General features: G+C 71.9%; 55 protein-coding genes (1 of these 55 cut by a window edge). 25 read left to right on the plus strand and 30 right to left on the minus strand.

Annotated features, from left to right (window positions below):
- Window positions 1-52 precede the first annotated feature (52 nt).
- Window positions 53-1,528: an MFS transporter gene (locus ABT137_RS22855; protein WP_351711663.1), complete on the plus strand. Its 1,476-nt coding sequence runs from the start codon at window positions 53-55 to the stop codon at window positions 1,526-1,528.
- Between the two features lie 73 nt (window positions 1,529-1,601).
- Entirely contained in the window at window positions 1,602-1,886 is a 285-nt protein-coding gene (locus tag ABT137_RS22860; RefSeq protein ID WP_351711665.1) for a DUF6332 family protein, read from the plus strand.
- Here the strand turns inward: ABT137_RS22860 and ABT137_RS22865 are convergent.
- From ABT137_RS22865 to ABT137_RS22875, 3 genes are all read right to left on the minus strand, one after another.
- Window positions 1,847-2,512, minus strand: coding sequence for a response regulator transcription factor (locus tag ABT137_RS22865; protein ID WP_351711667.1), 666 nt, complete (start codon window positions 2,510-2,512; stop codon window positions 1,847-1,849). The two genes, ABT137_RS22860 and ABT137_RS22865, sit on opposite strands and share 40 nt — an antisense overlap.
- On the minus strand, window positions 2,509-3,768 hold the full coding sequence (locus ABT137_RS22870; protein WP_502984565.1) for a sensor histidine kinase: 1,260 nt from the start codon (window positions 3,766-3,768) through the stop codon (window positions 2,509-2,511). The genes ABT137_RS22865 and ABT137_RS22870 overlap by 4 nt, the downstream gene beginning before the upstream one ends.
- A gap of 123 nt (window positions 3,769-3,891) precedes the next feature.
- Window positions 3,892-4,554 (minus strand): TetR/AcrR family transcriptional regulator, encoded by a 663-nt coding sequence (locus ABT137_RS22875; protein WP_351711671.1) that lies wholly within the window; start codon window positions 4,552-4,554, stop codon window positions 3,892-3,894.
- A 202-nt stretch (window positions 4,555-4,756) separates the two neighbouring features.
- On the opposite strand from ABT137_RS22875, the gene ABT137_RS22880 reads away from it, so the two are divergent.
- Window positions 4,757-5,869 carry a medium chain dehydrogenase/reductase family protein gene (locus ABT137_RS22880; protein WP_351711673.1) on the plus strand — a complete coding sequence of 371 codons (1,113 nt, stop codon included), beginning with the start codon at window positions 4,757-4,759 and terminating at the stop codon, window positions 5,867-5,869.
- Window positions 5,870-5,910: 41 nt separating this feature from the next.
- Here ABT137_RS22880 and ABT137_RS22885 read toward each other — a convergent pair whose 3' ends face one another.
- Window positions 5,911-7,164, minus strand: coding sequence for a GDSL-type esterase/lipase family protein (locus ABT137_RS22885; RefSeq protein WP_351711675.1), 1,254 nt, complete (start codon window positions 7,162-7,164; stop codon window positions 5,911-5,913).
- Between the two features lie 73 nt (window positions 7,165-7,237).
- A complete protein-coding gene (locus tag ABT137_RS22890; RefSeq protein ID WP_351711677.1) occupies window positions 7,238-7,810 on the minus strand; it encodes a TetR/AcrR family transcriptional regulator in 573 nt (190 codons plus the stop codon).
- 79 nt (window positions 7,811-7,889) lie between these two features.
- On the opposite strand from ABT137_RS22890, the gene ABT137_RS22895 reads away from it, so the two are divergent.
- On the plus strand, window positions 7,890-8,384 hold the full coding sequence (locus tag ABT137_RS22895) for an FBP domain-containing protein (RefSeq protein WP_351711679.1): 495 nt from the start codon (window positions 7,890-7,892) through the stop codon (window positions 8,382-8,384).
- Window positions 8,385-8,405: 21 nt separating this feature from the next.
- Here the strand turns inward: ABT137_RS22895 and ABT137_RS22900 are convergent, their stop codons facing one another.
- Complete coding sequence (locus ABT137_RS22900; RefSeq protein ID WP_351711681.1) at window positions 8,406-9,104, minus strand: TetR/AcrR family transcriptional regulator; 699 nt, start codon at window positions 9,102-9,104, stop codon at window positions 8,406-8,408.
- Window positions 9,105-9,309: 205 nt separating this feature from the next.
- Between ABT137_RS22900 and ABT137_RS22905 the strand changes: the two genes are divergently transcribed.
- A complete protein-coding gene (locus ABT137_RS22905; protein ID WP_351711683.1) occupies window positions 9,310-9,765 on the plus strand; it encodes a nitroreductase family deazaflavin-dependent oxidoreductase in 456 nt (151 codons plus the stop codon).
- Here the strand turns inward: ABT137_RS22905 and ABT137_RS22910 are convergent.
- On the minus strand, window positions 9,755-11,038 hold the full coding sequence (locus ABT137_RS22910) for a geranylgeranyl reductase family protein (protein WP_351711685.1): 1,284 nt from the start codon (window positions 11,036-11,038) through the stop codon (window positions 9,755-9,757). The genes ABT137_RS22905 and ABT137_RS22910 overlap by 11 nt on opposite strands.
- A 192-nt stretch (window positions 11,039-11,230) precedes the next feature.
- Here ABT137_RS22910 and ABT137_RS22915 point away from each other — a divergent pair, with 192 nt between their 5' ends.
- The 3 genes from ABT137_RS22915 (at window position 11,231) to ABT137_RS22925 (ending at window position 14,512) form a co-directional block, all read left to right on the plus strand.
- Window positions 11,231-12,586: a dipeptidase gene (locus tag ABT137_RS22915; protein WP_351711687.1), complete on the plus strand. Its 1,356-nt coding sequence runs from the start codon at window positions 11,231-11,233 to the stop codon at window positions 12,584-12,586.
- Between the two features lie 137 nt (window positions 12,587-12,723).
- On the plus strand, window positions 12,724-13,446 hold the full coding sequence (locus tag ABT137_RS22920) for an MBL fold metallo-hydrolase (protein WP_351711689.1): 723 nt from the start codon (window positions 12,724-12,726) through the stop codon (window positions 13,444-13,446).
- A gap of 10 nt (window positions 13,447-13,456) precedes the next feature.
- The gene (locus ABT137_RS22925; protein ID WP_351711691.1) at window positions 13,457-14,512 is read left to right on the plus strand and encodes a protein kinase family protein; all 1,056 of its coding nucleotides are present in this window, start codon (window positions 13,457-13,459) and stop codon (window positions 14,510-14,512) included.
- Here ABT137_RS22925 and ABT137_RS22930 read toward each other — a convergent pair.
- The 7 genes from ABT137_RS22930 to ABT137_RS22960 all read right to left on the minus strand — a co-directional run bounded on the left by ABT137_RS22930 (window position 14,485) and on the right by ABT137_RS22960 (window position 22,075).
- Entirely contained in the window at window positions 14,485-15,537 is a 1,053-nt protein-coding gene (locus tag ABT137_RS22930; protein WP_351711693.1) for an ABC transporter ATP-binding protein, read from the minus strand. The genes ABT137_RS22925 and ABT137_RS22930 overlap by 28 nt on opposite strands.
- Window positions 15,534-16,658, minus strand: a complete 1,125-nt coding sequence (locus ABT137_RS22935; RefSeq protein ID WP_351711695.1) for an ABC transporter ATP-binding protein — start codon at window positions 16,656-16,658, stop codon at window positions 15,534-15,536. Before ABT137_RS22935 ends, ABT137_RS22930 begins: the two co-directional genes overlap by 4 nt.
- On the minus strand, window positions 16,655-17,575 hold the full coding sequence (locus ABT137_RS22940) for an ABC transporter permease (RefSeq protein WP_351711697.1): 921 nt from the start codon (window positions 17,573-17,575) through the stop codon (window positions 16,655-16,657). The genes ABT137_RS22935 and ABT137_RS22940 overlap by 4 nt, the downstream gene beginning before the upstream one ends.
- On the minus strand, window positions 17,568-18,554 hold the full coding sequence (locus ABT137_RS22945; RefSeq protein ID WP_351711699.1) for an ABC transporter permease: 987 nt from the start codon (window positions 18,552-18,554) through the stop codon (window positions 17,568-17,570). The genes ABT137_RS22940 and ABT137_RS22945 overlap by 8 nt, the downstream gene beginning before the upstream one ends.
- A gap of 70 nt (window positions 18,555-18,624) precedes the next feature.
- Window positions 18,625-20,442 (minus strand): ABC transporter family substrate-binding protein, encoded by a 1,818-nt coding sequence (locus ABT137_RS22950; protein ID WP_351711701.1) that lies wholly within the window; start codon window positions 20,440-20,442, stop codon window positions 18,625-18,627.
- A 256-nt stretch (window positions 20,443-20,698) separates the two neighbouring features.
- Complete coding sequence (locus tag ABT137_RS22955; protein ID WP_351711703.1) at window positions 20,699-21,739, minus strand: NUDIX hydrolase; 1,041 nt, start codon at window positions 21,737-21,739, stop codon at window positions 20,699-20,701.
- A 144-nt stretch (window positions 21,740-21,883) separates the two neighbouring features.
- On the minus strand, window positions 21,884-22,075 hold the full coding sequence (locus ABT137_RS22960) for a hypothetical protein (protein ID WP_351711705.1): 192 nt from the start codon (window positions 22,073-22,075) through the stop codon (window positions 21,884-21,886).
- Between the two features lie 166 nt (window positions 22,076-22,241).
- Between ABT137_RS22960 and ABT137_RS22965 the strand changes: the two genes are divergently transcribed.
- Complete coding sequence (locus tag ABT137_RS22965; protein ID WP_351711707.1) at window positions 22,242-22,616, plus strand: hypothetical protein; 375 nt, start codon at window positions 22,242-22,244, stop codon at window positions 22,614-22,616.
- A gap of 162 nt (window positions 22,617-22,778) precedes the next feature.
- Window positions 22,779-24,794 carry an NPCBM/NEW2 domain-containing protein gene (locus tag ABT137_RS22970; RefSeq protein WP_351711709.1) on the plus strand — a complete coding sequence of 672 codons (2,016 nt, stop codon included), beginning with the start codon at window positions 22,779-22,781 and terminating at the stop codon, window positions 24,792-24,794.
- Window positions 24,795-24,893: 99 nt separating this feature from the next.
- Here ABT137_RS22970 and ABT137_RS22975 read toward each other — a convergent pair whose 3' ends face one another.
- Window positions 24,894-25,847, minus strand: a complete 954-nt coding sequence (locus tag ABT137_RS22975; RefSeq protein WP_351711711.1) for an ROK family protein — start codon at window positions 25,845-25,847, stop codon at window positions 24,894-24,896.
- Window positions 25,848-26,060: 213 nt separating this feature from the next.
- Between ABT137_RS22975 and ABT137_RS22980 the strand changes: the two genes are divergently transcribed.
- Window positions 26,061-27,146 carry a LacI family DNA-binding transcriptional regulator gene (locus ABT137_RS22980; protein ID WP_351711800.1) on the plus strand — a complete coding sequence of 362 codons (1,086 nt, stop codon included), beginning with the start codon at window positions 26,061-26,063 and terminating at the stop codon, window positions 27,144-27,146.
- A gap of 185 nt (window positions 27,147-27,331) precedes the next feature.
- On the plus strand, window positions 27,332-28,129 hold the full coding sequence (locus ABT137_RS22985; protein WP_351711713.1) for a hypothetical protein: 798 nt from the start codon (window positions 27,332-27,334) through the stop codon (window positions 28,127-28,129).
- On the opposite strand, the gene ABT137_RS22990 is transcribed toward ABT137_RS22985, so the two are convergent.
- On the minus strand, window positions 28,075-29,901 hold the full coding sequence (locus ABT137_RS22990; RefSeq protein WP_351711715.1) for a serine/threonine-protein kinase: 1,827 nt from the start codon (window positions 29,899-29,901) through the stop codon (window positions 28,075-28,077). The genes ABT137_RS22985 and ABT137_RS22990 overlap by 55 nt on opposite strands.
- Window positions 29,902-30,004: 103 nt before the next feature.
- Window positions 30,005-31,309 (minus strand): DUF6986 family protein, encoded by a 1,305-nt coding sequence (locus tag ABT137_RS22995; RefSeq protein WP_351711717.1) that lies wholly within the window; start codon window positions 31,307-31,309, stop codon window positions 30,005-30,007.
- A gap of 195 nt (window positions 31,310-31,504) precedes the next feature.
- On the opposite strand from ABT137_RS22995, the gene ABT137_RS23000 reads away from it, so the two are divergent.
- Complete coding sequence (locus ABT137_RS23000) at window positions 31,505-32,449, plus strand: endonuclease/exonuclease/phosphatase family protein (protein ID WP_351711719.1); 945 nt, start codon at window positions 31,505-31,507, stop codon at window positions 32,447-32,449.
- A gap of 78 nt (window positions 32,450-32,527) precedes the next feature.
- Here the strand turns inward: ABT137_RS23000 and ABT137_RS23005 are convergent, their stop codons facing one another.
- The 4 genes from ABT137_RS23005 to ABT137_RS23020 all read right to left on the minus strand — a co-directional run bounded on the left by ABT137_RS23005 (window position 32,528) and on the right by ABT137_RS23020 (window position 35,704).
- Window positions 32,528-33,490: an electron transfer flavoprotein subunit alpha/FixB family protein gene (locus ABT137_RS23005; protein WP_351711721.1), complete on the minus strand. Its 963-nt coding sequence runs from the start codon at window positions 33,488-33,490 to the stop codon at window positions 32,528-32,530.
- 52 nt (window positions 33,491-33,542) lie between these two features.
- Complete coding sequence (locus ABT137_RS23010; RefSeq protein ID WP_351711723.1) at window positions 33,543-34,331, minus strand: electron transfer flavoprotein subunit beta/FixA family protein; 789 nt, start codon at window positions 34,329-34,331, stop codon at window positions 33,543-33,545.
- A gap of 241 nt (window positions 34,332-34,572) precedes the next feature.
- Window positions 34,573-35,082 (minus strand): flavin reductase family protein, encoded by a 510-nt coding sequence (locus ABT137_RS23015; protein WP_351711725.1) that lies wholly within the window; start codon window positions 35,080-35,082, stop codon window positions 34,573-34,575.
- Window positions 35,083-35,290: 208 nt separating this feature from the next.
- Window positions 35,291-35,704 (minus strand): TlpA family protein disulfide reductase, encoded by a 414-nt coding sequence (locus ABT137_RS23020; RefSeq protein WP_351711727.1) that lies wholly within the window; start codon window positions 35,702-35,704, stop codon window positions 35,291-35,293.
- 105 nt (window positions 35,705-35,809) lie between these two features.
- On the opposite strand from ABT137_RS23020, the gene ABT137_RS23025 reads away from it, so the two are divergent.
- Window positions 35,810-36,226 (plus strand): DUF4395 domain-containing protein, encoded by a 417-nt coding sequence (locus tag ABT137_RS23025; protein ID WP_351711729.1) that lies wholly within the window; start codon window positions 35,810-35,812, stop codon window positions 36,224-36,226.
- A gap of 188 nt (window positions 36,227-36,414) precedes the next feature.
- On the plus strand, window positions 36,415-37,143 hold the full coding sequence (locus ABT137_RS23030; protein WP_351711731.1) for a lysophospholipid acyltransferase family protein: 729 nt from the start codon (window positions 36,415-36,417) through the stop codon (window positions 37,141-37,143).
- Window positions 37,144-37,146: 3 nt separating this feature from the next.
- Here the strand turns inward: ABT137_RS23030 and ABT137_RS23035 are convergent, their stop codons facing one another.
- The 5 genes from ABT137_RS23035 to ABT137_RS23055 form a co-directional block, all read right to left on the minus strand.
- The gene (locus ABT137_RS23035; protein WP_351711733.1) at window positions 37,147-37,848 is read right to left on the minus strand and encodes a B3/B4 domain-containing protein; all 702 of its coding nucleotides are present in this window, start codon (window positions 37,846-37,848) and stop codon (window positions 37,147-37,149) included.
- 10 nt (window positions 37,849-37,858) lie between these two features.
- On the minus strand, window positions 37,859-38,455 hold the full coding sequence (locus tag ABT137_RS23040; RefSeq protein WP_351711735.1) for a transglutaminase domain-containing protein: 597 nt from the start codon (window positions 38,453-38,455) through the stop codon (window positions 37,859-37,861).
- 78 nt (window positions 38,456-38,533) lie between these two features.
- Window positions 38,534-39,604, minus strand: coding sequence for a threonine aldolase family protein (locus ABT137_RS23045; protein ID WP_351711737.1), 1,071 nt, complete (start codon window positions 39,602-39,604; stop codon window positions 38,534-38,536).
- Window positions 39,601-40,347 (minus strand): SDR family NAD(P)-dependent oxidoreductase, encoded by a 747-nt coding sequence (locus ABT137_RS23050; RefSeq protein WP_351711802.1) that lies wholly within the window; start codon window positions 40,345-40,347, stop codon window positions 39,601-39,603. The genes ABT137_RS23045 and ABT137_RS23050 overlap by 4 nt, the downstream gene beginning before the upstream one ends.
- A 41-nt stretch (window positions 40,348-40,388) precedes the next feature.
- Complete coding sequence (locus ABT137_RS23055) at window positions 40,389-41,786, minus strand: DUF6421 family protein (RefSeq protein ID WP_351711739.1); 1,398 nt, start codon at window positions 41,784-41,786, stop codon at window positions 40,389-40,391.
- 413 nt (window positions 41,787-42,199) lie between these two features.
- Here ABT137_RS23055 and ABT137_RS23060 point away from each other — a divergent pair, with 413 nt between their 5' ends.
- A complete protein-coding gene (locus tag ABT137_RS23060; protein WP_351711741.1) occupies window positions 42,200-42,883 on the plus strand; it encodes a glycerophosphodiester phosphodiesterase in 684 nt (227 codons plus the stop codon).
- Between the two features lie 15 nt (window positions 42,884-42,898).
- Here the strand turns inward: ABT137_RS23060 and ABT137_RS23065 are convergent, their stop codons facing one another.
- Complete coding sequence (locus tag ABT137_RS23065) at window positions 42,899-43,438, minus strand: GNAT family N-acetyltransferase (protein ID WP_351711743.1); 540 nt, start codon at window positions 43,436-43,438, stop codon at window positions 42,899-42,901.
- A 121-nt stretch (window positions 43,439-43,559) separates the two neighbouring features.
- On the opposite strand from ABT137_RS23065, the gene ABT137_RS23070 reads away from it, so the two are divergent.
- Window positions 43,560-43,952, plus strand: a complete 393-nt coding sequence (locus ABT137_RS23070) for a VOC family protein (RefSeq protein ID WP_351711745.1) — start codon at window positions 43,560-43,562, stop codon at window positions 43,950-43,952.
- A gap of 55 nt (window positions 43,953-44,007) precedes the next feature.
- Here the strand turns inward: ABT137_RS23070 and ABT137_RS23075 are convergent, their stop codons facing one another.
- Window positions 44,008-44,592, minus strand: a complete 585-nt coding sequence (locus ABT137_RS23075) for a MarR family winged helix-turn-helix transcriptional regulator (RefSeq protein ID WP_351711747.1) — start codon at window positions 44,590-44,592, stop codon at window positions 44,008-44,010.
- Entirely contained in the window at window positions 44,589-46,247 is a 1,659-nt protein-coding gene (locus tag ABT137_RS23080; RefSeq protein WP_351711749.1) for an FUSC family protein, read from the minus strand. The genes ABT137_RS23075 and ABT137_RS23080 overlap by 4 nt, the downstream gene beginning before the upstream one ends.
- Before the next feature lie 165 nt (window positions 46,248-46,412).
- Here ABT137_RS23080 and ABT137_RS23085 point away from each other — a divergent pair, with 165 nt between their 5' ends.
- From ABT137_RS23085 to ABT137_RS23120, 8 genes are all read left to right on the plus strand, one after another.
- Entirely contained in the window at window positions 46,413-46,955 is a 543-nt protein-coding gene (locus tag ABT137_RS23085) for a DUF5134 domain-containing protein (RefSeq protein ID WP_351711751.1), read from the plus strand.
- Between the two features lie 95 nt (window positions 46,956-47,050).
- On the plus strand, window positions 47,051-47,986 hold the full coding sequence (locus tag ABT137_RS23090; protein ID WP_351711753.1) for a M56 family metallopeptidase: 936 nt from the start codon (window positions 47,051-47,053) through the stop codon (window positions 47,984-47,986).
- Between the two features lie 56 nt (window positions 47,987-48,042).
- Window positions 48,043-48,714, plus strand: coding sequence for a phosphatase PAP2 family protein (locus ABT137_RS23095; protein WP_351711755.1), 672 nt, complete (start codon window positions 48,043-48,045; stop codon window positions 48,712-48,714).
- A 35-nt stretch (window positions 48,715-48,749) separates the two neighbouring features.
- Window positions 48,750-49,472, plus strand: coding sequence for an HAD family hydrolase (locus tag ABT137_RS23100; protein ID WP_351711757.1), 723 nt, complete (start codon window positions 48,750-48,752; stop codon window positions 49,470-49,472).
- Window positions 49,473-49,608: 136 nt separating this feature from the next.
- On the plus strand, window positions 49,609-50,346 hold the full coding sequence (locus tag ABT137_RS23105; RefSeq protein ID WP_351711759.1) for a TetR/AcrR family transcriptional regulator: 738 nt from the start codon (window positions 49,609-49,611) through the stop codon (window positions 50,344-50,346).
- 12 nt (window positions 50,347-50,358) lie between these two features.
- Window positions 50,359-50,736, plus strand: a complete 378-nt coding sequence (locus tag ABT137_RS23110) for a VOC family protein (RefSeq protein WP_351711761.1) — start codon at window positions 50,359-50,361, stop codon at window positions 50,734-50,736.
- A 168-nt stretch (window positions 50,737-50,904) separates the two neighbouring features.
- A complete protein-coding gene (locus ABT137_RS23115; RefSeq protein ID WP_351711763.1) occupies window positions 50,905-52,248 on the plus strand; it encodes an FAD-dependent oxidoreductase in 1,344 nt (447 codons plus the stop codon).
- A gap of 126 nt (window positions 52,249-52,374) precedes the next feature.
- Window positions 52,375-53,727, plus strand: coding sequence for a nucleobase:cation symporter-2 family protein (locus tag ABT137_RS23120; RefSeq protein WP_351711765.1), 1,353 nt, complete (start codon window positions 52,375-52,377; stop codon window positions 53,725-53,727).
- 1 nt (window position 53,728) lies between these two features.
- Here the strand turns inward: ABT137_RS23120 and ABT137_RS23125 are convergent, their stop codons facing one another.
- Window positions 53,729-55,037, minus strand: the 3' portion of a protein-coding gene (locus ABT137_RS23125) for an SGNH/GDSL hydrolase family protein (protein WP_351711767.1). The gene runs 14 nt beyond the window's last position; 1,309 of the gene's 1,323 nt are visible here — the last part of the coding sequence; its start codon lies beyond the right edge, outside the window; the stop codon is at window positions 53,729-53,731.

Here is a 55,037-nt window from a genome sequence, read left to right on the forward strand (position 1 = left end):
TCGTAATTAAATGCGCTTGCATTCGATGCATGTGCATGTAGTGTCTGGGTCCATGACCTCTCCGCTCACCGCCCCCACTTCCGAGGGACGCTGGACACCCCGGCTCTGGGGCACGCTCCTGGTGCTCTGCGCCGCCATGTTCCTGGACGCGCTGGACGTGTCGATGGTCGGCGTCGCCCTGCCGTCCATCGGCTCCGACCTGCACCTGTCCACCTCGACGCTGCAATGGATCGTCAGCGGCTACATCCTCGGATACGGCGGCCTGCTGCTGCTCGGCGGCCGCACCGCGGACCTGCTCGGCCGGCGCCAGGTGTTCCTCGTGGCTCTCGGCGTCTTCGCGCTCGCCTCGCTCCTCGGCGGCCTCGTCGACTCGGGCCCGCTGCTGATCGCCAGCCGCTTCATCAAGGGCCTGAGCGCGGCCTTCACCGCACCGGCCGGCCTCTCGATCATCACCACCACGTTCCCGGAGGGCCCGCTGCGCAACCGCGCCCTCTCCATCTACACCACCTGCGCGGCCACCGGCTTCTCCATGGGCCTGGTGCTGTCCGGCCTGCTCACCGAGGCCAGCTGGCGCCTCACCATGCTGCTGCCCGCCCCCATCGCCCTGATCGCGCTCCTCGTCGGCCTCAAGCTGCTGCCGCGCAGCTCCCGCGAACGCGACCACAACGGCTACGACATCCCCGGCGCGATCCTCGGCACCGCCTCCATGCTGCTCCTGGTGTTCACCGTCGTGGAGGCACCGCAGGTGGGCTGGGCGTCGGCCCGTACCCTGCTCTCCTTCCTCGCGGTCGCCGTCCTGCTGACCGTCTTCGTCCAGGTCGAACGCCGTTCCCCCGGACCGCTCATCCGCCTCGGCGTGCTGCGCTCGGGCAACCAGGTCCGCGCCCAGCTCGGCGCGATCGCCTTCTTCGGCTCCTACGTCGGCTTCCAGTTCCTGACCACCCTCTACATGCAGTCCCTGCTCGGCTGGTCCGCGCTGCACACCGCGCTGGCCTTCCTGCCCGCGGGTGCGCTGGTGGCGGTGTCGTCGACCAAGGTCGGCGCGATCGTGGACCGCTTCGGCACCCCGCGGCTCATCGCGGCGGGCTTCGCGTTCATGGTCCTCGGCTACGCCCTGTTCCTCCGCGTCGACCTGAGCCCGGCCTACGCGGCGGCGATCCTGCCGTCGATGCTGCTGATCGGCGCGGCCTGCGCCCTGGTCTTCCCCTCCCTCAACATCCAGGCCACCAACGGCGTCGACGACCACGAGCAGGGCATGGTCTCCGGGCTCCTCAACACCTCGGTGCAGGTGGGCGGGGCGATCTTCCTGGCGATCGTCACGGCCGTGGTCACCGCGGGCGCGCCCGCCCACGCCACCCCGCAGGCGGTGCTCGACAGCTACCGCCCCGGCTTCCTGGTGGTCGCGGTCGTCGCCCTCGCCGGGCTGCTGATCACGCTCACGGGAGTGCGCGCACGGCGCCCGCAGCAGACCGTCGTGATCGCCAAGTCCACCTCCCTGGAGGCGGAGCGCGTGTCCGCACGCGACTGAACGGGGACGCCTCCGAACGTGTGCCCGGCGGGGCCTGTTGCCCCGCCGGGCACACGGCTGTGAGACTGCCGGGATGACGATGCACGGGGGACGGCGCAGTCAGGCCGAGCGGGACGCGATCACCGTCGAGATCGGGTACGCGCTCTGCAGCGCGGTGTTCGCGGCCGTGGTCGTCTTCGGGGCGGTGGCCGGTCCGGCGCTGCTGTTCGACCTGCCCCGCGGCCTGGAGCGCACGCTGCCCGTCGTGGGCGCGGTGCTCGCCGCCGTGCTGTTCCTCGGCCGGGTCGTCAGCGTGCTGGTCCGCTTCGGTCGTTCGTCTCAGCCCAGCCAGCCCGGTCGCACCAGCCCCGACTCGTAGGCCAGGACGACCAGTTGGGCGCGGTCGCGGGCGCCCAGTTTGGTCATCGTGCGGCTCACATGGGTCTTGGCGGTGAGCGGGCTGACGACCAGGCGGCGGGCGATCTCCTCGTTGGACAGGCCGATGCCGACCAGGGCCATCACCTCCCGCTCCCGCTCGGTGAGCCGGGCGAGCACGTCGGCCGCGGCCGGCTCCTTGGAACGGGCCGCGAACTCCGCGATCAGCCGCCGCGTCACCCCCGGCGACAGCAGCGCGTCCCCGGCCACCACCGCCCTGACCGCCCGCACCAGTTCGTCCGGCTCGGTGTCCTTGACCAGGAAGCCGGAGGCGCCGGAACGGATCGCCTCGAAGACGTACTCGTCGAGCTCGAACGTCGTCAGCATGACCACCCTGACGTCCGCCAGTTCCGGCTCACCGGTGACCCGGCGGGTCGCGGCCAGGCCGTCCAGACGCGGCATGCGGATGTCCATCAGGACGACGTCGGGGCGCAGTTCGCGCACCTTGTGCAGCGCCTCCTCGCCGTCCGCCGCCTCACCGGTCACCTCGATGTCCGGCTGCGCATCGAGCAACGCCCGGAAACCGGCCCGCACCAGCAACTGGTCGTCGGCGAGCAGCACCCGGATCATCGGTCCTCCCGGTCGTCCCGGTCGTTCAAGGGCAGTACGGCCAGCACCCGGAAGCCGCCGTCGGCGCGTGGTCCCGCCTCGATCGTGCCACCCAGGGCGGCCGCCCGCTCCCGCATCCCGGCCAGCCCGTTCCCGCTGCCGCCCGCGTCCGCCCCGGTCGCCGGACCGTCGTCGTCGATCCGCAACCGCAGCTCCCCTCCCCCGTGTTCGAGCCGCACGCGCGCGTGCCGCGAACCCGAGTGCCGTACGACATTGGTGAGTGCCTCCTGCACGATGCGGAAGGCGGCCAGGTCGGCGCCGGGCGCGAGACGCGGCGGCTCCCCCGTCACGTCCACGGTGAGGCCGGCGCTCGCCGCCTGTTCCACCAGTTCCGGCAGCCGCCCGAGACCGGGCGCGGGCGCCCGCGGCGCGTCTCCCGGGGCGCGCAGGGTGTCGAGCACCTGGCGCACCTCCCCGAGGGCCTCCTTGCTGGCCGCCTTGATGGTGGTGAGCGCCGACCTGGCCTGCTCGGGGTCGGAGTCGAGGAGCGCGAGCCCCATGCCCGCCTGGACGTTGATGACCGAGATGCTGTGCGCCAGGACGTCGTGCAGCTCCCGGGCGATCCGCAGCCGCTCCTCGTCCGCGCGCCGCCGGGCCGCCTGGGCCCGGTCGGCCCGCTCCTGCGCCCACTGCTCGCGCCGCAGCCGGACCAGCTCGGCCACCGAGACGATGATCAGCACCCAGGTGGCGATGATCACCTCCTGTCCGGGGTCGGTACCCGTGTCGCCCGGCGGCGGCAGCCACCGGTACAGCCAGAGCGAGACCAGCAGATGCCCGGCCCACAGCATCCCGAGGGCCGCCCAGGCGGCCTGGCGGTGCCCGGCGACGACGGCACTGAAGCAGGCCACGGCGACGGCCGCGAAGAGCGGCCCGTACGGGTAGCCGGCACCGAGGTAGACCAGGGCGAGCGCGGCCGTGCCGAACGCCACGGTCACCGGGTGCCGGTGCCGCCACAGCAGCAGGGCACAGGTGGCGAGGAGCAGCAGGCGGGCGTAGGCGTCGAGGTGCTCGCGGTGGGGCTGCGTGTGGGCGGCGAAGTTCGAGCCCACCAGCACGAGGATGGTGAGCAGCAGGGTGGAGCGCCAGGGCAGGCGGTGGCGGTGGGCGCCGGTGCCGGTGGCCGTGGCGGTGGCCGCGGCTTCCGGGTGGTTCCACCAAGGAGGGCCGTAGCGCCACCACTGCGCGGGGCCGCGCTCCCGTACCCGCTGCTCGTCCATGACCGCCACGCTAGACGCCCTCGCCTCGCGCGAGCGTCAGCCCGGCGAGGTGATCACGCGTACTCCCCCGGTAGTAGGCGGCAGGGCCGCCGGGCCTGGTCAGCGACTGGGCCGGCGGCCGGGTCAGCGGCCGGGTGTCAGCTCCGCCACCTCGGCGTCGAACAGCCGGTCCGGGGCGAAGCCCATGCCCGTGAAGTGGCCGGCGAGTTCGAGGGAGAGCACCCCGTGCATCCGGGTCCAGAAGGCCAGCGCCCGGCGCAGTACTCCCGGCGGCGCGGGGTGGTCGCCGGCCCACTCGCGGTGCTGCGAGAGGTGCGCGGTGAAACCGGCGGAGACCGGCGGCGGTGCCTCGGGCTCGGCCGCCGCACAGACGTCGAGCAGGGCCGCCATGATCTCCTGGGCGATGCCGGTGATGTCCTCGGGCGCGTGATAGCCGGGGACCGGCGTGCCGTAGACGAGGAAGTAGCGCTGGGGATCGTCGAGCGCCCAGCGGCGCAGGGCGTGGGCGAGGCCGCCGATACCGGCCCCGGAGTCGGCGGCGGCACGGAAGGTGTCGGCCAGGCTGCGGTAGGCGTCCCGGATCAGCTCGGTGATCAGCTCGTCGCGGCTGCCGAAGTAGCGGTAGAGGGCCGGGCCGCTCATGCCCAGTTCCTTGGCGATCGCGTTGAGGGACAGGCCCGACGCACCTGACTTGGCGATCTGCTCCCAGGCGCGCGCCTTGACTTCCGCTCGCACCTGGCTCCGGTACCGCTCGCGGGGGCTCACCGCGTCCGCGTCTGCCGCCATGGCCGTCACACTCCTCTCGCACGTCCTTGTTTCAAGCTATCACTTTTGAGAGTAGCTCTAACAGTCACGAGAACCCCATCCAACATGACTGCTTGACACTTCAGCGAGCACCAGTCATGTTTGTTATAGCTTCTAACGCAAGCGAGACCCACTCTCGCTTGCGAGCACATCTACGCACCGTCTACACGCGGAGGCCGTCGCCATGGGAATCGCAGAAACCGCCGGAGCTGCCGGAGCTGCCGGAAGCACCGGAAGCACTCAGCTCGTCGAGGTCGTCCTGCCGGGCGTCGTGGAGCCGGAGGGCCTCCGCATCGAGCGCCGGGAGATCCCGGCCCCCGCCGCCGGCCAGATCGTCGTCCGCGTGGAGGCGACCGGTGTCTCCTTCGCGGAGCAGCAGATGCGCCGCGGCCGCTACTACGACCAGCCGCCCTTCCCCTTCGTCCCCGGCTACGACCTGGTCGGCACGGTGCTCACGGCCGGGGAGGGCGTCGCGCCCGGGCTCGTCGGCAAGCGGGTGGCGTCACTGGTGAAGGTCGGCGGCTGGGCCAGTCATGTCGTGCTCGACGCGGCCGACGCCGTGCAGGTGCCCGCCGGTGTCGGCGCGGCGGAGGCGGAGACGCTGGTCGTCAACGGCATCACGGCCTGGCAGATGCTGCACCGCAAGGCCAAGGTGCGCAGCGGTGGCACGATCCTGGTGCACGGCGCCAACGGCGGCGTCGGCACGGTGCTCGTCCAGCTCGCACGGGCGGCCGGCCTTCAGGTGATCGGCACGGCCTCCGCCCGTCACCACGCGGCGCTGCGGGAGCTGGGCGTGACCCCGGTCGACTACCGCGCCGAGGACGTCCCGGCCCGGGTCAGGGAACTGGCCCCCGACGGCGTCGACGCCGTCTTCGACCATCTCGGCGGCCGCAGCGTCATCGACTCCTGGCGGCTGCTCGCCCCGGGCGGCACCCTCGTCGCCTACGGCAGCGCCACCACCCGGGACGACTCCGGCTCCAAGCAGCTCCCCGTGCTGAAGATCCTCGGCCGGGTATGGCTGTGGAACGCGCTGCCCAACGGCCGGCACGCCTACTTCTTCAACGTCTGGGAGGGCCGCGCCCTCGGCAAGGACCGCTTCCGGGCCCGGCTGAGCGCCGACCTCACCCAGGTGTTCCAGGCCCTTCAGCGCGGCGAGGTCACCGCGCGCATCGCCGCCCGGCTGCCCCTCACCCAGGCCGCCGAGGCCCTGCGGCTCGCCGAGTCGGGGACGGTCGCGGGAAAGGTCGTACTGATCCCGGACAGCGGCGACGAAGCGTCGGCCGACTCGGCGCGGTGAGGACCGCCGGCTCAGCGGGCGCCAGGTCAGCGGCCGCCAGGTCAGCGGTCGCCGACTCGGCGGCGGTCGGCTCCGCGGCCGCCGCCCTTCGCGAAGGCACCGTCCTCCGCGAAGACACCGCTCCCCGCGAACGCGCCGTCGTCCGCGAAGGCCAGCCCGGCGAAGCGTTCGCCGATGCGGCGATGGGCGGCCGCGTCCGGGTGGAGCCCGTCGGGCAGCGGGAGTTCGGCGGCGTCGGCCTCGCCGTAGAGGGCGCGGCCGTCGAGATAGTGGAGGTGCGGGTCCTCGGCCGCACGCTGGGCGACGATCCGGGAGAGCTCGTCCCGGCTGACGTTCAGGGTGAGCTTGCCGCTCGCGCGCTCGGCCGGGTCGCCCGTGGCCGTGAAGGTGAGCCGGCCGGCGCCGAGGGCGCTCAGGTCCATGGCGGTGGGGCCCGGCGTGTCCTCGTGCATGGGGCACAGGATCGACGACACGACGAGCAACGGGGTGGTGGGATGCCCCTCGCGGACGGTGTCGAGGAAGCCGTGCACGGCGGGGCCGAAGGCGCGCAGCCGCATCAGGTCGCTGTTGACGACGTTGATGCCGAGCTTGAGGCTGATCAGGTCGGCGGGGGTGTCCCGGACGGCGCGGGCGGTGAACGGGTCGAGCAGGGCGCTGCCGCCCAGCCCCAGGTTGACCAGTTCCACACCGGCGAGCGCGGCCGCGAGCGCCGGCCAGATGGCGGTGGGGCTCGCGGCGTCGGAGCCGTGGCTGATCGAACTGCCGTGATGCAGCCAGACCTTGCGGCCCTGGTCGGGTGCGGCGGCGAGCGGGGCGTCGGTGCGCAGTGCGACCAGTTCAGTGGTCTCGTTGTGCGGCAGCCAGATCTCGACGACCTTCTCTCGCTCGGGCAGGCCGGTGAAACGAAGGGTGCCGACCGGTCCGGGACGCAGCTCCGTGCCCCCGGCGGTCATGTCGACGACCATGACCTTGCCGCCGGACACGCTGCCCTGGCCGGCCAGGGTGCCGTCGACGAGCAGGTCGTAGACGCCGTCCGGACGCGGTGGCGCGCCGATGTAGAGCCGCTTGGTGGGGAGGGTGTCCAGTTCCACGGCGGTGGCGCGGGTGCGGAACGCCAGTCGGACGCCGGAGGGCTGGGACTCGACCATGGCGAGCTGCGGGTCGGCGCACTGGGCGCGGGCCCGGGCCGGGAGCCGGTGCGGCAGGACGCCGTGCTCCGTGTACTCCAGGTCGAGGGCGCCGCGCAGGAGGTCGGCGGTGATCGGCGTGGTGATCCAGTGGGGGTCGATGTCCATGGCCTCTGCGTTCCGTCCGTGTTCCGTCGGTGCCTGTGTTCCGCCCGTGCCGCCCGTGTGCCGTACGAGGGGGTCAGGTCGGCGTGGGCCAGTTGCGCAGCAGCGCGTCGAGGGCGTCGAGGACGCGGGTCCAGGACTGCTGACTGTCGGGGGCGCTGTGACTGAAGCCGCCGCCCAGTTCCAGGTCGACGTAGCCGTGGAAGACGCTGCCGAGCATCCGGACGGCATGGGTCTCGTCCGGTTCGGGCAGGTCGTAGCCGCGCAGGATCGCCCGGGTCATCTGGGCGTGCCGGACGCCGGCACTGGCCGCCGCCGTCTCCGGGTCGAGGCGCAGCCGCGCCGCGGTGTAGCGGCCGGGGTGGGCGCGGGCGTAGTCGCGGTAGACGTCGGCGAACGCGACGAGGGCGTCCTTGCCGGCCCGTCCGGCCAGCGCGTCGGCGGCGCGGTCGGCGAGTTCCTCCAGCGCCAGCAGCGCGATCCTCGTCTTCAGGTCCTGGGAGCTCTTGACGTGCGAGTACAGGCTGGCGACCTTCACGTCGAACCGTCTGGCCAGCGCCGATACGGTCACCTGGTCGAAGCCGACCTCGTCGGCCAGCTCGGCTCCGGCCCGGACCAGCCGTTCCGTGCTCAGTCCCGCTCGCGCCACACCCGCTCCTCGCCTTCACCTCTTGCCTGAATCGATTATGCATTTGCCTAAAAGCTTTAGGCAAATTAGCGTGCGCCACATGAGACAGCTGACCGAACAAGAGATCCGTGCCGCGTTCGTGAACTGCACCAAGGGCGCGGCGAAGCGTCTGAACATCCCGCACGACCTGGACCAACGGCCGTGGGCCGACCTGGACTACTTCGGCTGGCGCGACCCCCAGGCGCCCGACCGCGCCTACCTGGTGACCGAACTGGACGACGGTCACGCGCGGGCGGTGGCGCTGCGCTGCCCGAGTCCCGCCTCCTGGCAGACCCGGCGCAGCATGTGCTCGATCTGCCTGACCACGCACACCGGAGGCGTCTCACTGATGGTCGCGGCCAAGGCGGGGAAGGCCGGGCAACAGGGCAACTCCGTGGGCGCCTACCTCTGCAGCGACCTCGCCTGTTCGCTGTACGTGCGGGGTAAGCGGGACGCCGGCGTGGGCGGGCGGATGCCGGAGTCGCTCACGCTGGAGGAGAAGGTACGGCGGACGGTCGGGAACCTCGCCGCGTTCCTGGAGAAGGTGACCGGGTGATGGCCGGGTGACCGAACGCCGTCAGGGGAAGACCAGCCCGACGCCGTGGGCGAGTTGCGCGGCCGCATGCCGGAAGAACCTCTCCCGTTCCGCTTCCTCCACGACCCCCTTGAACTGACCGAACAGCTCGAACCCCACCAGCCCGAACAGCTGGGCCCACGCCGCGGCCATGGCCACCGCCACCTCCGGCGGCAGGCCCGGCACCAGTTCGTCGGCCATCCGGCGGGCCTCGGGGGCGAGCTCGGCGGGCACGGGAGTGCGGGCCAGACCGAGCCCCTCGAACGCCTCGCGCAGGATCCCGATGAGGACGAGGGCGACCCGGGCCGCCGGCGGAATGGTCGTGTCCGGCGCCGAGTAACCGGGCACCGGCGAGCCGTAGATCAGCGCGTACTCGTGCGGGCGGGTCAGCGCCCAGCCGCGTACCGCCTCGCACACGACGACCCAGCGGTGCGCCGGGGCCGCCTCGGCGGCAGCGGCGTGGGCGGTCTCGGCGGCCTCGCCGAGGGAGTCGTAGGCGTCGATGATCAGCGCGGTGAGCAGGTCGTCGCGGCTCGGGAAGTAGCGGTAGAGCGCCGAGGAGACCATGCCGAGCTCGCGCGCCACGGCCCGCAGCGACAGCTTGGCCGCACCCTCGGCCGCGAGTTGCCTGCGCGCCTCGTCCTTGATGGCTGCGGTGACTTCCATCCTGGCTCGCGCGCGTGCGCCCTGTGGGGTGGTCATGGGGCGCAGTTTGCCACGCTTGCAGAGCAGTGCACACGTTTTGGAGCAGCGCACATGATTTGGATCGCTGGTCTCGCATCAGAGCGACGCTCACACACGAGTGCACCGCTCAAAAAAGAGAGCACCGCTCTTGCAATGGATCATCGATCTCCCCACACTGTACCTCAAGAGAGAGCACTGCTCTCCCAAACAAGTGGGGGTCACCATGTCGTCGTCCCAGCCGTACTACGCCGAGGCCAACCCGGTGGCCGTCCGCATGAACAGCCTCGTCGGCTGGCTCGCCCGGCACGGGATCAGCCTCGCGGGCAGCGCGGAGCTGTCCGTGCGCGGCCGCAAGAGCGGCAGGATGCAGCGCGTCCCGGTCAACCCGCACACGTACGACGGCACCCAGTACCTGGTCTCGGCGCGCGGCAACTCCCAGTGGGTGCGGAACATCCGCGTGGCCGGCGGCGGGGAGCTGCGCGTGGGGCGGAAGGTGCGGGAGTTCACCGTGGTGGAGCTTCCCGATGCCGAGAAGCTCCCGGTGCTGCGGGCCTACCTGGAGAGGTGGGGCTGGGAGGTGAAGCAGTACTTCCCCGGGGTGACGGCCAGGTCCTCCGACGACGAACTGGTCGCGGCCGGCGCCGATCACCCCGTCTTCCGGGTCACCGTCACGAAGTGACGGCTTCCTCGTCGGCCGGGTCCTCCGTCGGCGCGCTCTCCTTCGCCGCCGGCTCCGGGCCGAAGGCGGTGAGGGCGCGCTGGGCGAGCGGGTGGGAGCGGATGAGCTCGCCGAGGGAGGTGCGGCCCTGGGTGATCTCCTTGAACGCCCGCCAGGCGGGACGGAACCCGGTCAGCGCCGCGTGGAACAGCCCGGGGCGGCGCTCGAACACCGCGAGCATCCGCTTGCCGACGCTCATCTCGACGCCGAGGCCCGCCTTGACGGCGAAGGCGTAGTTCAGTGCCTGGCGGCGGGTGTCGACGGCGTCGTGGGCCTCGGCGATCCGCACCGCCCACTCCCCCGCGAGCCGCCCCGAGCGCAGCGCGAAGGAGATGCCCTCGCGGGTCCACGGTTCGAGCAGGCCCGCCGCGTCGCCGCAGACCAGCACCCGGCCCCGGGACAACGGGGAGTCGTCGGCGCGGCAGCGGGTCAGGTGGCCGGAGGAGATGCTCGGTTCGAAGCCGGCCAGGCCGAGCCGGGCGATGAAGTCCTCCAAGTACCGCTTGGTGGCGGCGCCTTCACCGCGGGCCGAGATGACGCCGACGGTCAGCGTGTCACCCTTGGGGAAGACCCAGCCGTAACTGCCGGGCATCGGGCCCCAGTCGATGAGGACCCGGCCCTTCCAGTCCTCGGCGACCGTCTCCGGCACCGGGATCTCCGCCTCCAGGCCGAGGTCGACCTGGTCGACCTTCACCCCGACGTGGGCGCCTATGCGGCTGGCGCTGCCGTCGGCGCCGACCACCGCGCGGGCCAGCAGGGTCTCGCCGCCCTGGAGCACGACCGCGACCGTCCGCCGGTCCGGGACCGCCGAGCCGTGCTGCTCGACGCGCTGCACGGCGGCACCCGTGCGCAGCTCGGCGCCCGCCTTCTGCGCGTGCTCCACCAGCTGCTGGTCGAACTCGGGCCGGTTGATCAGCCCGAACATCATCTGCTTGGAGCGTCGGGTGCGGGTGAACCGTCCGTTGTTGGAGAAGGTGACCGCGTGCACCCGGTCCTTGAGGGGCAGCTCGAAGCCGGGCGGCAGCGCGTCGCGCGAGGGGCCGATGATGCCGCCGCCGCAGGTCTTGTAGCGGGGCAGCTCGGCCTTCTCCAGCAACAGCACGCGCCGTCCGGCGACCGCCGCCGCGTAGGCGGCCGAGGCCCCCGCGGGTCCCGCGCCCACCACGACGACGTCCCACACCCGCTGCGCGTCGTCCGCCTGCACGTCGTCCGCCGAAGAATTCTCGCCGCTCACGATGGTCCGCTGCTCCGATCAAGCCGTAGAAGCCGTATCACGCCGTATCAAGCCTCAGGTCAGGTTCTGTCCGTCCGTAGGCCGACACCTGTCACCTGTCCCCCCGCATCCTACGGCGGAGATCGCCGCAGGCCACTGTGGGAGGATCGGTCCACTCACCAGTTCAACGTCGCACCCACGAGGAGCGTGCCCATGTCGTCCAATCCGGTCGCCGAGACCGTCGCCGCCCTGCTGCCCAGGGCCAAGGCGGAGCTCGCCGAGCTGGTGGCCTTCAAGTCGGTGGCGGACTTCGCCCAGTTCCCGAAGAGCGAGAGCGAGGGTGCCGCGAACTGGGTGGCCGACGCACTGCGCGCCGAGGACTTCACGGACGTCGCCGTACTGGACACCCCGGACGGCACGCAGTCGGTGTACGGCTACCTGCCGGGCCCGGAGGGTGCCAAAACGGTCCTGCTGTACGCGCACTACGACGTGCAGCCGCCGCTGGACGAGGCCGCCTGGACCACCCCGCCGTTCGAGCTGACCGAGCGGGACGGCCGCTGGTACGGGCGCGGTGCCGCCGACTGCAAGGGCGGCGTGATCATGCACCTGCTGGCGCTGCGCGCGCTGAAGGCGAACGGCGGCGTTCCGGTCAACGTCAAGGTGATCGCCGAGGGCTCGGAGGAGATGGGCACCGGCGGCCTGGAGCGGTACGCCGAGCAGCACCCCGGGCTCCTGGCGGCCGACGCGATCGTCATCGGCGACGCGGGCAACTTCCGGGTGGGGCTGCCGACGGTGACCACGACTCTGCGGGGCATGGCCATGGTCCGCATTCAGATCGACACACTGCGGGGCAATCTGCACTCGGGCCAGTTCGGCGGTGCCGCCCCCGACGCCCTGGCCGCGCTGATCCGCGTCCTGGACTCACTGCGCGCCGAGGACGGTTCCACCACGGTCGACGGGCTCGCGCCGGAGTCGCGGTGGGAGGGGCTGGAGTACGACGAGGAGCAGTTCCGCAAGGACGCCAAGGCGCTGGACGGTGTCGGGCTGATCGGTGACGGTTCGGTCGCGGACCGCATCTGGGCCCGTCCGGCGGTCACCGTGCTCGGCATCGACTGCCCGCCGGTGGTCGGCGCCACCCCGTCGGTGCAGGCCGGCGCCCGCGCCCTGGTCAGCCTCCGGGTGCCGCCGGGCGTGGACGCGGCCGAGGCCGGCAAGCTGCTCCAGGCCCACCTGGAGGCGCACACGCCGTGGGGCGCCCGGGTGCGGACGGAGGTGGTCGGCCAGGGCCAGCCGTTCCGCGCGGACACCACCAGCCCGGCGTACCGGGCGATGGCCGACGCGATGGCGGTCGCCTACCCGGACAAGACGATGCAGTACGCGGGTCAGGGCGGCTCCATCCCGCTGTGCAACACCCTCGCCGGCCTCTACCCGCAGGCCGAGATCCTGCTGATCGGCCTGAGCGAGCCGGAGGCACAGATCCACGCCGTCAACGAGAGCGTGTCCCCCGGGGAGCTGGAGCAGCTGTCGGTGGCGGAGGCGCTGTTCCTGCGGAACTACGCGGCGGGCTGACGCACCCGGAGCGGCGGACATCCACGGTCGGCCGACGTACGCGGTACGCGGTCGGCCGACGTACGCGGTGGGCGGAATCGCTCTGCCCACAGCGGAGGACCCTCGTCGTGGACGGGGGTCCTCCCTACGGTCGGGACATGGACGTCATCGAGCTGCTCCCCCGGCTGCACCTGCTGCGCTTCCCGGTGGGTCAGGCCTACCTCTGGCACGACCCGGACACCGGCGCCTCGACCCTGGTCGACACCGGCCCGCCCGGCTCGGGCCGGCCGATCGCCGACGCGCTCACGGCGCTGGGGCGGTCCCCTTCGGCGGTACGGCGGATCGTCCTCACCCATTTCCACGAGGACCACGTCGGCGGGGCCGCCGAGTTCGCCGCGCTGAGCGGAGCCGAGGTGCTGGCCCACCGCCTGGACGCGCCGGTGCTCCGGGGCGAACTCCCGGGTCCGCCGCCGGTGTTCGAGGACTGGGAGCTGCCGATCCATGCCGCCGCTGCCGAGTTGCTGCCCGCCGACCGGCCGGTCCCTCCGGACGAGGTGACGGAGGTGTCCGACGGGGACGTCCTGGACTTCGGCGGTGGTGCCGGGGTCGTCCATGTCCCCGGGCACACCCACGGCAGCATCGCCCTCCATCTCCCTTCCCACGGCGTGCTGTTCACCGGGGACGCGGTGGCGGCCATGCCGGGCACCGGTGCGGTGGTGCTCGGGGTGTTCAACCTCGACCGGGACCGGGCCGTCTCGTCCTTCCGGCGGCTGGCAGCCCTGGACACGGAGACGGCGTGCTTCGGCCACGGGGATCCGGTGACCGCCGACGCGGCACGGACGCTGCGGGAATCCGCGGACACCTACGGCCCGCCGCGGTGACCATGGGGGGATGACCGACACCGCGCACCGCATCGCCCTCCACACCGACATCGCGACCTCCCTGGCCCTGCTCAGCGATGTCGAACTGGCCGAGCTGGTCGCGGCCGGCGAACCGCTCGGCACCGGGATCGGCGGCCGAGCGGTGCGGATCGCGGTGGACGGCGGACCGGTGTTCGTGAAGCGGATCCCCCTGACCGACCGGGAACGGGAAGCGCGGCACGCCCGTTCCACCGAGAACTTCTTCGGTCTGCCGGCGTACTGCCATTACGGCATCGGCGCCGTCGGCGGCCCGGGGTTCGGGGCCTGGCGGGAGCTGGCCGCGCACGAGGTGACGACGAACTGGGTGCTGGCGGGCCGGTTCCCCGGATTCCCGCTGCTGCATCACTGGCGGATCCTGCCCGCCGCGCCCGCCCCGCTGCCCGGCGAACTCGCGGACGTCGAGAGGGCCGTGGCCTACTGGGGCGGCTCCGCGGGCGTACGGGAACGCATCGAGGGCCTGCGGGACGCGTCCGCGAGCCTCACCCTGTTCCTGGAGCACGTCCCGTACACCCTGCACGACTGGCTGGACGCCGAACTGCGCACGGACCGGGCGGACTCGGCCTGCGCCTTCACGGCTCACGGACTGGAAGAGCTCACCGCGTTCCTCTCGGACAGCCATCTCCTGCACCTCGACGCCCACTTCCGCAACATCCTCACCGACGGACGGCAGCTGTACCTCACCGACTTCGGGCTCTCCCTGAGCTCCCGCTTCCGGCTGGGCCCGGACGAACGGGACTTCTTCGACCGGCACCGGCACTACGACCGCGCGTACACCGTCTACTACCTGGTGATCTGGCTGGTCACCGCCCTGTACGGGTACCGGGGCGAGGAGCGCGCGGAGTTCGTGCGGGCCTGTGCCGGCGGGGCACGGCCCGAGGGCATCCCGACGGCCGCCGCCGGCCTGCTGGTCCGGCACGCCCCGCTCGCCGTCGGCATGGAGGTCTTCTGCCGACGGCTGGAGCGGGAGAGCCGGCTGACGCCGTTCCCGTACCCGGACGGTCACAGCAGCTGCACGCTCTCCGCGTAGTGGCAGGCGACCGGGTTGCCGCCGCCCCGGTCGACCAGGTCCGGCACCTGGTCGACGCAGGCGGTGCGCTCGCTGTCGGTGAGCTGGTTCGCGAACTTGGGGCAGCGGGTGCGGAAGCGGCAGCCGCTGGGCGGGCGCACCGGGCTCGGGACGTCGCCCTGGACGGTGATCCGTTTCCGGGCGCGTTCCTTGCGCGGGTCGGGCAGCGGGATCGCCGAGACCAGGGCCTGGGTGTAGGGGTGGGCGGGGCGGGCGAAGAGCTGCCGGGCGGGGGCGATCTCCACCAGGCGGCCCAGGTACATCACCGCGACCCGGCCGGCGACGTGCCGCATCACGGAGAGGTCGTGGGCCACGAAGAGGAACGACAGGCCCAGTTCGCTCTGGAGGTCCATCAGCAGGTTGAGGACGCCCGCCTGGATCGACACGTCCAGCGCGGAGACCGGCTCGTCCAGCACGATCACCTTGGGACGCAGCGCCAACGCCCTCGCGATGCCGATGCGTTGGCGCTGTCCGCCGGAGAACTCGTGCGCGAAACGGTTGCCGTGCTCGGGGTTGAGGCCGACCAGGCGCAGCAGTTCGCGTACCTCGTCGGCGGCGCCGGGGCCGTAGCGCCCGTGGATGCGCAGAGGTTCGGCGACGATCTCGTGGACGGAGATCCTGGGGTCCAGGGAGGCGTACGGGTCCTGGAACACGATCTGCAACTCGCGGCGCAGCGGCCGCATCTGTCGTCTGCTCAGGTCGGTCAGCAGCCGGCCCCGGTAGTGGACGGACCCCGAGGTGGCCGTCTCCAGGTTGAGCAGGGTCCGGGAGACGGTCGTCTTGCCGGAGCCGGACTCGCCGACCAGGCCGAGTGTCTCGTTCTCGTACAGGTCGAAGGAGACCCCGCAGACGGCGTGCACGTCGCCGATCCGGCGGCGGACCACACTCCTCGACATCACCGGGAAGTGTTTGACGAGGTCGCGGACCTGGAGGACGGGGTCGCCGGTGCCGCCGTGACCGGGCAGCGGGGGCAGCGGATCGGTCATCGGGCATCGTCCTCCAGGTCCGCGAACCGGGCCAGGGCCTCGGTGTCGGCGCCGACGGCGTCGAAGACCTCGCCGGCCGCCGTGTCGACGAGTTCGTCGGCGAAGTGGCAGGCGCTGCGGTGGTCGTCGGATCCGACGGGGCGCAGGGCGGGTTCGGTGCTGTCGCAGGGCTCCCGGCGCATCGGGCAGCGCGGGGCGAAGGGGCAGCCCGGGGGCAGGTTGAGCAGCGAGGGCGGGGAGCCGGTGATGGGGGTCAGGCGGTCCTCCTCGCGGTCGAGGCGGGGCAGGGAGCCGAGCAGGCCGAGGGTGTAGGGCATGCGCGGGGTGTAGAAGATCTCCTCGACCGAGCCGGTCTCGACGATCCGTCCGGCGTACATGACGGCGACCCGGTCGGTGTGGCCGGCGACCACTCCCAGGTCGTGGGTGATCAGGACGAGGGCGGCGCCGGTCTCGGCGCGGGCGGCCTCCAGCGCCTCCAGGATCTGTGCCTGGACGGTGACGTCGAGGGCGGTGGTGGGCTCGTCGGCGATGATCACGTCCGGGTCGTTGGCGATCGCGATGGCGATGACGACCCGCTGGCGCATGCCGCCGGAGAGTTCGTGCGGGTAGCTGTCGACGCGCCGTTCGGGGCTCGGGATGCCGACCGTGCCGAGGAGTTCGACGGCGCGTGCGCGGGCCGGGCGTCTGCCGAGCCTCGGGTTGTGTCTGAGGAGGGTCTCGGCGATCTGGTAGCCGACGGTGTAGACGGGGTTGAGGGAGGTCATGGGGTCCTGGAAGACCATGGCGATGCCGCTGCCCCGGACGTCCGAGAGCCGGGCGTCGGACATCCCGAGCAGTTCCGTGCCCTCGAACCGGACCGAGCCGCGCACCCGGGCCGAGCCGGGCAGCAGCCCCATCACGGCAAGGGCGGCGACCGACTTGCCCGACCCCGACTCACCGACGATGCCCAGTGCCTCGCCCCGCTCCAGCCGGTAGCCGACGCCGCGCACCGCCCTTACGGTCCCGTCCTCGGTGGGGAACTCCACGCTCAGGTCCTCGACTTCGAGCACCGCGCCGGACTCCTCGCCCTTCCCCACGACCCTGTCGATGCCCTTGCCCTTGCCGTTGCCGGTGTCGGTCACTGTCGCACCCTTTGCTGCCGGGGGTCGAAGGCGTCGCGGAGCCCGTCGCCGATGAAGTTGATGGTGAGGGCGATGGCGATGATGAAGCCGCCGGGGATGTAGAAGAGCCAGGGCCGGGTGTCGACCGCCGTCTGTGCCTGGGCGACCAGCAACCCGAGGGAGGTGTCGGGCGGTTGGACGCCGAACCCGAGGAAGGACAGGGCGGTCTCGGTGAGGATGCCGGTGGCGACCAGGATCGTGGCGTTCACGATGATCGGGCCGAGCGCGTTGGGCAGCAGGTGCCGGAAGATGATCCGGGTGTCGGAGGCGCCGAGCGCCCGGGCGGCCTCCACGAACTCCTTCTCGCGCAGGGAGAGTACGGACGAGCGCACCACCCGGGACACGTAGGCCCAGGTGAGTCCGGCGACCACCGCGGCGATCCAGTACCAGGAGCCACCGCTGCGCGAGGAGATGACGAGCGCGATCGCGAACAGCGGGAGGGTCAGCACCAGATCGGCGACACGCATCATCAGCGCGTCGACGAACCCCCGGTAGAAGCCGGCGACGGCTCCCCACACGGCGCCGACGAGCGTCGAGCCGAGCGCGATCAGGATGGCGATCTTCAGCGAGGTCTGGGTACCGCGCATCACCTGGGCGTAGGCGTCGTACCCGGAGGAGTCGGTGCCGAACGGGTGCTTCCAGGAGGGTGGTTGGGAGTTGTCGGGCGTGAACTTGGCGTACGAGTAGTGCCAGAAGTGCGGGCCGGCGAAGGCCCACAGCACGATCAGCACGAAGACGACCAGGCTGATCATCGCGGCCCGGTGGCGCAGGAAGCGGCGCAGGACGAGCTGGGTCTGGCTGCGCTGCGCGACGGTGAACTCGTGGTCGTCGCCCGGCGTCCGGGTGCCGGCCGGCCCGAGTGCCCCGATGTCAGTCATAGCGGATCCTCGGGTCGAGTACGGCGTAGAGGAGGTCGGCGAAGAGGTTGAAGACGATGACCACGACGGCGGACAGCAGCAGCCAGGCCATGGTCCGGTAGACGTCGAGGGTGGTGGCGGCCTCGACGAGCATCTCGCCCATGCCGTGCCACTGGAAGATCGTCTCGGTGATGACCGCGCCGCCGAGGACGATCGCGATGTCGAGGGCGGTGACGGTGGCGAGCGGGATCAGGGCGGTGCGCAGGGCGTGCCGGACGAGCACCCGGCCGCGGCGCAGCCCCTTGGCGCGGGCGAGCCGGACGTAGTCGCTGTCCAGGACCTCCAGCATGGAGGCGCGGGTGTAGCGGGTCCAGGAGGCGAAGGAGACCAGGGCGAGGGTGATGGTGGGCAGGATCAGATGGCCGACGCGGTCGGTGAACTCGTTCCAGGTGGTGTCGACTTCGAGGTACGGGGACTTCTCGCCGATGGTGCCGAGGAACTGGCTGCCGGTCTCCTGGTTGAACCAGATCCCGGCCTGCTTGAGCAGCACGGCGAACCAGAACACGGGCATGGCGAGGAACAGGAAGCCGAGGAAGGTGATGGTGTAGTCGGCGGCGCTGTACTGGCGGATCGCGCTGAACACGCCGAAGACGATCGCCATCACCAGGGCGAGCAGCATGGCGGCGGCGACCAGGGTGACGGTGACCCGGAAGCGGGTGAGCAGGTCGTGGCCGATGTCCAGGTTGGACTGGACGGACGGGCCCCAGTCGCCGTGCAGGACGCCGGTGATCCAGTTCCAGTAGCGTTCCACGACGGGTTCGTCGGCGTGGATGTGGCGGGCGAAGGCGGTCACGGCGGCCTTGCTGGGCGGCGGTTGCCGGGAGGTGGCGAAGTTGGCCACCGGGTCGCCGGAGTTGACGACGACCAGGAAGACGATGAACGTCGAGACGATCAGGACGGGTACGGAGACGAGGATGCGGCGCACGGTGTAGGCGAGCATGCGGTCTTCTCTCGCGGAGGCCCGGCCCCGGGGTCTCCGGGGCCGGGAATCGGTCCGGCTGGTCGCTGGGTTACTTCTTGAGGCCCCACTCGCCGACGTTGTACGGCGGTCCGACGTTGGTGGAGTTGTTGCGCATGTTGACGAACCGGGTCTGCACCGCGAGGAAGGTGGGCTTCTGGTAGAGCGGCAGCACGTAGGCGTCGTTGACCATGAGCTGGTCGGCCTGGTTGAGCAGGGCGGCGGCCTTGGCCTGGTCCGTCTCGCCGATGGCCTGGCTGATCAGGGAGTCGACCTTCTTGTTGCTGTAGCCGCCGTAGTTGCCGCCGCCTCCGGTCGACCAGGTCTGCTGGGCGTTGCTGGTCGGGAAGGGCGAGGCGACCCAGGCGAAGACGATGATGTCGTACTGGTGGCCGGCCAGGACCGTGCCGAGGTCGGCGGCGCCGATCGGCTTGATCGTGACCTTGATCCCGAGGCTCGCGAGGTCGCTCTGCAGGATCTGGCATTCGCTCTGCCGGATCTGGTTGCCCGTGGTGTAGCGGCAGTTGAAGGGTCCGACGGCCGTGCCGTCCGGGGTCTTCAGGGCGGTGCCGACTCCGGTGAACCTGGCGTCGGTGAGGTACTTCTTGGCCTTGGCGAGGTCACCCGAGCCCTGCCCGCCGGCGCTCACCACGTCCTGGTACCCGGCCGTCCCCGGGACGAAGTTGTGGTTGTAGAGCTGCTTCACGCCGGGATCGAACTGGGCGACCGTCTTGGCCATGATGTCCTTGACACTGATGGCCGTGAACATCGCCTGCCTGAGTGCCAGGTACTTGCCGATCACCGGGTTGTGCAGGTTGAGGTCGAAGTGCTCCCACGTCAGCCCGCTGCCGATGGTGTAGGTGACGTTGGGGATGGCCTTCACCTGGTTGACGAGGTCGACCTCGGGCTGCGGGTAGATGCCCTGGACCTCGTTGTTGCGCAGCGCGATCGGTTCCTGGGTGGCGTCCGAGATCACCTTGAAGATCAGCCGTTGCAGAGTGGCCTTCGTGCCCCACCACTTGGGGTCGGGCTGGTAGGTGGCGTGGTCGTTGTCGACCCACTCGGTCATCCGGTACGGGCCCGCGGTCGCGTACTTGGTGGGCGGGGTCTTCTGGAAGTACTGCCAGCCCTGGGTCATCTGAGCGGCCGTCATATGCGCCGCGTCACCGGCCTTGGCGCCGGAGAGCTTCTCGGCGACGTGTGCGGGATAGAGCGGATAGCCGGCGCCGAACATCTGCTTCCAGTCGGCGTACGGCCTCGCCATCACCACGGTGACGGTCTTGCCCCCGTCCGAACCGGTGACGGACTTGATCCGGTCGTAGCCCGCGCTGCTCTGCGGGAGACAGCCCTTGGTCTGGGTGGAGTCGCCGGCCGGCGGCGGCGGGCAGTCCTTGCCGTCGTCGGTGCGCCAGTAGTAGACGAAGTCGTCGGCGGTGATCGCGGTCCCGTCGTTCCAGGACGCCTTGGGGTTGATCTTGTAGACGATGGTCTGCGGACTGGTGCTCGTCTGGGTCGCCGAGGTCACCAGGTCGGTGTCGAGCTTTACGCTGAAGTCCGGCTGCGGGACGAAGACCTGGGGCAGCACCGGGCTCAGCGCCTCGGCGTTCTCGAAGGTGTTGCCGTTGGTGTCCTGCACGTTCCACTGCTGGATGTTCTTCTCGATGACGTAGGTGAACGTGCCGCCGGCCTTGGTGGCGCCGGAGTTGCAGGTGTCGGCCTTGCCCTGGGTGGCGCAGGACGTGAGACCGGCCGAGGTGCCCTTGCCGCCACTGCCCCCGCCGCCGCCGCTGGTGCTGCAGGCGGCGAGCGCCAGGACGAGCCCGGCGGTCAGTGCGAGTCCCCTTGTGAGGGTCGAAGAGTGCGCGCGCATGTCCCTCCTTCAGCCGGCGGTTGGCCGGCCTGTGCACGGCGGCCAGCGGCCGCGAGGAAGTTGAGCTGCGCACCGACGGTAGAACGTTTGTGTACCTCCTTCACGTTCTTGTTCATACCGGGACGGCGACAATTCACCCTCGTTTTCCCCCAGGAACCTTCCACCCCGCGCAAAGTCCCCTACACACACCCCGGAAACGCCAAAGCCCCGCCAACATCACCAATGCGGCGGGGACTTGACGAACCATCAGAGAACGTCAACCGACCGGGACGCCGGCCTCCAGATAGAGCACCGCGCCGCGTTCGCGGGCACGCAGCGCCCAGCGGAGCCGTTCGTAGCGCACCGGCGGCAGCAGGTCGGCAGCCTCCAGCTCGGTGACGAACCGCCAGTCGCGCAGCTCCGGCCCCGGCAGCACCAGCCGCGCGGCCTCGGCGGAGTCCAGCCGGCCACCGTCGAAGAGCAGGCGCAGGCCGCCATAGCGGGGCGGGGCGGGCTGCTCCCAGTCGACGACGAGCAGCCCCGGCAGTTCCTCCAGCCGTAGCCCGGTCTCCTCCTCGACCTCCCGCACACCCGCCCGGGCGGGGGCCTCACCGGGCTCGACGACTCCGCCGGGGAACTCCCAGCCGGCCTTGTAGGTGGGATCCACGAGAAGGACGCGGTTCTGTTCGTCGAAGAGGAGGACGCCGGCGGCGACGGTCTCGGCGGTGGGTTCGGGGGTTTGTACTATGTCACATACCGCAGCTTCACCACTGCCCACCGCCCCCGCGATCCGCACCGCCGTCTCGTACGGACTGAGCGCGCTGGTGTCGACGAGATGGGCGTCGGCGCTGATCCAGGAGGCGAGGGCGGTGCGGTAGGGCTCGATCTGGTCGTACGACCACTGCCGGATCCGCATCTCTCCGTCGGGCAGGTCGGGCGGGATCTCCCGGCCGGCTATTCGCTCGCGCAGGATCGTTTCCGCCGGGGTGAGGCACAGGTGCCGGACGGCGATCCGGCGGGCGGCGAGGCCGCCGAAGATCTCGTCGCGGTACTCCTGGCGCAGCAGCGTCATCGGAACCACCAGGGTTCCGCCCAGCTCCGCGAGCATCGCGGCCGCCGTGTCGATCACCAGCCGGCGCCAGATCGGCAGATCCTGGAAGTCGCCGACCTCCGCGAGGTACTTGGCCGGCAGCAGGTGTGTCAGTGCCCCGCCGACGAGCTCGGGGTCGAAGAGCGTGCTGTTCGGGATCAGTTCGATCAGTTCACGGGCGGTGGTGGTCTTACCCGCACCGAACGCGCCGTTGACCCAGACGATCACGGACTCCCCCTCTTCTGTTGGCCCCCTGTGGCTTGCCCGCTCCACACTGCCACGGAAACCAGTTCCCGTTGAGGGCGCGCAAACGGAGTGCCGGTGTCCCCTGCCCGGAACACCGGCACCGTCGTCCCCTCGCGCTGCGCCGGGCTACTCCTGCCCCAGGAAGTCCGGGTCGGTCTGGAAGCTGTCCTCGCCGACGACGTGGCCGACGTGCTCCAGGGCGTCCGAGACGTGCAGGTCGCCGAGCGGTCCTTCGTCGGCCGCATGGGACGGGGTGATGGCGGCCACGACGAATCCGGTGGCCAGGCTGGCGATGGCGAGCATGCTGCGCTTCTTCATGCCCGTTTCAACTGCGCCGACGGCCGGGGGTCACGGTCGTACCCGCGAGGGGAGCAACGCGGCACGCCGGAGCCGAATCCCGGTGGCCGGACGATCACGACGCCGATACGGTCGGGCACCCTGGCCACATCCTCACGTCCCGTACCCGCACAGGAAGCCGTACGCCATGCCGACGCCCCGCCCGACCACCACCCTCTGGCGCCCCACCGGCCCCGTGGAGCTCGGCCTGGTCCGGGAGCTGGAGTGGCAGGCCTGGCCGCCCCGGCTGCCCGAGCAGCCGATCTTCTACCCGGTGCTCAACGAGGACTACGCGGTCAGGATCGCCCGGGACTGGAACGTCAAGCACGACGGCGCGGGCTACGTGACCCGCTTCGAGGTCGACGCGGAGTTCGTCCGCCGCTACCCGGTCCGGCAGGCGGGCGGCAGCACGATCCTGGAGCTGTGGGTGCCGGCCGAGGAACTGGACGAGTTCAACGCGCACATCGTCGGCACGATCGAGGTGGTCCACGAGTTCCACCCGGCCGACCGGAACATCGGATGACCCGATTCATTCCGGTCTGGACCAAGCAGATCCCGAACCAGGCGCCGAACCATCATCACCGCTCTCTATTCAACACACTCCGACGGGTTCTAACGTAACCGCACAGAGCGATGACGCATACATGTCGTCATCGCACCTTTCGCGAGTCGGAGGAACGTAACGATGCGTCACCCTCACACCCGCACGACCCGCCGAAGAGTGATCGGAGCACTGGCCGCGGCCCTGTTGAGTACGGCGGGCCTCGCCGCACCCGCCGTCGCCGACGCGAGGACCGCTTCCCCCTCCGTGGCCGACGGTCTCGCGCCGACCCCGCCGATGGGCTTCAACAACTGGAACTCCACGCACTGCGGCGCGGACTTCAACGAGGCGATGGTCAAGGGCATCGCCGACCTCTTCGTGGCGAAGGGCCTCAAGGACGCCGGCTACCAGTACGTCAATCTCGACGACTGCTGGGCCCTGCCCGAACGGGACGCGGACGGCAAGCTGGTCCCGGACCCGGCCCGGTTCCCGAACGGGATCAAGGCCGTCGCCGACTACGTGCACGCCAAGGGCCTGAAGCTCGGCATCTACACCAGCGCCGGCACCAAGACCTGCAACGACGCGGGCTTTCCGGGCGCTCTCGGCCACGAGTACAGCGACGCCCGGCAGTTCGCCGACTGGGGCGTCGACTACCTCAAGTACGACAACTGCAACAACCAGGGCGTGGACGCCAAGCAGCGGTACACCACCATGCGCGACGCACTGAAGGCGACCGGCCGGCCCATCGTCCTCAGCATCTGCGAATGGGGCGAGAACAAACCCTGGGAGTGGGCCGCCGGCGTCGGCCAGCTGTGGCGCACCACCGGGGACATCAGCGACAGCTGGGGCTCGATGGTGTCGATCCTCAAGCAGAACCTGCCGCTCGCGTCGTACGCGGGCCCCGGGCACTGGAACGACCCGGACATGCTGGAGGTCGGCAACGGCGGCATGACCGGCACCGAGTACCGCTCGCACTTCTCGATGTGGTCGGTCATGGCCGCCCCGCTGCTCATCGGCACCGACCTGCGCAAGGCATCCCCGGCGACCTTCGACATCCTGGACAACAAGGAGGTCATCGCCGTCGACCAGGACCCGCTGGGCAAGCAGGGCACGGTGGTCTCCTCGGCGGACGGGCGCTGGGTCGTCGCCAAGGAGATGACGGACGGCAGCCGCGCGGTCGCCCTGTTCAACGAGTCCGGCTCCCCGCAGCGCATCGCGACTTCGGCAACGGCCGTCGGCCTTCCCAAGGCCCCCGCCTACACCCTGCGCGACCTGTGGCAGCACCGGAGCTACAACACCGCGGACACCGTCTCCGCCATCGTCCCGGCGCACGGCACGGTCCTGGTGCGGGTCGCCGCCGACCGGCGCTGGGCGGCCCATCCGCCGGCCGTGGAACTCGGTCTGGACGGCAGCCGGTTCAGCGAGCCGGGCAAGACGTCCGCGCTCACCACGTCGGTCACCGACCTCGGCCGCACCACGGCCACGAAGGTCTCCGTGTCACTCACCGGCCCGGCAGGCTGGACCGTCAGGGCGTCCTCGCCGACGAAGGCCCCCGCCCTGCCGACCGGCCGTGCACTGCACACAAGTTGGCAGGTGACCGCCCCCGCGGGGACGCCGAAGGGGTCGTACGACCTGGAACTCAAGGCGAGTTACCGGTCGCCGGCCGGAGTGCGGACGGAGAGCGCGACGACGGTCACGACGACCGTCGCGGACCCGCCGCCCGCCGGCAGCTCCTATCTCAGCGACCTGCCCTGGGTGTCGGCGGACAACGGCTGGGGGCCGGTGGAGCGCGACACCAGCAACGGGGAGACCGCCGCGGGCGACGGACATCCGATCACCATCGGCGGGGTCGTCTACGCCAAGGGGCTCGGCACCCACGCCCGGAGCGAGGTCGACTACTACACCGGGAAGACGTGCGAGAAGGTCACGGCGGACGTCGGGGTGGACGACGAGGAGGCCGCCAACGGCACCGTCTCGTTCGAGGTCTGGGCGGACGGTACGAAGGTCGCCTCGACCGGCGTGCTGACCACCGACATGCCCGCCCAGCCGCTCACCGCCGACGTGACCGGCGCCGAGGTGATCAGGCTCGTCGTCACCGACGGCGGTGACGGCATCACCTCCGACCACGGGGACTGGGCGGACGCGCGGATCACCTGCTGACGTCCCGCGCGCACGCCCGGCCCGGTCGGCCGGTCCTGAACTCCGGCCGACCGGGCCTGAACGTTCCTGCGCGGCCTGACGGCCGCCGCCGGACCGCCGTCAGACCCCCGCGGCCTCCGCGTCCGGCCTGGCGGCCAACGCGGCCGCGGCGGCGCCCACCAGACCGGCGTCCGTGCCCATCTGGGCCGGTACGACCGTCAGGCGCTGGACGAAGGAGAGGGTCGCGTAGTCGGTGAGGGCCTTGCGCAGGGGCGTGAAGAGGATGTCCCCCGCCTTGCCGACGCCCCCGCCGATCACCGCGATGTCGATCTCGACCAGGGTCGCGGTGGCCGCGATCCCGGCCGCGAGCGCCTGTGCGGCCCGCTCGAAGGAGGCCACGGCGACCGGGTCGCCGGCCCGGGCCGCGGCCGCCACCGCAGCCGCCGAGGTGTCGCCGTCGGGACCCGGGCGCCAGCCGCCCTCCAGCGCGCGGCGGGCGATGTTGGGGCCGCTCGCGATGCGCTCGACACAGCCGCGCGACCCGCAGGGGCAGGGATCCCCGTCGAGGTCGACGCTGATGTGGCCGATGTGGCCGGCGTTGCCGGTCGGGCCGGGGTGCAGCCTGCCGCCGAGCACCAGGCCGCCGCCGACGCCCGTCGACACCACCATGCACAGCGCGTTGTCGTGGCCGCGGGCCGCGCCCTGCCAGTGTTCGGCGGCCGTGATGGCGACCCCGTCGCCGATCAGCTCGACCGGCAGCCCGCCGGCGGCCGCCCGCACCCGCTCGACGAGCGGAAACTGCCGCCAGCCGGGCACGTTGACCGGGCTCACGGTGCCGGCGGAGGCGTCCACCGGGCCCGCGCTGCCGATCCCGAGCGAGCCGGCCCGCCCCCACAGCGGTGAACCGGCGAGTTCGCCGACCACCTCCTCGACGGCCCCCATGACCGTCTCGCCGTCCTGCTGGGCGGGTGTCGCGCGCTGGGCGCGCGCCTGGATCCGTCCGTGACCGTCCACCAGCGCGCCGGCGATCTTGGTGCCGCCGATGTCGAGGGCCGCCACGAGGTCGGTGTGCATCAGAGTCAGTTCTCCCCGTCAACCATGAGTAGCCGAGTGACACAACAGGCCGGTCAAGCGGTGGGGACGCAGGCCGGAGATTGCGGTGGACAGTCTCCCTTGCATCTGACAACGTTGTCCAGGCTCTATGCTCGACGCCACATCCTCATACAAACCCACGAGCCTGTGTATCCCTGATACAAACCCATGAGCCCAGACTCAATCCGTGAGCCCATGCAGCCCGTGGACGACAGGACAGGACGCCGCATCGTGCCCGACACCTCCCGCCGCGCAGACCGTCACCCCGGCTCCCGTTACGGGACCCGGCCGACGATGAAGGACGTGGCGGCGCGGGCCGGTGTGGGCCTCAAGACGGTGTCCCGGGTGGTCAACGGCGAGCCCGGGGTGACCCCGGACACCGAGCGCCGGGTCCAGGAGGCGATCGACGCGCTGGGCTTTCGCCGCAACGACAGCGCGCGGGTGCTGCGCAAGGGCCGTACCGCGAGCATCGGCCTCGTCCTGGAGGACCTCGCCGACCCGTTCTACGGTCCGCTGAGCCGCGCGGTGGAGGAAGTGGCCCGGGCGCACGGGGCGTTGCTCATCAACGGCTCCAGCGCCGAGGACCCGGAGCGGGAGCAGGAGCTGGCGCTCGCGCTGTGCGCGCGGCGGGTGGACGGCCTGGTGGTGATCCCGGCCGGGGACGACCACCGGTATCTGGAGCCGGAGATCCGGGCGGGCGTGGCGACGGTGTTCGTGGACCGCCCGGCCGGGAAGATCGACGCCGACGTCGTGCTGTCCGACAGCTACGGCGGTGCCCGGGACGGGGTCGCCCACCTGATCGCGCACGGCCACCGCCGGATCGGGTTCATCGGCGACATGCCCCACATCCACACGGCGGCCGAGCGGCTGCGCGGCTACCAGACGGCGATGGAGGACGCCGGCATAGCCGTCGAGCAGGCGTGGACCTCCCTCGGTGTGACGGATCCGGATCGGGTGCGCCGGGCCGCCGAGGAGATGCTGTCCGGACCGGACCCGATCACCGCGATCTTCGCGGGCAACAACCGTGTCACCGTCACCGTGATCCGCGTCCTCGCCGAACAGACCCGCCCGGTCGCGCTCGTCGGCTTCGACGACATCGAACTCGCCGACCTGCTGCACCCCGGCCTCACGGTCGTCGCCCAGGACGCGGCGCTGCTCGGCCGTACGGCCGCCGAACGGCTCTTCCGCCAGCTGGACGGCACCCTCATGCCACCGGAACGCATCGAACTGCCGACCAGGCTGATCACCCGCGGCTCGGGCGAGCTGCCCCCGGCGGACTGAGCCGCGGATGACGGACCGGACGCGCACGGGACCGAGCCGCACGGCCACCGGCCGCACGTGCGCCGGGGCGAGCCGCCGATGACCGGCCGTACGCCCGCGGTGTCAACCCGCCGGACGGCCCAACGGACGCCCGCCGAACCGATCCGGACGACGGCCTGCCCGGCGCTCGCGGAACCGAGCCGCCCGTGACCGGCCGTACGCTCGCCGAGCTGGGCCTCGACGAGGCGCCGCGTGACCATCCGCTGACCTACCCGGGTGTCTGGCCGCCCGACTCCGCGCTTCTCGACGGCGACCGGCTGCTGCCGCTCGAGCGTCTGGTGCACGACGAGGGCCGGGTACCGGTGCTCGCGGTCGGCTCCAACGCCTCACCCGCCCAACTCCAGCACAAGATGGCCGAGTTCGGTGTCACCGGTGCCATCCCCATGGTGCGCACCCGGGTGCGCGGCCTCGACGTCGGCGTCTCCGCGCATGTCAGCCGCCTCGGCTATGTCTCGGCGTCCCCGGTCGCATCCCCTTCGGCGGTACGGGAGTTGTTCGTCCTCTGGCTGGACGGGCGCCAGCTGGAGGTGGTCGACGCGAGCGAGGGCGTACCGCTGCCGAACGGCAACTTCCAGCGGGCCTGGCTGCCCGCGCCGGGCGTCCGCGTCACTCTCGCGGACGGCACGACGCTCCCCGGCGTGCACGCGTACGTCAACCGGCACGGCGTGCTGCACGACGGCACCGGCGCACCCCGCCGCCACCCCGGCGAGCGCGCTCTGCTCACCGAACTCCTGGCGGAGTCGGGCGAGTTGAGGAAGCTGTTCGGTGTCACGCCCGAGCAGTTCTGCGCGCGGGCGCGGGCCGATTCGGCGCTGTGCAGGCGGGGCACCCGGCTGTTCGCGGAGCGGAGGTGGGCGGTCGCGTCGGGTCTGGAGCGGTACGTCCGTGCTCAGCAGACGGGAAGTCCGGGGAGCGGCTCGTCGTTCTCGCCGCCCTTGATGTAGACGTCGCTGATGTACACGCCGGTGTTGCCCTTGTCGTCGTCGGTCTCGGCCCACCAGACGTTGGTCCGCCGGCCGTGGGTCTCCCGGCGGCCCAGGTCGACCTGGCAGTAGAACGAGTGGACGCCCTGGCGGACCTTGCCGACCTTGACGCCGTCGGCCGTGTAGGACTTGGCGCCGCCGCTGCGCACCCGGCAGGTGTACGTGCCGTCTCCTGCGGACACGCAGACCGGGACGGGGGTGGCCGGGGCGGTGGCCGTTGCCGTGGCGGGGGCGGTGGCACCGGCGGTGCCGGAACCGCCGGAGGGGCTGGGGCCGGCGGTCCGCGCCGCGGCCGGTGTGGTGGAGGCGCGGTCCGCCGGGCCCGCCGGTGCGCCCCCGGCGGCGTGCGTGGTGCCGGTGGCGGGTACGGCGCCCGTCTCCTCGCCCTGCCCCACGGGATCGGCGCCGCCGGGGTGCCTGGCACCGGTGCCGCGGACGCTCTCCGAAGCGCCGGCGACGGTCGGGGCGGGCGGACCCGCGTCCGTCTTCGCCGTCTGTCCTCTCTCGTTCCGTAACGCGACGGTCAGCCCGGTCGCCGTGAGGACGACGGCGACGGCCACCACGACGAGCAACCGGGTCCGGTGGCGGGTGCGGCCCGGTCGGGCGGGGCTCATCGGGCCGTCCGGGAGGCCGGGCCGGGGCGCGGGCTCTGATCTTCGGGCGGGCACGAGGCCGGTCCCCGGGGTGCCGGCTCCCTTGCCGAGTCCGGCGGCGGGCACCGGGGCGAGCTGTCCGACGTGCTCCGCAGCGGGCGCCTCGGCGGACCCCTCCTCGGCGCCAGGTCCTCCTCCCGGAGCCGGCGCCGCCACCCCGGACCCGGTCTCCGGCCGCTCGGGCTCCCGCTCCCGCAGGACCGTCGTCGGCAGGTCCGGGACCGGTTCGCGCGCCACCGCCCGCAGCAGCTCGCAGGCCTCCTCGGCGTCCGGGCGGGCGTCGGGAAGCTTGTCCATCAGGCGCCGGAGGACGGGGGCGAGCGGGCCGGCCCTGCGGGGCTCCGGGAGGGGCTCGTCGACGATCGCGGTGAGCGTCGAGAAGGTGGACGTACGGCGGAAGGGCGAGGCACCCTCCACGGCCGCGTAGAGAGCCGCGCCGAGGGCCCAGATGTCGGAGGCCGGGCCGGGGGCCGCGCCCTTGGCCCGCTCGGGCGCCAGGTAGTCGAGGGAACCGACGAGTTCGCCGCTGCCGGTCAGGTGCGTGGCGGAGCCGTCGCCGGGATCGGCCATGGTGGCGATGCCGAAGTCGGTGAGGACGACCCGGCCCGAGCGGTCGAGGAGGATGTTGCCGGGCTTGACGTCGCGGTGCAGGACGCCGACCCGGTGGGCCGCGGCCAGGGCGTCCATGACCTCGGCGCCGACGCGGGCGGCCTCGTGCGCCCCGAGCGTGCCGCGCTCGCGCAACAGGTCGTCCAGGGAAGGCCCGTCGACCAGTTCCATGACGATCAGCGGGCGGCCGTCCACCTCGGCGATGTCGTGCACGACGACCACACCGCGATGGCGCACCCGGGCGGCGGCCCGCGCCTCGCGCTGCATCCGCAGCCGCAGATCGGCCAGTTCGGGTCCGGCGCTGTCGGTGTGGGCACGCAACTCCTTGACGGCGACCTCGCGGCCGAGGACCTCGTCGACGGCGCGCCACACCACACCCATGCCACCGCGCCCGAGCCTGGCCACGACCCGATACCGCCCGGCCAGCAGGCGACCGGTCCCGTCAGCCTGTCCGTACGAACCCGACACCACAGCCCCGTTCCTGAAACCCGTCCGTGAATGGCGCACCAGAGTACGGGGCAGTGACAGGGTCGGTTCAAGTCGGCTGGAAAAGCCGTGACTTGACCGGTACGCGCTACTTCCCGAAGGCCGTCAGGTCGCCGCGCCGGGGCATCGCGAAGCCCTCCAGATCGGCCCGGGTCAGACCGGTCAGCCGGGCCACCTCGCCGTTGTCGAGGGCGCCGCAGTCCAGGCCGCGCAGCAGGTAGCCGCTGAGGGCCTTGGCGGTGGCGGGCTCGTCCATGACGTCGCCGCCGGCGCGGTTGGCGTACCGGGAGAGCCGGGCGGCCGCCTGCTCCAGGCCCTCGCGGTAGAAGGCGAACACGGCCGCGTACCGGGTCGGGAGGTGGCCGGGGTGCATGTCCCAGCCCTGGTAGTAGGCGCGGGCCAGGGCGCGCCGGGTGAGACCGTAGTGCAGCCGCCAGGCGTCGTGCACCCTGGCCGTCGGGCCGACCGGCAGGACGTTGGTGGAGCCGTCCGACACGCGTACGCCGGTACCGGCGGCGGCGACCTGCATGATCGCCTTGGCGTGGTCGGCGGCCGGGTGGTCGCTGGCCTGGTAGGCGGCGGACACCCCGAGGCAGGCGCTGTAGTCGAAGGTGCCGTAGTGCAGTCCGGTGGCGCGGCCCTCGGCGGCCTGGATCATCCGGGCGACGGTGGCGGTGCCGTCGGTGGCGAGGATGGACTGGCTGGTCTCGATCTGGATCTCGAACCCGATCCGGCCTGGCTCCAGTCCATGGGTCTTCTCGAAGGCCTCCAGGAGCCGGACCATCGCGGTGACCTGTTCGGGGTAGGTCACCTTGGGCAGGGTCAGCACGAGTCCGCCGGGCAGCGGGCCGGCCGCGATCAGCCCGGTGAGGAAGATGTCGAGGGTGCGGATGCCCCGGTCGCGCACCGCGGCCTCCATGCACTTCATCCGGATGCCCATGTACGGCGCCGCGGTGCCCTCGGCGTACGCCTCGGCGATCAGCCGGGCGGCGCGGGCGGCGGTCTCGTCCTCCTCGGCGTCGGGGCGGGGGCCGTAGCCGTCCTCGAAGTCGACGCGCAGGTCTTCCACCGGTTCCCGCTCCAGTTTGGCGCGGACCCGGGAGTGGACGGGCTCGGCGAGGTCGTCGGGCAGGCCGAGGACGGCGGCGAAGGCGGCGGCGTCGGGGGCGTGTTCGTCGAGGGCGGCGAGGGCCTGGTCGCCCCAGGAGCGGATGGTGCCGGCCGTGAAGGCGTCGCCGGGGACGTACACGGTGTGGACGGGCTGACGGGTTCCCGGATCACCCGGATAGCGGCGCTCCAGTTCGGCGTCGACGGGTGCGAGGGAGGCGCTGATCTCCTCGCTGACGGCGCCCGCGAGGCTCGTCGCCACCTTCTCCTGCCGGCCCTGACCCATCCCACACCCTCCTGTTTTCCACTGTACGGAATCAACAATCCGTTGAATGAAGGTATCCGGGCGCCTTCGGGGCGGTCAACACCGTGTCCACGGGGCGACACGCCCCCATCTGGGCATGTTCACGCTCATCACACTCCTGGGTATCACACTGCTCAACGCCCGCCCGTCCGGCTTGTGCCCCCTGAAGGAGCCGTCGTGCCGAACCAGCGCCGAGTCACCCGCCGGCTGGGACTGCAGGCCCTGTTGGCCGCAGCGGTCACCGTGCCCCTCTCCAGTGCCGCGATCACCACCTCCTCCGCCTCCTCCGCCGTGTCGCGGGCCCGCCGGACAGCCACCCTCGCGGCGCCGGCCCGGCCGGCGCCCCGCCTCGACGTCATGACCTTCAACCTGCGGTACGCCAGTACCGCCGAACCCAACAGCTGGGCCGACCGCCGCCCGGTGATGGCCGAACTGCTGCGCCGCGCACAGCCCCAGGTCATGGGCACCCAGGAGGGTCTCTACCAGCAGCTGCGCGACATCGACAGCGACCTCGGACCGCACTACGACTGGGTCGGCACCGGCCGCGAGGGCGGCAGCCGGGACGAGTCGACCGCCATCTACTACGACCTCCGGCGCCTGGAACCGCTGGAGCACTACACCTTCTGGCTCTCCGACACCCCGGAGGTCATCCGCTCCAACACCTGGAGCGCCGCCTTCCCCCGCATCGTCACCTGGGTCCGCTTCCGCGATCTCGCCGACGAAGGACGGGAGTTCTACGTCGCCAACACCCACTTCGACCAGAAGAGCCAGTACGCCCGCGAGCGCAGCGCCACGCTCCTGGTGCAGCGGATCGCGGAGTTCGACCGCAGGCTGCCGGTCGTGGTGACCGGCGACTTCAACGCCTACGCGCACAAGAACCGGGCCTACGACACCCTGGTGGACTCGGGGCTCGTCGACACCTGGGACGCGGCGGAGCACCGCGGCCCCCAGTACGCGACCTTCCACGGCTACCACCGCCTCAAGCCCGACGGCGACCGGATCGACTGGATCCTGACCTCGCCGGGCGTGACCACGCACCGGGCGACGATGGACACCTTCTCGATGCACGGCCAGTTCCCGAGCGACCACCTGCCCGTGCAGGTCTCCCTGAGCCTGCGCTGAACCGGGGCCGCGCGGACACGACGAGGCCCCCGCGACCGGTGTCGGTCGCGGGGGCCTCGGACAGCCTGTCGGCGGTGATCAGCCCTTGCGGGCCTTGACCTCCTCGGTCAGCTGCGGGACGACGTCGAACAGGTCGCCGACCACGCCGAAGTCGACCAGCTCGAAGATCGGGGCCTCGGCGTCCTTGTTGACGGCCACGATGGTCTTCGAGGTCTGCATGCCCGCGCGGTGCTGGATGGCGCCGGAGATGCCGTTGGCGATGTACAGCTGCGGGGAGACGGACTTGCCGGTCTGGCCGACCTGGTTGGTGTGCGGGTACCAGCCGGCGTCGACGGCGGCACGGGAGGCACCGACAGCCGCGCCGAGGGAGTCGGCGAGGGCCTCAATGATCGCGAAGTTCTCGGCGCCGTTGACGCCACGGCCGCCGGAGACCACGATCGCGGCCTCGGTCAGCTCCGGACGCCCGGTCGACTCACGCGGGGTACGGCCGGTCACCTTGGTGCCGGTCGCCTTGTCCGAGAACGTCACGCTCAGGGCCTCGACCGCGCCGGCGGCCGGGGCGGCCTCGACGGCGGCGCTGTTGGGCTTGACCGTGATGACCGGGGTGCCCTTGGAGACGCGGGACTTGGTGGTGAAGGACGCGGCGAACACCGACTGGGTGGCCACCGGGCCCTCGTCGCCGGCCTCCAGGTCGACGGCGTCGGTGATGATGCCGGAGCCGATGCGCAGCGCCAGACGGGCGGCGATCTCCTTGCCCTCGGCGGAGGACGGGACGAGCACGGCGGCCGGGGAGACGGCCTCGACGGCGGCCTGTAGCGCGTCCACCTTCGGGACGACCAGGTAGTCGGCGTACTCGGACGCGTCGTGGGTGAGGACCTTCACCGCGCCGTGCTCGGCCAGCGCGGCGGCGGTGTCGGCGGCGCCGTTGCCGAGCGCGACGGCGACGGGCTCGCCGATGCGGCGGGCCAGGGTCAGCAGCTCCAGGGTGGGCTTGCGGACGGCACCGTCCACGTGGTCGACGTAGACGAGGACTTCAGCCATGGGAATGCTCTCCTGCTTGGATCAGTTGAGGGGCGGTCGGCGAGTGCGGGGCTCAGATGAACTTCTGGCCCGCGAGGAACTCGGCGAGCTGCTTGCCGCCCTCGCCCTCGTCCTTGACGATCGTGCCCGCCGTACGGGCCGGACGCGCGGTGGCGGTCTCGACCGCGGTCCAGGCGCCCTCCAGGCCGACCTCCTCCGCCTCGAGGTCGAGGTCGGACAGGTCCCAGGACTGAACCGGCTTCTTCTTGGCGGCCATGATGCCCTTGAAGGACGGGTAACGCGCCTCACCCGACTGGTCGGTGACGGACACGACCGCCGGGAGGGAGGCCTCCAGCTGCTCGCTGGCGGCGTCGCCGTCGCGGCGGCCCTTGACCGTGCCGTCCTCGACCGAGACCTCGGAGAGCAGGGTGACCTGCGGGACGCCCAGCCGCTCGGCGAGCAGGGCCGGCACGATGCCGGCGGTGCCGTCGGTGGAGGCCATGCCGGAGACCACCAGGTCGAAGCCGGCCTTCTCGATCGCCTTGGCCAGCACCAGCGAGGTGCCGATGGCGTCGGTGCCGTGCAGGTCGTCGTCCTCGACGTGGATCGCCTTGTCCGCACCCATCGAGAGCGCCTTGCGCAGCGCGTCCTTGGCGTCCTCCGGACCCACCGTCAGCACGGTGACCTCGACGTCGTCGTCCGAGTTCTCCGAGATCTGCAGCGCCTGCTCGACCGCGTACTCGTCCAGCTCGGAGAGGAGACCGTCCACGTCGTCACGGTCGACGGTCAGGTCATCGGCGAAGTGCCGGTCGCCAGTGGCGTCGGGCACGTACTTCACAGTGACAACGATCCTCAGGCTCACGCCGGCTCTCCTACTGCATCGTCTTTTCTGGGCTGCCTCTTGCAGGCAGCATAGGCGCCTCAAGCGGCTCATCCCGGTCGGGGCGGCCGCGCGCTCCGAACGAAATATTACTCACCAGTACAGCCAGTTCATGCCCGCTAAGCAAGCGCTTTGAACTGTGACCTTCGCAACGCAGCGTAACCGGAACTCGACGCGTTCGCAGAACGAGGGGCGTGTGATCCGCGGAACGGGGGATGTGTGATCAGTCCCGCAGCCCGTTGAAGGCGCCCTGGTGGTACAGGAGCGGCCGGCCGGCGCGGGAGGGATCGCCGACGAGCACCTCGGCCAGCACGATGCGGTGGTCACCGGCCGGCACGCGCGCCGCGATCCGGCACACCAGCCACACCAGTACGTCGTCGAGGACCGGGACGCCCGCGTGGCCGTCACGCCAGTTGGTGGGCGCCCCGAACCGGTCGGCGCCGCTGCGCGCGAAGGTGGCGGCGAGCTCCGCCTGGTGCTCGCCGAGGATGTGGACGCCGATGTGCTCCGCGGTGGATATCGCGGGCCAGCTGGAGGCGCCCGTGCCCACCCCGAAGGAGACCATCGGGGGCTCGGCGGAGACGGAGGTGAGGGAGGTGGCGGTGAAGCCGACCGGGCCGTCGGCGCCACGCGCGGTGATCACCGCCACACCGGCCGCGTGCCGCCGGAAGGCGGAGCGGAGCAGGTCGGGAGAGGCGAGCTGGGGGGTGCCGAGGTCAGGCGTGGCCGTCATGGAGTTGTCCTTCTGCGGGAGGCGGTCTTCGGGTCCGGAGCTGCTCAACAGCCCGGACAGCGCGCGCTCGCGGTGCGGGCCAGGTCCACGTGGACCCGTCCGAAGAGAAGGAGTTCCTGAGGCATACGGTCAGGCTGACGATAGGTGGTGCGCCCAGTCAAGTACGTTCCGGGATATGGGAGGTGCCTCACCGTCATCGGCATGGCCGTCAGACCGCCTCGCCCAGCGCCGCGATGACGTCCGCCTTGCGGGGCTGCCCGGTGGCCCGGCGCACCACCCGGCCGTCCGCGTCGAGCACCAGCACGGTGGGCGTCTTGAGGATCTCCAGCTCGCGCACGAGGTCCAGGCGGGCCTCGGCGTCGATCTCGACGTGGGTGACGCCGGGGACCATCCCGGCGACCTCGCCCAGGACCCGCCGGGTGGCCCGGCAGGGGGCGCAGAAGGCGCTGGAGAACTGCACCAGGGTGGCCCGTTCGCCCAGTGCGCCGCCGAGTTCGGCCGCCCCGAGCCGCTTGCCGTCGTCGCGCCCGCGCACCCGTACCCTCCCGTTCCGCCGCCTGTGCAGCACTCCGTAGACGCTCGCCGCCGCGAGCACCGCCACGCACACCACGAGTCCGGTCATCACCGGACAAGGATCCACGAGACCGCTCACCGCCGGGAAAAGCGTTCACAAGACTGCAAAGATTCCCGGCTCCCCTGGCGGCCCGCGGGGCGGAATCCTTGCTTCATGGACATCGACGCACGTGGGCCGCGGTTCGCGGCGGCCGTGACGACGGCCGTACTGGCCGCCGCACTCATCACCCGAAGCCCCTGGATCCTCGCCTGGCAGACGCTGGCGTTCGCGCTCGGCGCGGCCGGGGGCGTGACACGCTCGCCGTACGGCTGGGCGTTCCGGTCACTCGTACGACCGCGCCTCGCTCCCCCCACGGAGTTCGAGCCGCCGGAGCCCCCGCGGTTCGCACAGGCGGTCGGGCTGGTCTTCGCGGGGCTCGGTCTGGTCGGATTCGCGCTCGGCCCGGCGTGGTTGGGCCTCGCGGCGACCGGGCTCGCGCTCGCCGCGGCCTTCCTCAATGCGGCGTTCGGGTACTGCCTGGGCTGCGAGATGTTCCTGCTCGTGCGGCGGTTGGCGGTCCGTCCGGAGTAAAGGCGCGTTAAAAGCGCGAGGTGGATCAAGGGGACCAACGTGACGAGAATCTCGCCGCGCCAGGGCACCAGGGCTGGCTCCCCGTCCGTTCTTCGGGCACGATCTGCGAGACGCCGTAAACCTACGGCTCCGTAACTTCCCGCCGGGGGCCCCTTTCCCAGGCAGAGCAGAAAGGGTCCGTCCCGCCCATGGCAGAGCTGGTCTACCGTCCCGTCATCGGTTTCGCCAAGACGCTGTTCAAGGTCTGGGACCTCAAGATCGACTGCCAGGGTTCGGAGAACATCCCGCGCTCGGGCGGCGCGGTGCTGGTGAGCAATCACATCAGCTACCTGGACTTCGTCTTCGACGGCCTGGCGGCCCTGCCGCAGAAGCGCCTGGTGCGGTTCATGGCGAAGGAGTCGGTGTTCCGGCACCGGATCTCCGGCCCGCTGATGCGCGGCATGAAGCACATCCCGGTGGACCGCAAGCAGGGCGAGGCCGCCTACCAGCACGCGCTGGACTCACTGAAGTCCGGTGAGATCGTGGGCGTCTTCCCGGAGGCCACGATCTCCCAGTCCTTCACCCTGAAGAGCTTCAAGTCGGGTGCCGCGCGCCTCGCCCAGGAGGCCGGCGTCCCGCTCGTGCCGATGGCCCTGTGGGGCACCCAGCGCATCTGGACCAAGGGCCAGCCGCGCAACTTCAAGCGGAACCACCTGCCCATCACCATCCGGGTGGGCGAGCCGGTCGACGCTCCCCGGGACCAGTACGCGGGCGCCATCACCCGCCGGCTGCGCGAGCGTGTCCAGGAGCTCCTTGACGCCGCCCAGCGCGCCTACCCGGCCCGTCCCAAGGACGCGGCCGACACCTGGTGGCTCCCTGCCCACCTGGGCGGCACGGCCCCCACGCTGGACCAGCTGAAGGCCGCCGAGGCGGTCTGAGCCTCAGCCCGCCGACTCGGGCGCGCGCACCTCGATGCGGGCGCCCGGACTGAACTTCTCCAGCAGTTCGGCGAGTTCGGCGCCCGCCGCCGCCACCTCCGGCACCGGCATCGGGGCGAGGCTCTCCAGCAGGAAGACAGCCGAGGTCGTCCGCTCCGTGAGGCGGGTGCGGGGGCCCTGGCGCCAGTTCCAGCGGCGGCAGGTGACTCCGGCGTCGTCGCACCACACGACCTCGCCGGCGTCGGGGTGCTCGACGGTCTCCTCACCTCCGGCCACGGTCACGAAGTCCTCCTCGCCCGTGGCACGGACGAGGCGCATCCCGCCCTGGACCAGGTCGAGGTCCTCACCCCCGACCGGGATCAGGTGGGCGACGCTGATGGCGTTGTAGAGGTCCACGAGCAGGTTGATGCGGGGCAGGCCGCCGTCCGCGAGGGCCCGTTTGGCCAGCGCCTCGGCCGAGTTGCGGGTGCGGGAGGGCTTGGAGCCGAAGGCCGTGTAGGCGGCCCGCCAGGCCACCATGTGCGGGTCCTCGTGCGGGGCGCGCCCGTCGAGGCGTACGGCCAGACGGCCGGCCGCGTCGTCGAGGAGGGCCGAACTCGCCTCCGTACTGGGTCCGTTGACCAGGCCGTGGGCCTCGATGACGAGGTGTGTGAAGCCGGGCGCGAGGGCGCGCACCTCGTCGGACACGGTGAGCGTGAGAGTCATGGGCCTTGCCTCAGAGTGCGGTGGGGAGCGTCTTCCAGAGGTGCGGGCGGTCCGGCGCCGCTTTGAGGGCGTCGAGCACGACCGGATGAGGTTCAGCATATAGGACTGGATAGTCCATCTCACTGGACTGCGGGTCGGGGACCCAGGCCAGCCGTTCGCCGTCGAGGGAGAACCGGGCGTCGACGCCCGGTTTGTTGCCGCGGGGGTCCTGCCGGTGCCAGGCGCCGTTCAAGCGGACGGCGACCAGGCCGTGCACGACGTGACCGCCGCCGGCGTCGTCGCGCGACAGGCGCTGGTAGCACAGGGCCGTGGGGATGTCCTCGGCGCGCAGCAGGGCGGCCAGGGCGTGGGCCTTGGCGTGGCAGATGCCGGTGCGCCGCTCCAGCACGTCCGAGGACCGCCAGGTCACGCGCAGGTCGCCGGAGTCCTGGGAGTGCGGGATGGCGTCACGCACGAATTCGTACGCGGCGCGCGCATAGCCATACGAGTCGTCGACTCCCGCAGCCAGCCGGGCGGCCGTCTCCCGGATCCGGGGATGGTGATGGTCGATGACCTCGTCAGCGGCCAAGTACGCGGAGAGGTCGGCGGTGTTCTGGATCAGCTCCATGTCCGCAGAGCATAGGAATGCGATCACCCGAGCGTCAATGACTTTTCAGGCGACCGCATACCTATGCAGTAAGTGCGGCTAGCGCGCCATCTCCTCCTTGAGCGCCGCCACGAACGCGTCCACGTCCTCCTCGGTCGTGTCGAAGGCGCACATCCAGCGCACGTCCCCGGCCGCCTCGTCCCAGAAGTAGAAGCGGAAACGCTTCTGGAGCCGCAGGCTCACGTCGTGCGGGAGCCGCGCGAAGACGCCGTTGGCCTGCACCGGGTAGAGGATCTCCACGCCGTGCACGGCCCGGACGCCCTCGGCGAGCCGCTGGGCCATCTCGTTGGCGTGCCGGGCGTTGCGCAGCCACAGGTCCTTGGCGAGCAGGGCCTCCAACTGGACCGACACGAAGCGCATCTTGGAGGCGAGCTGCATGGACAGCTTGCGCAGGTGCTTCATGTGGCTGACGGCGTCCTGGTTGATCACCACGACCGCCTCGCCGAACACCGCGCCGTTCTTGGTGCCGCCCAGGGAGAGGAGGTCGACGCCGACGGCGTTGGTGAACGTGCGCATCGGGACGTCCAGGGAGGCCGCCGCGTTGGCTATCCGGGAGCCGTCCAGGTGCACCTTCATGCCGTGCGCATGGGCGTGCTCGCAGATCGCGCGGATCTCGTCCGGCGTGTACAGGGTGCCCAGCTCGGTGCTCTGGGTGATGGACACCACCTGCGGCATCGCACGGTGCTCGTCGTCCCAGCCGTAAGCCTGCCGGTCGATGAGGTCCGGGGTGAGCTTGCCGTCGGGGGTCGGCACGGTGAGCAGCTTGAGGCCGCCCATGCGCTCGGGGGCGCCGCCCTCGTCGACGTTGATGTGCGCGCTCTCGGCGCAGATCACCGCGCCCCAGCGGTCGGTGACCGCCTGGAGCGCGACGACGTTCGCGCCGGTGCCGTTGAAGACCGGGAAGGCCTCCGCCGTCGCCCCGAAGTGGCTGCGGACGATCCGCTGGAGGTTCTCGGTGTACTCGTCCTCGCCGTACGCCACCTGGTGGCCGCCGTTGGCGAGGGCCAGGGCGGCCAGCACCTCGGGGTGGGCTCCGGCGTAGTTGTCACTGGCGAAACCGCGGACCTGCGGGTCGTGGTGGCGACGCGCGTCGGTCCTGGGAGGGTTCACGGCTTCTCGGTCAGCCACAGACGGTTTCCGTTCACTTCGGCGGCGGGCTTGTGCCAGACGCCCTCGATGGCCTCGGCCAGGTCCTTGACGTCGGTGAAGCCCGCGAACTTCGCGTTGGGCCGCTCGGCGCGCATCGCGTCGTGCACCAACGCCTTCACCACCAGGATCGCAGCGGCGGAGGTCGGGCCCTCGGGGCCCCCGGCCTTGCGGAAGTAGTCGGCCAGGGCGAGCGTCCATGCCTCGGCGGCGGCCTTGCCCGCGGCGTACGCGGCGTTGCCCGCGGTGGGCCTGCTCGCGGCGGAGGCGCTGATCAGGACGTACCGGCCGCGCTCGCTGCGCTGCAGCGCCTCGTGGAAGGCGAGGGAGGTGTGCTGCACCGTCTTGACGAGCAGCAGCTCCAGGAAGTCCCAGTCGTCCAGGCTGGTCTTGGTGAAGGTCTCGCTGCCCCGCCAGCCGCCGACGAGGTGCACGAGACCGTCGACGCGGCCGAAGTCCTTCTCGACGTGGGTGGCCCAGTCCCGGGTGGACTGGAGGTCGAGCAGATCCACCGTGTCACCCGTGACGGTCGCGCCGCCGGAGGCGTAGCGGGCCGCGTCCACGGCCTCCGACAGGCGCTGCGGATCGTTGTCCGCCCCGACGACGGTCGCGCCGGCCTCGGCCAGCCGCACCAGCGTCGCACGCCCTGCGGGTCCGCCCGCGCCCGCCACCGCGATCACCGCACCGCTGAGAGCACCGTTGCTCACCATGTCGTTCCCCTCTTGAGCCGTGTTCCGCAGCCGGTCGCTCACGCGGCGACCGGCTCGGCGCTGTCCGCCGTGATGCCCTTGGTCTCGGCGATCACGTTCTTCAGTTTCTTGGACAGGGCCTCGTAGAACATGCTCAGCGGAAACTCGTCCGGAAGCACGTCGTCCACGAGCTTGCGCGGCGGCAGGGTCAGGTCCAGGGCGTCGGGACCCTTGGCCCACTTGGAGCCGGGGTGCGGGGCGAGGTAAGTGGCGACCAGCTCGTACCCGGCCAACCAGTGGACGAGCTTCGGGCGGTCGATGCCGTCCTTGTACAGCTTCTCGATCTCGGCGCACAGCTGGTTGGTGACCTGCGGGGCGCGCTCCCAGTCGATGGCGAGCTTGTTGTCGGTCCAGCGGACCACGTCGTGCTTGTGCAGGTAGGCGAAGAGCAGCTGGCCGCCGAGCCCGTCGTAGTTGCGGACCCGGTCGCCGGTGACCGGGAACCGGAACATGCGGTCGAAGAGGACCGCGTACTGCACGTCACGGGCCTGCGGGACGCCGTCGGCCGCCAGCTTCACGGCCTCCTTGAAGGCGGTGAGGTCGCAGCGCAGCTCCTCCAGGCCGTACATCCAGAACGGCTGGCGCTGCTTGATCATGAACGGGTCGAACGGCAGGTCGCCGTGGCTGTGGGTGCGGTCGTGGACCATGTCCCACAGGACGAAGGCCTCCTCGCAGCGCTTCTGGTCGTGGACCATGGCGGCGATGTCCTCGGGCAGGTTCAGGCCGAGGATGCCGACGGCCGCGTCGGTGACCCGGCGGAAGCGGGCGGCCTCGCGGTCGCAGAAGATGCCACCCCAGGAGAATCGTTCCGGCGCTTCGCGCACGGCGATGGTCTCGGGGAAGAGGACGGCGGAGTTGGTGTCGTAGCCGGCCGTGAAGTCCTCGAAGGTGATGCCGCAGAACAGCGGGTTGTCGTACCGGGTGCGCTCCAGCTCGGCCAGCCAGTCCGGCCAGACCATGCGCAGCACGACCGCCTCCAGGTTGCGGTCCGGGTTGCCGTTCTGCGTGTACATCGGGAAGACGACCAGGTGCTGGAGGCCGTCCGCGCGGCCCGCGGCGGGCTGGAAGGCGAGCAGCGAGTCGAGGAAGTCGGGCACCTGGAAGCCGCCGACGGCCCAGCGCCGCAGGTCCGTCACCAGCGCCCGGTGGTAGTCGGCGTCGTGCGGGAGCAGCGGGGACAGCTCTTCCACGGCGTCGACGACACGCCGTACGGCCGCCTCGGCGCCGGCCGGTGCGGGCGCACCCTCGGCCTCGAAGTCGATCGACCCGTCCTTCGACTGCCATGGCCGGATCCGCTCCACGGCATCCTTGAGCACGGGCCACGCCGGGTGCTCGACCACCCTGGTCACGGGAGGAACCTGCTCCTCCGAACCCACCTGCACAAGAATTTCCGTCATGACCCATCCTCCACGGGAGAAGCTTCCGTTAGGACACCGTATGCGTACGGGGTTTCTCCCAGCAAGGGGGATCTCGGGAAATTATCCTGCGGCATCCCGCCTTCACCGCGCTTTTTCCTGTGCGAAACCGTGAAGGCGCTCACATTCACTACGACCCGTGACGAGACGTCAGCTGCGGCGGACCGCATGGATCCGGCCGGTCAATGCGCGAGGGGACGCGCCCACCACCGGGTGACCGCCGACCGGGGCACGGGCCAGGTGCCGCGCACCCGGCACACCAATCCCCCCGTGTACGTACGGGTTCATCGCGACGGGCGGCCATTAGGCTGCGCCCAGCAGCGTGGACAGCGACGTCCGTCGTACGGTTCGCGCGCCTGCACCCATCGCCGCCGTCGACGGAAGCGAGTTGAATCTTGAACTTCCTTACCATCGGTCACCGCGGAGTCATGGGCGTCGAGCCCGAGAACACCCTCCGTTCCTTCGTCGCCGCGCAGCAGGCCGGCCTCGACCTGATCGAACTCGATCTCCACCTGAGCAAGGACGGCGCCCTGGTCGTCATGCACGACGCGGAGGTGGACCGCACGACCGACGGCACCGGCCCGATCGCCGAGAAGACCCTGGAGGAGCTGCGCGGGCTGGACGCGGGCCGGGGCGAGCGGGTGCCGGTGTTCGAGGAGGTCCTGGACGCCGTGCGGACGCCCCTGCAGGCCGAGATCAAGGACGTGGCGGCGGCCCGCGCGCTGGCCGAGGTCATGCAGCGGCGGGACCTGGTGTCCCGCGTGGAGGTGTCCTCGTTCCACGACGAGGCGGTCGCCGAGATCGCCCGGCTGGTGCCGGGGGTGCGCACCGCGCTGATCGCCAGCCGCTACGGCACCGACGTGGTGGAGCGGGCCCAGGAGGCGGGGGCGGCCACTCTCTGCCTCAATATCCGGCGGCTGACCCTGGAGGTCGTCGAGCACGCCCGCAAGGCGGATCTCCGGGTGATCGGCTGGGTGGTGAACACCCAGGACGATCTGCGGCTGGTGCGCGCGCTCCAGCTGGACGGTGCGACGACCGACTATCCGGAGATCAAACGCACCGCCCGCTTCACGGCCTGAACGCCGGCCCGCGCCTCACACCAGCGGCTTGACCAGCAGCTCGAACTGCAGGTCGTCCCGCTGCGGAATGCCGAAGCGCTCCTCGCCGTACGGGAACGGCGTCATCTTTCCCGTACGGCGGTAGCCGCGCCGCTCGTACCAGGCGATCAGGTCGTCGCGCACCGAGATCACCGTCATGTGCATCTCGGTGACGCCCCATTCCTCCCGCGCCTGGCGCTCGGCCTCGGCGATGACGACCTTGCCGAGGCCGGCGCCCTGGAGGGCGGGGCTCACCGCGAACATGCCGAAGTAGGCGTGGGCACCGCGGTGTTCGAGCTGGCAGCAGGCGACGACCCCGCCGTCCCGCTCGACGACGAGCAGCTTGCCGTCCGACGCCTTGATCACTTCGAGGACGCCCTCGGGGTCGGTCCGCTGCCCCTCCAGGATGTCCGCCTCGGTGGTCCACCCGACCCGGCTGTCGTCGCCCCGGTAGGCCGACTCGATCAACGCGACCAGGACGTCGACATCGGCATCGGTGGCGTCGCGGAAGGCCGGTCCGGCGGCGACGTTCTCCATGGGTGGGTTCTCCGATCTCAAGCGCGACTGAGCCGGAGCCGAGCCTATCCCCGCGGCTCGGCCCGGATTCCCACTGGTCACCACGCTGTCCCGAGGCGGCCTGCCGCTACGCTCCGGTCGCATGGTGCATGTACTGAGCAGCCGTACGCTGATCCACCCCACCGACCCCGAGCGGTCCCGCGCCTTCTACGGTGAGGGGCTCGGGCTCGCCGTCTACCGCGAGTTCGGTGAGGGGCCGGAGCGCGGCACGGTCTACTTCTTCGGCGGCGGGTTCCTGGAGGTCTCCGGGCGGTCGGACACGCCGCCCTCGCCGGCCGTGCAGCTGTGGCTGCAGGTCGCGGACGTCGCGGCGGCGCACGAGGAGCTGGTGGCGAAAGGCGTCGCGATCGTGCGCCCGCCCGTGAAGGAGCCGTGGGGCCTGGTCGAGATGTGGATCGCCGATCCGGACGGGATCAGGATCGTGCTGGTGGAGGTGCCGGCCGACCACCCGCTGCGCTATCGGCCGGGGATCTAGCGGGGCCGGCGCCCGAGGGCCGGTGCCGGGCGGGCGACGGGGGCCGAGCCGGCGGTCAGGCCCGCAGCGCGCCCGTCCTGCCCTCCAGTCGGCCCAGCAACTCCGCGAGGAGCCCTGCCAGTTCGCCCTGCCCCTCGGGGGCGAGGACGGACAGTACGGCCGTCTCGTAGGCGAGTTGTTCGGGCAGGAGGCCGTCGACGAGGTCGCGGCCCGCGTCGGTGAGGCGGAGGTGGGCGACCCTGCGGTCACGGGCGTCGCCGCGCCGCTCGACCAGGCCGCGTTCGGTGAGCTGCTTGAGGCGTTTGGTGACGGCGGCGCCGGAGGAGAAGGTCTCCTTGGCGAGCTCGCTCGGGGTCAGCTCGTGGCCGGTGCGGCGGAGCGCGCCGAGCAGGTCGAACTCGGGGCGGCTGAGGCCGGCCCGGCGCAGCGGGGCGTCCTCGGCCTGCTGGAGGAGGGCGGCGCAGCGGTTGATCCGGCCGATGACCTCCATGGGACCCGTGTCCAGCGATGGATGGACACTCCGCCACTGCCGGACGACGGCCGCGACCGTGTCGTCCCTGCCGGCGCCTCGGCTCGCACCCTCTCCCGGGCCTCTGCCCGTGTCGCTCCCGGCCGCCGGTCGTCCGTTGGTCGCCGTCATGGCCGTACGTCCTCCGTTGTCCTCGCGCCGTCCCAGGAGTGCGCTCCCTGGCGTCGTACCGTCGCGGCGAGCGTACGGTGTCCGGACTGCTCGGCGAGCACGACCCGCTCCTGGGGCAGCGCGCGCTGCCACCACTCGCCTGACGCGGCGTCGGAGGTGGCGCGCAGGTCGGCCAGGGCGGCGGACAGGGTGCGGCGGGCGGCCTCCAGGGCACGCGGGGCCGGCTGCGGCCCGGCGAGCAGGTGGGCGGCCTGTTCGCGGGCCCGTTCGACGCCGGTCAGGGCGTGTTCGATCCGGTCGCCGGCCCGGCGGTTGGTGACGACGACGGCGGTGGCGAAGCCGACGAGCGCGCCGACCAGGGTGTCCACGACCCGCTCGGTGATCAGCTGCCCGGCGTCCTGGGTGCGGGCGAACTCGGTGACGAGCAGGGCCATCGGGGTGACGCAGACGCTGCCGAGCCAGTAGTTGCGGCCGATCAGCGCCTCGGCGCCGAAGTTGAAGGCGAGGCAGCACAGCACCAGGGCGGCCGGGTGGAGGTGGGCGAGCGGTACGACGGCGGCGAAGACGAGGACGCCGAGGAGGTTGCCGACGACACGCTGGACGCCCCGGCTCCAGGTGAGGGTGACGTTGGCCTGGTAGAGGGAGGCGGCGGTGACCAGCGCCCAGTAGGGGCGGCCGACGCCGAGGGCGAGGGAGGCGTATCCGGCGAGGGCGCAGCCGAGCGCGGTGCGGACGGCGAAGGGGGCGAGCGGGCCGAGCCGGCGCCACAGCGGGCGCTGCGGTACGCCGCGTTCGGCGTCGACGCCGAGGAGGTCGTCGTCGGCACCGGCGACGCGCGGGACGCGTCCGGTGCCGCGCAGTGCGCGGGCCCACCCACGCAGCACTGCCGGGTCGGCGTCGGCCGGGGCGGCGAGGGCGACCTCGGCGCGGACGACGAGGTGTTCGAGGGCGCGCCGGGTGCGGTCGGTGCGGGCGCCGGTGGCGAACAGGGACTGCCAGGCGGCCTGCACGGCGGCGGCCGCGGCGGCCCGGGCCCGGGCGTTGCCGGTGCCGGTGCCGTGGGTGTCCGCGTAGGCGGCGGTGGCGTTCAGGGCGTGGGCGGTGGCCCGGCGTTCGGGGCCGTGCGGGCGCAGCAGCCCGGGGGCCATGCCGACCAGCCAGGCCCAGGCGCCCGCCGCCAGGGCGAGGCCGACGTGGCCGGGGACCTGGCCGAGGGTCTGCGGGGCGAACAAGGAGGCGGAGCTGATGAAGGTGAGGACCACGTTCCCGGGCGGCCCGACGCGGGTGGCGTCGCAGAGGACCTTCTGTACGGCGGCCATGAGCGCGCCGACGGTGACCAGGACGACGGCGTTCGTGGTGAGCGAGGCGGCGGTCAGGGCGACGGCGAGGCCGCCGGCCATGCCGAGGATCACCCACGCCAGGGCGCGGGCGCGGGCGGGGTAGGGGCGGTTGTGACCGTAGAGGGCGCACAGCGATCCGGCCATCGTGTACATCGCCAGGTCGAGGCGGCCGAGGGCCAGCAGGACCAGGTTGGGCGGGGCGACCGCGGCGACCACGCTGCAGGCGGGCTTGAACCAGATGTCGGAGGGCCGGCCGAGGCGCAGCACACCGGCGAGGGGCAGACGGCGGGTGGTCGTAGGGGTCGCGGTGCTCATACCCATCAATTTAGCATGTGTTTTACCAGTAAAACATCCTCGAACGGCCCTGCTCACAGGCTGTGCTCCGGCGAATGCTCCCCGTGTACACCCTTGCGCTCGCGTGCGCGCCGTACGGCCGGGGCATCGCATCCATCGACGCGACGTCGAGCGGGGAGGTGCGCCGTGCACGGACCGGCTTCGCCCGGCTGGCTGCTGGTCGCGCTGTGCGCGGCGACCGGGGCCTACTGCCTGCTGCGGATGCGCAGCAGTGTCCGGGAACAGCGGCGCGCCGCGGGCAGCGAGGCGCTGATGGGGTTCGGCATGGCCGTCATGGCCGTGCCCGCGACGGTGTTCACGCCACCGGTGTGGGCGTGGCCGCTGTACGCGGCGGTGTTCGGCGCGGCCGCGCTGCGCGCCCTGTGGAGCGCCCGCAGCAGCCCGCACCATCTGCACCATCTGGTGGGGGCGGCGGCGATGGTCTACATGGCGGTGGCGATGGCGGCCACCCCCGGCGCCCACCATCACGGCGGTGCCGGAGTCCCGCTGGTGACCGGGCTGTTGCTGCTCTACTTCGCCGGCTACGTGCTGCTGTCCGGCGCCCGGCTCGTCCCGGTCGCGGTGGCCGCCGGGCCGGGCGCCGTCAGGTGGGGCGACCGGCCCGAGCTGGCGCGGGCGTGCCGGCTGTCCATGGGGATCGGCATGGTGGCGATGCTGCTGGCGCTGTGAGGGAGTGACGGCACGCGCGGCGCAGACGTTGCTTGCGTCACTTTGGCGTCATGGCCTGTACCCGTGAACGGTCCCCCGCTCATAGGGTGCTGGCCATGATGGTCCCCGTGGCACTGTTGCTGCTCGGCACCCTGACCGCCGTGGTCGGCCCCCGGCTGCTCGCCCGGGCCGACTGGACGGACCGGGAGCCGGTGGTCGCACTGTGGGTGTGGCAGTGCGTGGTGGCGGCCGTTCTGCTGTGCTGCGCGCTGTCGATGACGCTGAGCGCGGCGGCGGCCTGGCAGGCGGTGCGCGGGCACGTGTTCGCGACCGCCCCGAGCGGGGTGGTGGACGCCTACGCGCTCGGTACGACCGGCCCGTGGGCGGCGGTGACCGCGGTGGCCCTCGCCTGCGCCGGCCTGTGGAGCGGGGCGATGCTGGTACGGGAGATCGCGCGGGCCAGGGCCCGGCGAAACCGGCAACAGGCCGAACTGCTGGTCCGGGCACCGCTGTTGCCCGGCGAGGAACCGGCCGACGGCCGACTCGTCGTCCTTGAGGGCGAGCGCCCGGATGCCTGGTGGCTACCGGGAACGGCGCCCCAACTCGTCGTGACCACGGCCGCGTTGCGTCGCCTGAAGGGGCGTCAGCTGGACGCGGTCCTCGCCCACGAGCAGGGCCACGCGCAGGCCCGGCACGACTGGCTGCTGCACTGTTCGGCCGCCCTGGCGGGCGGGTTCCCGCAGATCCCGGTGTTCGCCGCGTTCCGCGACGAGATGCACCGGCTGGTCGAACTGGCCGCCGACGACGTGGCCTCCCGGCGCCACGGCCGCCTCACCACCGCCCTCGCCCTGGTCGAACTCAACGAGGACCGGGGGGTGTTCGGCCCCGGGCCGACCCCGCACGCCCATGTCCCGCAGCGGGTCCACCGGTTGCTCACCGCCCCGGACCGCCTCCCCGCCCGGCACCGGCTGCGGCTGACCGCGACGGCCGCCCTGGTCCCGGTGATCCCGGTGCTGGTGGCGCTCGTACCGAGCCTGCGCGCCCTCGGGTAAGGCCGTACCCGTCGGGGGAATTGCCCCGCGGGCAATGATTCGGCAAAGATCGCGTCATGTGCCCCCCGCCCGACGACCGCCCGGCTCGTCTTCTCACGACCGCCGTTCTCGCCCTCTCCTCGGCGCTGCTGCTGGCCCTCGTCGCCGGCGAGTGGCCTCCCCTGGTCGCGGTGGACGAGGGCATCGCCGACGCCACCCACCGCTGGGCCGTGGCGGACCACGGCACCACACAGGTGCTGCGCGTCCTGGCGGACTGGGTCTGGGACCCGCTGACCATGCGCCTGCTGTGCGCCGCGGTCGCGGTGTGGCTGGTGTGGCGGCACTCGGCGTGGTGGACCGCGCTGTGGCTGACCCTGACCTGCGCGCTCGGGACGGTCGCCCAGCAGTCCCTCAAGGCCGCCGTCGGCCGCCCGCGACCGGTGTGGGCCGACCCGGTCGACTCCGCCCGTTACGCGGCCTTCCCGTCCGGCCACACCATGACGGCGACGGTGGTCTGCGGCCTGCTGCTGTGGCTGCTGCACCGCTGCGGCGCCGGTCGCGCGATATGGCGTACGGCCCTGGTCGCAGCCGGGATCTCGGTCCTGGGCGTCGGCCTGACCCGGGTGTGGCTCGGCGTCCACTGGCCCTCGGACGTGCTCGGCGGGTGGTTGCTCGGGGCCCTGGTGGTGGCGCTGGCGGTGCTGGCGTACGAGTGGGAACGCGACGGCCGGGGACACCCTCGCCCGTAGCCCGCGCCGCGGCGGCCGTCGGTAGAGTCCGGCACATGACTGCCGTGCTCTTCGACTTCTCCGGAACCCTCTTCCGCATCGAATCCACCGAATCCTGGCTGCGGGCGGTGCTCGCCGAGGCCGAAGTACCGCTTTCCGAAGGCGAGTTGGCGGAGGCGGCGCGTGCGCTGGAGGTGGCCGGCGCGCAGCCCGGCGGGGCCTTCCCGGTCGCGGTGCCCGAGGAGCTGTCCGGGGTGTGGGCGGTGCGGGACGAGAGCGCGGAGCTGCACCGGGCCGCGTACACCGGCCTGTCCCGGCGGGTGGCGCTGCCGGACGCCGGCCTGCACGACGCGCTGTACGAGCGGCACATGGACCCGCGGGCCTGGTCGCCGTACCCGGACGCCGCCCGGGTGCTGCGCACGCTGCGCGGGAACGGCATCGCTGTCGGCGTGGTCAGCAACATCGGCTGGGATCCGCGCCCGGTCTTCCGCGAGCACGGGCTCGACGCCTACGTGGACACGTACGTCCTGTCGTACGAACACGGCGTCCAGAAGCCGGATCCGCGGCTCTTCACGGTCGCCCTTGAGGCGCTCGGGGCCGAAGCGGGCGAGACGCTGATGGTCGGGGACAGCAGGCCCGCCGACGGCGGCGCGGCGGCGCTCGGCTGCCGGGTGCACTTCGTGGACCATCTGCCGGTGGCCGAACGGCCGGACGCGCTGCTGCCGGTCCTGGACCTGGTGGGCGTGGCCCGCCGACCGGCCACGCCCACCCAGGCCTGACCTGTCGCGCCGTCCGCCCGAGACGCTCCCCCGTGTCGCCCCGGACGGACGGCAGCCCTGAACAGGCCCCGCACAGGGCGGTGCCCACTGCGTCGATTATAGTTGGCTGGCAGCCAGTCAACGCAGGAGTTCCAGGATGTCCCCCCGCAGCCCCTCGGTCAATGAAGAATTGCGCAGGCGTTCGCGCGAGCGGCTGCTCCAGGCCGCGGTGGAGCTGGTCGACGAGCACGGTTTTGAAGCGACCACACTGGGTGCCATCGCGGACCGGGCGGGGTCGGCGCGCGGACTGGTCTCGTACTACTTCCCCGGCAAGCGCCAGCTGGTCCAGTCCGCCGTGCACCGGCTGATGCACCGCACGCTGGAGGAGGCGCTGGAGCACGAGCCGCGCACCGAGGACGGGCGGGAGCGGCTGGCCCGGGCCATCGACTCGATCCTGGGGCTGGCGCAGGACCGGCCGGTGCTGATGCGCCAGCACATGGCGGGCCTGCTCCAGGCCGAGGGCTTCGTGCAGTGCCCCGAGCAGCGGCGGCTGGCGGAGCTGCTGGGCGACACCGTCGCCCGGTACGGCTCGCACCACGTCGAGGTCGACTACCCCATGCTGCGCGCCATGCTGATGGGTGCGGTGTACGCGGCGCTGGTGCCGGGTGTGCCGATGCCGATCCCCGCACTGCGGGCGGAGCTGTTCGAGCGCTACGGGCTCGACTCGGAGCTGGGCCTGCCTCCGGAGTCCGGGCCCGCGACCGAACGGCGGGACCTGTCACGGTTCTTCGCCACCGAGGACCGGACCGAGCCCGAACCCGGATCAGAGTCCGGACCCGGATCGGAGTCCGAACGTCGAGGTCTGCCGCCTCTGGACGACGGGAGGCATTCATGATCGGCTTGGGGCATGGGTTCTCTGATACGCCATGTCACCATCGACGCCGCCGACCCGTTCGCTCTCGCGGGCTTCTGGGCTCAGGCCCTGGACGGCTCGCTGGCCGATGACGACTTTCCCGGCGATCCGGAGGCCGTGGTCACGACCGCTGCCGCCACCTTGCTGTTCATCAGGGTCGACGACCGCAAGGCGGTGAAGAACCGCGTCCACCTGGATCTCCAGCCCCAGGACCGCACCCGGGACGAGGAGGTCGAGCGCCTGCTCTCGCTCGGCGCCACGCTCCAGGGGGACCACCGGCGGCCCGACGGAACCGGGTGGGTGACGCTGTACGACCCCGAGGGCAACGAGTTCTGTGTGGAACGCAGCGCGGCGGAACGGGCGAACCGCTGACCCCGAAGGCCGACCGGACTTCTGGCCTTCCGGCGCATGCGCAACGTAATCGCATGATCACACACACGGCACCCGGACGCGCATCCACGTCACCCCAGCGGCCCCTGTCTGGACGACCAAGCCGGTGGGATGCTGGAAGGACCAGCCCCTCGGGCAAGGAGTCCCCCTGTGTTGCGTGTCGCCGTCGTCGGCTCCGGGCCGAGCGGGTGCTACACCGCCCAGAACCTCGTCCAGCTCGACTCCACGGTGTGCGTGGACGTCCTGGACCGGTTGCCGTGCCCGTACGGACTGGTGCGGTACGGCGTCGCCCCTGACCACGAGAAGATCAAGTCCCTCCAGGGGAACCTGCGCACCGTGCTCGAGCACGAACGGGTGAGGTTCCTCGGCGGGGTCCGGGTCGGGGGCACGGGCGGACTGGCCGTGGAGCGGCTGCGGGAGCTGTACCACGCGGTGGTGTACTGCGTGGGCGCGGCGACCGACCGGCGGCTCGGGATTCCCGGCGAGGAGCTGCCGGGCAGCTGGTCGGCGACCGAGTTCGTGTCCTGGTACAGCGCGCATCCGGACGCGATCGACGCCGGGTTCGTGCGCGACGCCCGGTCGGCGGTGGTCATCGGGGTCGGCAACGTCGCGGTGGACGTGGCGCGGATGCTGGCCCGGGGCGTGGCGGAGCTGAGCCCCACCGACATGCCGCAGGCGGCGCTGACGGCGCTGGCGGCGAGCCGGATAGGAGAGGTTCACGTGGTGGGCCGGCGGGGCCCCTCGCAAGCTCGGTTCACCACGAAGGAGCTGCGCGAGCTGGCCGGGCTGCCGGGGACCGAAGTCCTGGTGGATGCGGCCGAGTTGGCGCTCGACCCGGCCTGCGCCGACCCGTCCGGGCTGCCCGCCGCCCAGCGCCGCAACGTGGAGGTGCTGCGCGGCTGGGGCGAGGCCGGCGGCCGGGGAGCGGACCGTAGCATCCGGCTGCGTTTCTTCCTGCGCCCGGTCGAACTGCTCGACGACGGCGGCCGGGTGGGCGCGGTGCTCTTCGAACGCACCGAGCCGGACGGCAGGGGCGGAGTGCGCGGCACCGGGCGGTACGAGACGGTCGAGGCCCAGTTGGTGCTGCGGTCGGTCGGCTATCGCGGGGTGCCGCTGGACGGGCTCCCGTTCGACGAGGAGAGCGGCACCGTGCCGCACGAGGCGGGCCGGGTCCTGGACAGCTGCTTCGGCGCGCCCGGCGACTACGTGGCGGGCTGGATCAAGCGCGGCCCGACCGGCGTCATCGGGACCAACCGGCCCGACGCCAAGGAGACGGTGACCTCCCTCCTGGAGGACGCGCCCGCGCTGCTGTGCAAGGAGGTGCCGGCGGATCCGGTCGCCGCGCTGCGCTCGTTGGGCATCGAGCCGGTCCCGTGGACGGGATGGCAGGCGATCGAGCGGGCCGAGGCGGCGCTCGGTGCCCGGCTCGGCCGGAGCGTGGTCAAGCTGGCCGACTGGAACTCCCTGCTGACAGCGGCGCGGGCCGGGTCGTAGCGGAGCCGAATCCGTCCGCGTCCAGGTGGGCATGACACGTATCGGCAACAGACCGGAAATCAACAAACTGTTCAAACAGCTTACGGTCTCGTGCTGTCCGGATGTCGTCCCCGCTCTGGAGTCCCCATGGCCACCACCAGTGCCTCCGTCCATCCCGTCGACGAGGTCCCACCCGTACGGCAGTTGACCGCGTTCGGCCTCCAGCACGTGCTCGCGATGTACGCGGGCGCGGTCGCCGTCCCGCTGATCGTGGGCGGCGCGATGAAGCTGTCGCCCGCCGACCTGGCGTATCTGATCACCGCCGACCTGCTGGTGTGCGGCATCGCCACGCTCATCCAGTGCGTCGGCTTCTGGCGCTTCGGCGTCCGGCTGCCGATCATGCAGGGCTGCACGTTCGCGGCGGTCTCGCCGATGGTCCTCATCGGTACGACGGGCGGCGGACTCCCCGCGATCTACGGCTCGGTGATCGTGGCGGGCCTGGCGATCATGCTGCTCGCACCCGTCTTCGGCAGACTGCTGCGCTTCTTCCCGCCCCTGGTCACCGGCACGGTGATCCTGATCATCGGCGTCTCGCTGCTGCCGGTGGCCGGCAACTGGGCGGCGGGCGGCGCCGGCGCGAAGGACTTCGGGGAGCCGAAGAACCTGGCGCTGGCGGCGTTCGTGCTCGCGGTGGTGCTCGGCGTGCAGCGGTTCGCGCCCGCCTACCTCGCCCGGATCGCGGTCCTGATCGGCATCGCGGTGGGCCTCGCGGTGGCGGTGCCCTTCGGGTTCACGGACTTCAGCGGGATCGGGGACGCCGACTGGCTCGGCATCAGCACGCCGTTCCACTTCGGGGCGCCGACGTTCCGGGCCTCGGCGATCGTCTCCATGCTGGTGGTGGCCCTGGTCACGATGACCGAGACGACCGGTGACCTGCTCGCGGTCGGCGAGCTGACCGGCCGCCGTGTCGAGTCGCGCTCTCTCGCCGACGGTCTGCGCGCCGACGGCCTCTCGACCGTCCTCGGCGGTGTCTTCAACACCTTCCCGTACACGGCGTTCGCGCAGAACGTGGGCCTGGTCGGCATGACCCGGGTGCGCAGCCGCTGGGTGGTCGCGGCGGCCGGCGGCATCCTGGTGCTGCTCGGCCTGCTGCCCAAGCTGGGCGCGGTGGTCGCGGCGATTCCGGCTCCGGTGCTGGGCGGCGCAGGCCTGGTGATGTTCGGCACGGTCGCGGCGAGCGGCCTGCGCACCCTGGCGGCCGTCGACTTCCACGGCAACAACAACCTGACGGTGGTCGCCGTCTCGGTGGCGGTCGGCGTGCTGCCGGTGGGCGTGCCGACGGTCTACGCGAAGTTCCCGGACTGGTTCCAGACGGTGATGAACAGCGGCATCAGCGCCGGCTGCCTGACGGCGATCGTCCTGAACCTGCTCTTCAACCACCTGCCGTCGCGGGCGGACTCAACCCCGGGAACGGTCCCCACCGGAGCCGAGTCCGCCTAGCTCACCGACCGCCGAACAGTCCCGCCGGCACCGCCGCCGCCAGCGCCCCGTACCCGGTCGGGTCGAGGTGCAGCCAGTCCCCCACCTGGAGGTCGGCCCGCAGGCGGCTCGGGTCGGCCGGGTCCCGGACCGCCCGGTCGAAGTCGAGCACCGCGTCGAAGTGCCCGGGCCCCCGGACCCACGTGTTGACGCGCTGCCGGGCCGCCTCGCGTACGCCCGCGCCGTCGTCGTAGGCGTTGCCGCCGAAGGGCAGCAGGGTGGCGCCATAGACGCGGATGCCCTGGGCGTGGGCGCGGACGACGATCTGCCGGTAGGCGGCGATGAGATCGTCGGCGACGGCCTGCTGGGCCTGCGGGGTGGCGGCGGCGGTGCCGATGTCGTTGACGCCCTCGAAGACGATCAGCCAGGAGACCCCGCTGCGGGAGAGGACGTCGCGGTCGAGGCGGGCCAGGACGTTGGGCCCGAGGCCGTCGTCGAGAACCCGGTTGCCGCCGGCCGCCTGGTTGAGCACGGCGACGTCCGAGGTGCCGGCCCGGTTCTGCAGCCGGTCGAAGAACTGGTCGGGCCAGCGGTCGTTGCCGTTGGTCGTGGACCCCCGGCCGTCGGTGAGGGAGTCGCCGAGCACCGCCACGGCCCGGGTCGCGGCGGGCGCCAGGACCTCGACGTCGCTCAGCAGGTACCAGTGGTCGACCGCGGTAGCGCCGGTCAGCTCCGGGTCCTGCACGTGGTCGCCGCCGACGAGGTACGACGTGGTGCGCGAGCCCGGATGCGAGGTGAGCGCCAGGTCGGGCTGGCCCTGCGCGGTGTACGCCGTGACCGTGAGATCGGCCCCCGGGGCCAGCTCGAAGTCCACGGGATCGGAGACGACCTGGGCCCCGACGGGTACGACGGTCGCGGCGCGCCCGGAGAACGTCACCCGGTGCAGGCTGCCGGGAACGATCGCGCTGACCCCCGCCTTTCCGCCCGCCGGCAGCGCCACGGTCACCGAGGTGAGCGGGAGCGCGGTGTCGCCGTAGGCGTTGGAGAAGCGCAGCCGGAGCCGGTGGGCGCCGACGGTCACGCGGACGGTCTGGCGCAGGGTGGTGTCGGCCAGCACCGAGTTCTGTCCCGTGAAGGGCGCGGGCGGCAGATTGCCGACCTCGGTGAGCTGGGGCATCCCGGTCCAGGTGTTCACCCAGTGGCTGCCCAGGTGAGTGGCCGAGGCGACCGGGCGCGGACTGCGCACGAGCGCGGTGACAGCCGTGCCGGTCACCACCAGGGCGAGGGCCAGGACGCAGATGCTGAGGAGCGTGGCGAGCGGCGTTCTGCCG

The organism is Streptomyces sp. NPDC001980 (genome assembly GCF_040296885.1).
Lineage (GTDB): Bacteria > Actinomycetota > Actinomycetes > Streptomycetales > Streptomycetaceae > Streptomyces.

Excerpts from the sequence above, each read along its gene's own strand:
- ABT137_RS22855 (WP_351711663.1), top strand. The coding sequence starts at position 53 with ATGACCTCTCCGCTCACCGCCCCCACTTCCGAGGGACGCTGGACACCC.
- ABT137_RS22860 (WP_351711665.1), top strand. The coding sequence starts at position 1,602 with ATGACGATGCACGGGGGACGGCGCAGTCAGGCCGAGCGGGACGCGATC.
- ABT137_RS22865 (WP_351711667.1), bottom strand. The coding sequence starts at position 2,512 with ATGATCCGGGTGCTGCTCGCCGACGACCAGTTGCTGGTGCGGGCCGGT.
- ABT137_RS22870 (WP_502984565.1), bottom strand. The coding sequence starts at position 3,768 with ATGGACGAGCAGCGGGTACGGGAGCGCGGCCCCGCGCAGTGGTGGCGC.
- ABT137_RS22875 (WP_351711671.1), bottom strand. The coding sequence starts at position 4,554 with ATGGCGGCAGACGCGGACGCGGTGAGCCCCCGCGAGCGGTACCGGAGC.
- ABT137_RS22880 (WP_351711673.1), top strand. The coding sequence starts at position 4,757 with ATGGGAATCGCAGAAACCGCCGGAGCTGCCGGAGCTGCCGGAAGCACC.
- ABT137_RS22885 (WP_351711675.1), bottom strand. The coding sequence starts at position 7,164 with ATGGACATCGACCCCCACTGGATCACCACGCCGATCACCGCCGACCTC.
- ABT137_RS22895 (WP_351711679.1), top strand. The coding sequence starts at position 7,890 with ATGAGACAGCTGACCGAACAAGAGATCCGTGCCGCGTTCGTGAACTGC.
- ABT137_RS22900 (WP_351711681.1), bottom strand. The coding sequence starts at position 9,104 with ATGACCACCCCACAGGGCGCACGCGCGCGAGCCAGGATGGAAGTCACC.
- ABT137_RS22905 (WP_351711683.1), top strand. The coding sequence starts at position 9,310 with ATGTCGTCGTCCCAGCCGTACTACGCCGAGGCCAACCCGGTGGCCGTC.
- ABT137_RS22915 (WP_351711687.1), top strand. The coding sequence starts at position 11,231 with ATGTCGTCCAATCCGGTCGCCGAGACCGTCGCCGCCCTGCTGCCCAGG.
- ABT137_RS22920 (WP_351711689.1), top strand. The coding sequence starts at position 12,724 with ATGGACGTCATCGAGCTGCTCCCCCGGCTGCACCTGCTGCGCTTCCCG.
- ABT137_RS22925 (WP_351711691.1), top strand. The coding sequence starts at position 13,457 with ATGACCGACACCGCGCACCGCATCGCCCTCCACACCGACATCGCGACC.
- ABT137_RS22930 (WP_351711693.1), bottom strand. The coding sequence starts at position 15,537 with ATGACCGATCCGCTGCCCCCGCTGCCCGGTCACGGCGGCACCGGCGAC.
- ABT137_RS22940 (WP_351711697.1), bottom strand. The coding sequence starts at position 17,575 with ATGACTGACATCGGGGCACTCGGGCCGGCCGGCACCCGGACGCCGGGC.
- ABT137_RS22945 (WP_351711699.1), bottom strand. The coding sequence starts at position 18,554 with ATGCTCGCCTACACCGTGCGCCGCATCCTCGTCTCCGTACCCGTCCTG.
- ABT137_RS22950 (WP_351711701.1), bottom strand. The coding sequence starts at position 20,442 with ATGCGCGCGCACTCTTCGACCCTCACAAGGGGACTCGCACTGACCGCC.
- ABT137_RS22960 (WP_351711705.1), bottom strand. The coding sequence starts at position 22,075 with ATGAAGAAGCGCAGCATGCTCGCCATCGCCAGCCTGGCCACCGGATTC.
- ABT137_RS22965 (WP_351711707.1), top strand. The coding sequence starts at position 22,242 with ATGCCGACGCCCCGCCCGACCACCACCCTCTGGCGCCCCACCGGCCCC.
- ABT137_RS22970 (WP_351711709.1), top strand. The coding sequence starts at position 22,779 with ATGCGTCACCCTCACACCCGCACGACCCGCCGAAGAGTGATCGGAGCA.
- ABT137_RS22975 (WP_351711711.1), bottom strand. The coding sequence starts at position 25,847 with ATGCACACCGACCTCGTGGCGGCCCTCGACATCGGCGGCACCAAGATC.
- ABT137_RS22980 (WP_351711800.1), top strand. The coding sequence starts at position 26,061 with ATGCAGCCCGTGGACGACAGGACAGGACGCCGCATCGTGCCCGACACC.
- ABT137_RS22995 (WP_351711717.1), bottom strand. The coding sequence starts at position 31,309 with ATGGGTCAGGGCCGGCAGGAGAAGGTGGCGACGAGCCTCGCGGGCGCC.
- ABT137_RS23005 (WP_351711721.1), bottom strand. The coding sequence starts at position 33,490 with ATGGCTGAAGTCCTCGTCTACGTCGACCACGTGGACGGTGCCGTCCGC.
- ABT137_RS23015 (WP_351711725.1), bottom strand. The coding sequence starts at position 35,082 with ATGACGGCCACGCCTGACCTCGGCACCCCCCAGCTCGCCTCTCCCGAC.
- ABT137_RS23020 (WP_351711727.1), bottom strand. The coding sequence starts at position 35,704 with ATGACCGGACTCGTGGTGTGCGTGGCGGTGCTCGCGGCGGCGAGCGTC.
- ABT137_RS23025 (WP_351711729.1), top strand. The coding sequence starts at position 35,810 with ATGGACATCGACGCACGTGGGCCGCGGTTCGCGGCGGCCGTGACGACG.
- ABT137_RS23030 (WP_351711731.1), top strand. The coding sequence starts at position 36,415 with ATGGCAGAGCTGGTCTACCGTCCCGTCATCGGTTTCGCCAAGACGCTG.
- ABT137_RS23035 (WP_351711733.1), bottom strand. The coding sequence starts at position 37,848 with ATGACTCTCACGCTCACCGTGTCCGACGAGGTGCGCGCCCTCGCGCCC.
- ABT137_RS23040 (WP_351711735.1), bottom strand. The coding sequence starts at position 38,455 with ATGGAGCTGATCCAGAACACCGCCGACCTCTCCGCGTACTTGGCCGCT.
- ABT137_RS23055 (WP_351711739.1), bottom strand. The coding sequence starts at position 41,786 with ATGACGGAAATTCTTGTGCAGGTGGGTTCGGAGGAGCAGGTTCCTCCC.
- ABT137_RS23065 (WP_351711743.1), bottom strand. The coding sequence starts at position 43,438 with ATGGAGAACGTCGCCGCCGGACCGGCCTTCCGCGACGCCACCGATGCC.
- ABT137_RS23070 (WP_351711745.1), top strand. The coding sequence starts at position 43,560 with ATGGTGCATGTACTGAGCAGCCGTACGCTGATCCACCCCACCGACCCC.
- ABT137_RS23075 (WP_351711747.1), bottom strand. The coding sequence starts at position 44,592 with ATGACGGCGACCAACGGACGACCGGCGGCCGGGAGCGACACGGGCAGA.
- ABT137_RS23080 (WP_351711749.1), bottom strand. The coding sequence starts at position 46,247 with ATGAGCACCGCGACCCCTACGACCACCCGCCGTCTGCCCCTCGCCGGT.
- ABT137_RS23090 (WP_351711753.1), top strand. The coding sequence starts at position 47,051 with ATGATGGTCCCCGTGGCACTGTTGCTGCTCGGCACCCTGACCGCCGTG.
- ABT137_RS23095 (WP_351711755.1), top strand. The coding sequence starts at position 48,043 with ATGTGCCCCCCGCCCGACGACCGCCCGGCTCGTCTTCTCACGACCGCC.
- ABT137_RS23100 (WP_351711757.1), top strand. The coding sequence starts at position 48,750 with ATGACTGCCGTGCTCTTCGACTTCTCCGGAACCCTCTTCCGCATCGAA.
- ABT137_RS23105 (WP_351711759.1), top strand. The coding sequence starts at position 49,609 with ATGTCCCCCCGCAGCCCCTCGGTCAATGAAGAATTGCGCAGGCGTTCG.
- ABT137_RS23110 (WP_351711761.1), top strand. The coding sequence starts at position 50,359 with ATGGGTTCTCTGATACGCCATGTCACCATCGACGCCGCCGACCCGTTC.
- ABT137_RS23120 (WP_351711765.1), top strand. The coding sequence starts at position 52,375 with ATGGCCACCACCAGTGCCTCCGTCCATCCCGTCGACGAGGTCCCACCC.